General features: G+C 46.1%; 47 protein-coding genes, 1 pseudogene and 1 other annotated feature (1 of these 49 running past the window's edge). Of the genes and pseudogenes, 26 read left to right on the top strand and 22 right to left on the bottom strand.

From position 1 onward, the window contains the following. A protein-coding gene (locus C504_RS0100265; RefSeq protein WP_018687284.1) for a mechanosensitive ion channel family protein crosses the window boundary here: on the top strand, positions 1 to 590 show its final stretch. 715 nt of this gene lie to the left of the window's left edge; the window shows 590 of its 1,305 coding nt (coding positions 716–1,305); the start codon falls outside the window, past its left edge; the stop codon is at positions 588 to 590. A 28-nt stretch (positions 591 to 618) separates the two neighbouring features. Here the strand turns inward: C504_RS0100265 and ypfJ are convergent, their stop codons facing one another. Next, on the bottom strand, positions 619 to 1,563 hold the full coding sequence (gene ypfJ, locus C504_RS0100260; protein WP_018687283.1) for a KPN_02809 family neutral zinc metallopeptidase: 945 nt from the start codon (positions 1,561 to 1,563) through the stop codon (positions 619 to 621). A 123-nt stretch (positions 1,564 to 1,686) separates the two neighbouring features. Next, positions 1,687 to 2,253 (bottom strand): type 1 glutamine amidotransferase domain-containing protein, encoded by a 567-nt coding sequence (locus C504_RS0100250; protein ID WP_018687281.1) that lies wholly within the window; start codon positions 2,251 to 2,253, stop codon positions 1,687 to 1,689. Between the two features lie 229 nt (positions 2,254 to 2,482). Here C504_RS0100250 and carB point away from each other — a divergent pair, with 229 nt between their 5' ends. From carB to C504_RS0100225, 5 genes are all read left to right on the top strand, one after another. Beyond that, positions 2,483 to 5,986: a carbamoyl-phosphate synthase large subunit gene (gene carB / locus C504_RS0100245; protein ID WP_018687280.1), complete on the top strand. Its 3,504-nt coding sequence runs from the start codon at positions 2,483 to 2,485 to the stop codon at positions 5,984 to 5,986. Between the two features lie 139 nt (positions 5,987 to 6,125). Further along, positions 6,126 to 6,602 (top strand): transcription elongation factor GreA, encoded by a 477-nt coding sequence (greA, locus tag C504_RS0100240; protein WP_018687279.1) that lies wholly within the window; start codon positions 6,126 to 6,128, stop codon positions 6,600 to 6,602. A gap of 26 nt (positions 6,603 to 6,628) precedes the next feature. Beyond that, positions 6,629 to 7,696, top strand: a complete 1,068-nt coding sequence (locus C504_RS0100235; RefSeq protein WP_018687278.1) for a glycosyltransferase family 4 protein — start codon at positions 6,629 to 6,631, stop codon at positions 7,694 to 7,696. A 169-nt stretch (positions 7,697 to 7,865) separates the two neighbouring features. Beyond that, positions 7,866 to 8,843 carry a thioredoxin-disulfide reductase gene (trxB, locus tag C504_RS0100230; protein ID WP_018687277.1) on the top strand — a complete coding sequence of 326 codons (978 nt, stop codon included), beginning with the start codon at positions 7,866 to 7,868 and terminating at the stop codon, positions 8,841 to 8,843. Between the two features lie 14 nt (positions 8,844 to 8,857). Next, positions 8,858 to 9,754 carry a LysR family transcriptional regulator gene (locus C504_RS0100225; RefSeq protein ID WP_018687276.1) on the top strand — a complete coding sequence of 299 codons (897 nt, stop codon included), beginning with the start codon at positions 8,858 to 8,860 and terminating at the stop codon, positions 9,752 to 9,754. A 370-nt stretch (positions 9,755 to 10,124) separates the two neighbouring features. Here C504_RS0100225 and ettA read toward each other — a convergent pair whose 3' ends face one another. Then, positions 10,125 to 11,774 (bottom strand): energy-dependent translational throttle protein EttA, encoded by a 1,650-nt coding sequence (gene ettA / locus C504_RS0100220; RefSeq protein ID WP_018687275.1) that lies wholly within the window; start codon positions 11,772 to 11,774, stop codon positions 10,125 to 10,127. Positions 11,775 to 12,023: 249 nt separating this feature from the next. Between ettA and C504_RS0100215 the strand changes: the two genes are divergently transcribed. The 3 genes from C504_RS0100215 (at position 12,024) to C504_RS0100205 (ending at position 15,054) form a co-directional block, all read left to right on the top strand. Next, on the top strand, positions 12,024 to 12,968 hold the full coding sequence (locus tag C504_RS0100215) for an alpha/beta fold hydrolase (protein WP_018687274.1): 945 nt from the start codon (positions 12,024 to 12,026) through the stop codon (positions 12,966 to 12,968). Between the two features lie 99 nt (positions 12,969 to 13,067). Continuing rightward, a complete protein-coding gene (locus C504_RS0100210) occupies positions 13,068 to 13,892 on the top strand; it encodes a TerC family protein (RefSeq protein ID WP_018687273.1) in 825 nt (274 codons plus the stop codon). After that, on the top strand, positions 13,885 to 15,054 hold the full coding sequence (locus C504_RS0100205) for a CaiB/BaiF CoA transferase family protein (protein WP_018687272.1): 1,170 nt from the start codon (positions 13,885 to 13,887) through the stop codon (positions 15,052 to 15,054). The genes C504_RS0100210 and C504_RS0100205 overlap by 8 nt, the downstream gene beginning before the upstream one ends. A gap of 101 nt (positions 15,055 to 15,155) precedes the next feature. Here the strand turns inward: C504_RS0100205 and hemA are convergent, their stop codons facing one another. Continuing rightward, positions 15,156 to 16,373, bottom strand: a complete 1,218-nt coding sequence (hemA, locus tag C504_RS0100200) for a 5-aminolevulinate synthase (protein ID WP_018687271.1) — start codon at positions 16,371 to 16,373, stop codon at positions 15,156 to 15,158. Between the two features lie 277 nt (positions 16,374 to 16,650). Between hemA and cysG the strand changes: the two genes are divergently transcribed. From cysG to C504_RS0100165, 7 genes are all read left to right on the top strand, one after another. Continuing rightward, a complete protein-coding gene (gene cysG, locus C504_RS0100195) occupies positions 16,651 to 18,066 on the top strand; it encodes a siroheme synthase CysG (RefSeq protein ID WP_018687270.1) in 1,416 nt (471 codons plus the stop codon). After that, positions 18,066 to 18,383, top strand: a complete 318-nt coding sequence (locus C504_RS0100190) for a DUF2849 domain-containing protein (RefSeq protein WP_018687269.1) — start codon at positions 18,066 to 18,068, stop codon at positions 18,381 to 18,383. Before cysG ends, C504_RS0100190 begins: the two co-directional genes overlap by 1 nt. Before the next feature lie 2 nt (positions 18,384 to 18,385). Beyond that, the gene (locus C504_RS0100185; RefSeq protein ID WP_018687268.1) at positions 18,386 to 20,056 is read left to right on the top strand and encodes a nitrite/sulfite reductase; all 1,671 of its coding nucleotides are present in this window, start codon (positions 18,386 to 18,388) and stop codon (positions 20,054 to 20,056) included. Then, positions 20,031 to 20,741 (top strand): phosphoadenylyl-sulfate reductase, encoded by a 711-nt coding sequence (locus C504_RS0100180; RefSeq protein ID WP_018687267.1) that lies wholly within the window; start codon positions 20,031 to 20,033, stop codon positions 20,739 to 20,741. Before C504_RS0100185 ends, C504_RS0100180 begins: the two co-directional genes overlap by 26 nt. Continuing rightward, a complete protein-coding gene (locus C504_RS0100175; RefSeq protein ID WP_018687266.1) occupies positions 20,734 to 21,138 on the top strand; it encodes a DUF934 domain-containing protein in 405 nt (134 codons plus the stop codon). The genes C504_RS0100180 and C504_RS0100175 overlap by 8 nt, the downstream gene beginning before the upstream one ends. 14 nt (positions 21,139 to 21,152) lie before the next feature. Continuing rightward, complete coding sequence (locus tag C504_RS0100170; RefSeq protein ID WP_026317087.1) at positions 21,153 to 21,992, top strand: ferredoxin--NADP reductase; 840 nt, start codon at positions 21,153 to 21,155, stop codon at positions 21,990 to 21,992. Between the two features lie 86 nt (positions 21,993 to 22,078). After that, a complete protein-coding gene (locus tag C504_RS0100165) occupies positions 22,079 to 23,299 on the top strand; it encodes an NAD(P)/FAD-dependent oxidoreductase (RefSeq protein ID WP_018687264.1) in 1,221 nt (406 codons plus the stop codon). Here C504_RS0100165 and C504_RS16895 read toward each other — a convergent pair. The 6 genes from C504_RS16895 to C504_RS0100135 all read right to left on the bottom strand — a co-directional run bounded on the left by C504_RS16895 (position 23,296) and on the right by C504_RS0100135 (position 31,585). Further along, positions 23,296 to 25,320 carry a putative bifunctional diguanylate cyclase/phosphodiesterase gene (locus C504_RS16895; RefSeq protein WP_052323622.1) on the bottom strand — a complete coding sequence of 675 codons (2,025 nt, stop codon included), beginning with the start codon at positions 25,318 to 25,320 and terminating at the stop codon, positions 23,296 to 23,298. The genes C504_RS0100165 and C504_RS16895 overlap by 4 nt on opposite strands. Positions 25,321 to 25,534: 214 nt before the next feature. Continuing rightward, the gene (gene xylA / locus C504_RS0100155; protein ID WP_018687262.1) at positions 25,535 to 26,842 is read right to left on the bottom strand and encodes a xylose isomerase; all 1,308 of its coding nucleotides are present in this window, start codon (positions 26,840 to 26,842) and stop codon (positions 25,535 to 25,537) included. Then, on the bottom strand, positions 26,839 to 28,275 hold the full coding sequence (xylB, locus tag C504_RS0100150) for a xylulokinase (protein ID WP_018687261.1): 1,437 nt from the start codon (positions 28,273 to 28,275) through the stop codon (positions 26,839 to 26,841). The genes xylA and xylB overlap by 4 nt, the downstream gene beginning before the upstream one ends. Positions 28,276 to 28,285: 10 nt before the next feature. Continuing rightward, positions 28,286 to 29,074: an ATP-binding cassette domain-containing protein gene (locus tag C504_RS0100145; RefSeq protein ID WP_018687260.1), complete on the bottom strand. Its 789-nt coding sequence runs from the start codon at positions 29,072 to 29,074 to the stop codon at positions 28,286 to 28,288. A 13-nt stretch (positions 29,075 to 29,087) separates the two neighbouring features. Continuing rightward, on the bottom strand, positions 29,088 to 30,407 hold the full coding sequence (locus tag C504_RS0100140) for a sugar ABC transporter permease (protein ID WP_018687259.1): 1,320 nt from the start codon (positions 30,405 to 30,407) through the stop codon (positions 29,088 to 29,090). 146 nt (positions 30,408 to 30,553) lie between these two features. Then, complete coding sequence (locus C504_RS0100135; RefSeq protein ID WP_018687258.1) at positions 30,554 to 31,585, bottom strand: substrate-binding domain-containing protein; 1,032 nt, start codon at positions 31,583 to 31,585, stop codon at positions 30,554 to 30,556. A 204-nt stretch (positions 31,586 to 31,789) separates the two neighbouring features. On the opposite strand from C504_RS0100135, the gene C504_RS0100130 reads away from it, so the two are divergent. Both C504_RS0100130 and C504_RS0100125 read left to right on the top strand, forming a co-directional pair. Then, a complete protein-coding gene (locus tag C504_RS0100130; RefSeq protein ID WP_018687257.1) occupies positions 31,790 to 33,055 on the top strand; it encodes an ROK family transcriptional regulator in 1,266 nt (421 codons plus the stop codon). 10 nt (positions 33,056 to 33,065) lie between these two features. Further along, positions 33,066 to 34,628 carry a CRTAC1 family protein gene (locus tag C504_RS0100125; RefSeq protein WP_018687256.1) on the top strand — a complete coding sequence of 521 codons (1,563 nt, stop codon included), beginning with the start codon at positions 33,066 to 33,068 and terminating at the stop codon, positions 34,626 to 34,628. 27 nt (positions 34,629 to 34,655) lie between these two features. Here the strand turns inward: C504_RS0100125 and C504_RS0100120 are convergent, their stop codons facing one another. The 3 genes from C504_RS0100120 to C504_RS0100110 all read right to left on the bottom strand — a co-directional run bounded on the left by C504_RS0100120 (position 34,656) and on the right by C504_RS0100110 (position 38,569). Beyond that, on the bottom strand, positions 34,656 to 35,984 hold the full coding sequence (locus tag C504_RS0100120) for a cytochrome-c peroxidase (protein ID WP_018687255.1): 1,329 nt from the start codon (positions 35,982 to 35,984) through the stop codon (positions 34,656 to 34,658). Positions 35,985 to 36,205: 221 nt separating this feature from the next. Beyond that, on the bottom strand, positions 36,206 to 37,057 hold the full coding sequence (locus tag C504_RS0100115) for a universal stress protein (RefSeq protein ID WP_018687254.1): 852 nt from the start codon (positions 37,055 to 37,057) through the stop codon (positions 36,206 to 36,208). Between the two features lie 12 nt (positions 37,058 to 37,069). After that, on the bottom strand, positions 37,070 to 38,569 hold the full coding sequence (locus tag C504_RS0100110; protein WP_018687253.1) for a SulP family inorganic anion transporter: 1,500 nt from the start codon (positions 38,567 to 38,569) through the stop codon (positions 37,070 to 37,072). A 72-nt stretch (positions 38,570 to 38,641) separates the two neighbouring features. Continuing rightward, positions 38,642 to 38,697, bottom strand: a sequence feature (sul1 is cis-regulatory element that is thought to sense ions involved in sulfur or methionine metabolism; They are found in Alphaproteobacteria). Positions 38,698 to 38,934: 237 nt separating this feature from the next. Between C504_RS0100110 and C504_RS0100105 the strand changes: the two genes are divergently transcribed. Then, the gene (locus tag C504_RS0100105) at positions 38,935 to 39,705 is read left to right on the top strand and encodes a class I SAM-dependent methyltransferase (RefSeq protein ID WP_245555085.1); all 771 of its coding nucleotides are present in this window, start codon (positions 38,935 to 38,937) and stop codon (positions 39,703 to 39,705) included. 30 nt (positions 39,706 to 39,735) lie between these two features. Here the strand turns inward: C504_RS0100105 and C504_RS0100100 are convergent, their stop codons facing one another. The 5 genes from C504_RS0100100 to C504_RS0100070 all read right to left on the bottom strand — a co-directional run bounded on the left by C504_RS0100100 (position 39,736) and on the right by C504_RS0100070 (position 46,452). Beyond that, complete coding sequence (locus C504_RS0100100) at positions 39,736 to 40,926, bottom strand: carboxylate--amine ligase (protein WP_018687251.1); 1,191 nt, start codon at positions 40,924 to 40,926, stop codon at positions 39,736 to 39,738. Positions 40,927 to 41,543: 617 nt separating this feature from the next. After that, positions 41,544 to 42,176, bottom strand: coding sequence for an acyltransferase family protein (locus tag C504_RS0100085; RefSeq protein ID WP_018687248.1), 633 nt, complete (start codon positions 42,174 to 42,176; stop codon positions 41,544 to 41,546). A gap of 286 nt (positions 42,177 to 42,462) precedes the next feature. After that, positions 42,463 to 43,683, bottom strand: a complete 1,221-nt coding sequence (locus C504_RS0100080) for a hypothetical protein (RefSeq protein ID WP_169385067.1) — start codon at positions 43,681 to 43,683, stop codon at positions 42,463 to 42,465. A 300-nt stretch (positions 43,684 to 43,983) separates the two neighbouring features. After that, on the bottom strand, positions 43,984 to 44,295 hold the full coding sequence (locus tag C504_RS0100075) for an alkaline phosphatase family protein (protein ID WP_169385066.1): 312 nt from the start codon (positions 44,293 to 44,295) through the stop codon (positions 43,984 to 43,986). Positions 44,296 to 44,565: 270 nt separating this feature from the next. Beyond that, on the bottom strand, positions 44,566 to 46,452 hold the full coding sequence (locus C504_RS0100070) for a polysaccharide biosynthesis protein (protein ID WP_018687245.1): 1,887 nt from the start codon (positions 46,450 to 46,452) through the stop codon (positions 44,566 to 44,568). Positions 46,453 to 46,675: 223 nt separating this feature from the next. On the opposite strand from C504_RS0100070, the gene C504_RS16890 reads away from it, so the two are divergent. Both C504_RS16890 and C504_RS0100060 read left to right on the top strand, forming a co-directional pair. After that, positions 46,676 to 47,434, top strand: a complete 759-nt coding sequence (locus tag C504_RS16890) for a glycosyltransferase family 25 protein (protein WP_018687244.1) — start codon at positions 46,676 to 46,678, stop codon at positions 47,432 to 47,434. Beyond that, positions 47,431 to 48,669 (top strand): O-antigen ligase family protein, encoded by a 1,239-nt coding sequence (locus tag C504_RS0100060; RefSeq protein ID WP_018687243.1) that lies wholly within the window; start codon positions 47,431 to 47,433, stop codon positions 48,667 to 48,669. The genes C504_RS16890 and C504_RS0100060 overlap by 4 nt, the downstream gene beginning before the upstream one ends. Positions 48,670 to 48,743: 74 nt before the next feature. On the opposite strand, the gene C504_RS16885 is transcribed toward C504_RS0100060, so the two are convergent. Further along, entirely contained in the window at positions 48,744 to 49,322 is a 579-nt protein-coding gene (locus C504_RS16885) for an IS30 family transposase (RefSeq protein WP_018687242.1), read from the bottom strand. A 425-nt stretch (positions 49,323 to 49,747) separates the two neighbouring features. Between C504_RS16885 and C504_RS0100050 the strand changes: the two genes are divergently transcribed. From C504_RS0100050 to C504_RS0100040, 3 genes are read left to right on the top strand one after another with little or no spacing between them, the layout of a single operon-like run. After that, positions 49,748 to 51,628, top strand: a complete 1,881-nt coding sequence (locus C504_RS0100050) for a DUF4422 domain-containing protein (protein WP_018687241.1) — start codon at positions 49,748 to 49,750, stop codon at positions 51,626 to 51,628. Continuing rightward, entirely contained in the window at positions 51,625 to 52,773 is a 1,149-nt protein-coding gene (gene glf, locus C504_RS0100045) for a UDP-galactopyranose mutase (protein WP_018687240.1), read from the top strand. The genes C504_RS0100050 and glf overlap by 4 nt, the downstream gene beginning before the upstream one ends. 23 nt (positions 52,774 to 52,796) lie before the next feature. Continuing rightward, entirely contained in the window at positions 52,797 to 53,738 is a 942-nt protein-coding gene (locus C504_RS0100040) for an NAD-dependent epimerase/dehydratase family protein (RefSeq protein ID WP_018687239.1), read from the top strand. A 72-nt stretch (positions 53,739 to 53,810) separates the two neighbouring features. On the opposite strand, the gene C504_RS16880 is transcribed toward C504_RS0100040, so the two are convergent. Next, positions 53,811 to 54,380, bottom strand: coding sequence for an IS110 family transposase (locus C504_RS16880; RefSeq protein WP_018687238.1), 570 nt, complete (start codon positions 54,378 to 54,380; stop codon positions 53,811 to 53,813). 20 nt (positions 54,381 to 54,400) lie between these two features. Here C504_RS16880 and C504_RS0100025 point away from each other — a divergent pair. Continuing rightward, positions 54,401 to 55,494 (top strand): IS3 family transposase gene (locus C504_RS0100025; protein ID WP_425393365.1). Its coding sequence is split into 2 segments (ribosomal slippage): positions 54,401 to 54,653 and positions 54,653 to 55,494, totalling 1,095 coding nucleotides; the frame shifts between segments, so codons are not numbered across the junction. On the opposite strand, the gene C504_RS16875 is transcribed toward C504_RS0100025, so the two are convergent. After that, positions 55,491 to 55,859 (bottom strand): transposase, encoded by a 369-nt coding sequence (locus tag C504_RS16875; RefSeq protein ID WP_018687235.1) that lies wholly within the window; start codon positions 55,857 to 55,859, stop codon positions 55,491 to 55,493. The two genes, C504_RS0100025 and C504_RS16875, sit on opposite strands and share 4 nt — an antisense overlap. Before the next feature lie 50 nt (positions 55,860 to 55,909). On the opposite strand from C504_RS16875, the pseudogene C504_RS0100015 reads away from it, so the two are divergent. Beyond that, positions 55,910 to 56,176: pseudogene (locus C504_RS0100015) on the top strand (transposase domain-containing protein); the annotation flags it as partial. Positions 56,177 to 56,455: 279 nt separating this feature from the next. Here C504_RS0100015 and C504_RS0100010 read toward each other — a convergent pair. After that, on the bottom strand, positions 56,456 to 57,571 hold the full coding sequence (locus C504_RS0100010; RefSeq protein WP_018687233.1) for an IS110 family RNA-guided transposase: 1,116 nt from the start codon (positions 57,569 to 57,571) through the stop codon (positions 56,456 to 56,458). Positions 57,572 to 57,671 lie beyond the last annotated feature (100 nt).

Here is a 57,671-nt window from a genome sequence, read left to right as displayed (position 1 = left end):
CGCTGACAATTTTCTCTGGTGCCGTTGGTATCGGTCTTGGTTTCGGCCTGCAAAAAGTCGTTTCCAACTTTATCTCAGGCGTGATTATTCTGGTCGATAAATCAATCAAGCCCGGCGATACGATTGAGCTTGGTGACACATTTGGCTGGATACGAGAACTGCGTGCGCGCTTTGTCTCGGTCATTACCCGCGATGGGCGCGAATACCTTATTCCAAATGAGGATTTCATCACGCAGCAGGTCGTTAATTGGTCTTTTTCCAATAAGCTTGTGCGTTTAGATGTGGAATTTGGCGTATCTTACGACAGCAACCCGCATGAAGTTGCAAGAATTGCGATTGAAGCGGCCAAAGACATACCCCGCGTACTTACTCACAAAGCACCCGTTTGTTGGATGACCGAATTTGGCGCATCTTCGCTCGATTTTAAATTACGCTTCTGGATCGGCGATCCCCAAGAGGGCCTAACCAATATACGCGGTCAGGTTTTACTCGCCCTTTGGGATGCATTCCAAGAAAATGGAATCGGCATCCCATACCCGCACCGCGAAATCATTATGAAAACGCCGATTGAGGTGAAGCGCAGCGAATAATTGTTTAGCTGCGATCTTCCCTCACCTTTTAAACATCGTTGTTGAAGGTATCGCAGGCTTCCAGTTTACCGCTTTCAAAACCACGCCCAAACCATTCGCGGCGCTGTGCTGATGTGCCGTGATTGAAGCTTTCTGGCACCACATAACCTTGGGTACGGCGCTGAATCGTATCATCACCGATCTGCGTTGCGGCATTGAGCGCCTCTTCCAGATCACCGCGTGACAGCAGACCTTTTTGTTCGGTGTAATAGCCCCATACACCTGCGAAACAATCAGCCTGCAATTCCACACGAATGGACATCGCATTGGCTTCAGCTTGGCTCATACGTTGGCGCATCTGATTAAATTTTGGCAAAACACCAATAACATTTTGAACGTGATGACCAACTTCATGTGCAATTACATAAGCCTGTGCAAAGTCACCACCTGCTTGGAATTTTTGCTCTAACTCATCGAAGAAATTCAAATCGATGTAGAGCTTTTTGTCACCTGGGCAATAAAACGGGCCAGATGCGGCGCTAGCAAAGCCACATGCAGAGCGCACTTGATTGGAAAACAGAACTAAAACCGGTTCCGGATATTGCTGGCCATTTGCTTTAAAAACACCGTTCCAGACATCTTCTGTCTCGGCTAGAACGCGGCTAACAAACTCAGTTTGTGCATCTGTTCGCGGCGTAGCGCTAGGCGTTTGGTTTTGTGTCTGCGTTGTTTGCGGAAGCATCTGCTCAAAACCGCTGCCGCCGCCACTACCAGCCAATATTTGCAATGGATCAATGCCGCAGCTGCGCAAAACAAAAAACAAGACAACAAGCAGGATAATACCGCCAAGGCCTCCGCCGGATGAGCGAACGGTTCTTCCTCCAGATGGCAAGCGAACACGTTGCGTAGTTCTTCCGAAACCGCCGCGACTGCTGGAGCCGGATCCGCGCATATCTTGAATATTCGTACTTTTGCGACGTCCACCTAAACGCATTGCCCACTCCAAATGTCATGCTTTTAATTGTGTGTGACTTTGTGCCGCAAAAGCTGGGCTGGTTCAACAAAGAAAGCGGCCGCCAATTTGGCGACCGCTACATTTTCAATGATTTATACTGGCTTATGCAGCTTTAATTTCCCGATCATGGCGTCCTTCTTCCACCTCTTCAACGATTTTGGCGTTAAAGGCATCGAGATCGCCAGGGTTACGGGACGTGATAATCGCGTTTGAAACAACGACCTCTTCATCAACCCAATCGGCACCAGCATTGATCATATCGGTTTTAATAGATGGATATGACGTTGCTTTGCGGTCACGCAGTGCGTCAGCTTCAATAAGCAACCAAGGCGCATGGCATATAGCAGCAAGCGTTTTTCCGCTCTTTGCGAACTCACGCACGAATGAAACGGCATCTTCGTTCACACGTAAAAGATCTGGGTTGATTTGGCCGCCGGGTAGAACCAGCGCATCATAATCAGCAACGGCTACATCTGACACGAGCTTATCGACAGCAACGCTATCGCCCCAATTGTCCTCATCCCAGCTTTTAATCTCACCGGATTTGATTGATACAATGTGCACATCTGCACCTGCGCCTTTGAGATGTTCAAGCGGTTTACGCAACTCCGAGCGTTCATAACCATCGGTTGCAAGTATCGCGATTTTTGCTTCTGAAATATTCGGCATATTTTTCTCCTTTCGCTGTTGAAAGGCCAATGCTTCAATGCGGCAATTGTTCCAAAGACTACAAAAATGCCAAACAGCGCTGAATCTATGTTGAAAGCCTAAATTTCATTGCTTAATGGGGTTACATCGCGCGCGCATATGAATATAAGACAGCCTTAGCCACAAAATAATTGCGTTAGTGCCGGTTGTCTTTGCATCCGGTTTTTCGCGTAAGCTAAACGGATGCCCCATGCCAAAGCGTAATGATATAGATACAGTCCTCATCATCGGTGCAGGACCGATTGTGATTGGTCAAGCGTGTGAGTTTGATTACTCCGGAACGCAGGCCTGTAAAGCATTGCGCGAAGAAGGGTATCGCGTCGTTCTGGTGAATTCTAACCCAGCGACGATCATGACAGACCCTGATCTTGCCGATGCGACCTATGTCGAGCCGATCACACCGGAAATCGTTGAAAAGATCATCATCAAAGAGCGTAAGGAACACCCTAACGATAAGATGGTTGTCCTGCCAACGATGGGCGGACAAACAGCGCTCAACACGGCTCTTTCGCTCAAAGCGATGGGCGTGCTCGACAAATGGGATGTCGAGATGATTGGCGCAACACCAGAAGCCATTGATAAAGCTGAAGACCGCTCGCTGTTCCGTGAAGCAATGGAGCGCATTGGTTTGGAATGCCCACGCTCAATGTTGGTCAATGCGACAGCTGTTAAAGATAAAGACCGCACAGCCCACGAAGCTAAAAAAGCTGAGCTTGAGAAGCAATTTTCAGGCGAAGAGCTGAATGCAGCGCTTGATGCACTTGAACTAGAATGGCGTCACAGCACTGCCGAACGCAAACAGCGCTATATGAGCCATGCGATGGCACAAGCGGCAACTGCACTTGATGAAATCGGCCTACCTGCCGTTATCCGCCCATCGTTCACACTTGGCGGCACAGGCGGCGGTATTGCTTATAACCGTTCCGAGTTTATGGATTTCGTTGAAAGCGGGCTTGATGCTTCGCCGACAACCGAAGTGCTGATCGACGAAAGCGTTCTTGGCTGGAAAGAATATGAGATGGAGGTTGTTCGTGACAAAGCAGACAACTGCATCATCATCTGTTCGATTGAAAACATCGACCCAATGGGCGTGCACACAGGCGACTCGATTACCGTTGCCCCTGCGCTAACGCTCACCGACAAAGAATATCAAATCATGCGTAACGCATCGATTGCGGTCTTGCGTGAAATCGGCGTTGAAACAGGCGGATCAAACGTACAGTTTGCGGTTAATCCAGAGGATGGCCGTCTGGTTGTTATTGAAATGAACCCGCGCGTATCGCGCTCATCTGCGCTTGCATCAAAAGCAACAGGCTTCCCGATTGCAAAAATCGCAGCAAAACTGGCTATTGGTTATACGCTGGATGAACTTGAGAATGATATTACGGGCGGTGCGACACCGGCTTCGTTTGAACCATCAATCGATTATGTCGTTACAAAAATTCCGCGCTTTGCATTTGAAAAATTCCCCGGCGCAAAACCTCACTTAACTACGGCTATGAAATCCGTTGGCGAGGTCATGGCCATTGGACGCACATTTGCGGAGAGCTTGCAAAAAGCGCTGCGCGGCCTTGAAACCGGTCTTACAGGACTTGACGATATTGAAGTGCCCGGCCTTGGCGAAGGCGACGATAAGAATGCGATCCGTGCGGCAATCGGCGCACCAACACCGGACCGTTTGCGGATGGTTGCGCAAGCTATTCGTTTGGGCTTCAGCCTTAAAGACATACATGCCGGTTGCAAAATCGACCCTTGGTTCTTGGAACAATTCAAAAATATTATCGATATGGAAGCGCGTGTTAAAGAGCATGGCTTGCCGCTTGATGCCGATAATATGCGTATGCTCAAATCAATGGGCTTTTCAGACCAGCGCTTGGCTACATTGATTGGCAAGAATGAGAGTGATGTGGTTTCGGCCCGCCACGCTTTGGATGTGCGCCCTGTTTACAAACGCATTGATACATGCGCGGCAGAATTCGCCTCCCCTACGGCCTATATGTATTCAACATATGAGCAGCCATTCATCGGTGCACCTGAGAATGAAGCGCAAATATCAACACGCGATAAAGTTGTCATTTTAGGCGGCGGTCCTAACCGTATTGGTCAGGGTATCGAGTTTGACTATTGCTGCTGTCATGCTGCTTTTGCACTGCGGGATGCTGGCTATGAAGCCATCATGATCAACTGTAACCCTGAAACGGTTTCAACAGATTATGATACATCTGACCGCCTTTATTTCGAGCCATTGACCAATGAAGATGTGCTTGAAATTCTGGAAATGGAGCAAAAGTCTGGCAATCTTAAAGGCGTTATCGTTCAATTTGGCGGCCAGACACCTTTGAAACTAGCTAATGCGCTTGAGCGTGCTGGCATTCCAATTCTTGGTACATCGCCCGATGCGATTGACTTGGCAGAAGACCGCGACAGGTTCCAGAAACTGCTTATGAAGCTCAATCTCTTACAGCCGAAAAATGGCATTGCCCATTCGGTTGAACAAGCGCGGTTGATTGCAACTGGTCTTGGCTTCCCGCTTGTGGTGCGTCCATCTTACGTGCTTGGCGGCCGTGCGATGCAGATCGTGCGCGACGAGACTTCGCTTTCTACCTATCTGCTTGAAACAGTACCTGAGCTTATTCCGGAAGATATAAAAGCACGTTATCCAAACGACAAAACAGGTCAGATCAACACGCTCTTGGGCACCAACCCATTGCTGTTTGATACTTATCTACAGGGCGCTATCGAAGTTGATGTCGACTGCTTGTGTGATGGCGATGATGTCTATGTTTCGGGCATTATGGAGCATATTGAAGAAGCTGGAATCCACTCAGGCGACTCAGCCTGTTCTCTGCCTGTGAATACGCTCAGCGATGAGATTGTTGAGCAATTGCACATTCAAACCGCAGCAATGGCAAAAGCACTGAATGTTGGCGGTCTCATGAATGTTCAATACGCGATTAAAGACGACGAGATTTATGTACTCGAAGTCAATCCACGTGCGTCACGTACGGTTCCGTTCGTTGCTAAAACAATTGGTCTTCCGATTGCGAAGATTGCAGCGCGTATTATGGCCGGTGAAACACTTTCAGAGGCCATTGCTCATTACGGCACGCGCAAACATGCTTCTGACATCAAACACATTGCGGTCAAAGAAGCGGTGTTCCCGTTCTCGAAGTTCCCAGGCGTTGACACCCTGCTCGGCCCTGAAATGCGCTCAACAGGTGAAGTCATTGGCCTTGATAAAGACTTTGCAATGGCGTTTGCTAAAGCTCAGCTTGGCGCCAGTGTGGTTCTGCCGAAAGATGGCAATGTTTTCATCTCTGTCAAAGACGAAGATAAAGCCAATGCTCTTGCCTCTGCAAAAGTGCTTGCTGGACTAGGTTTTGGCATCATCGCAACCGGTGGCACGCAACGTTATTTGGCCGAAAATGGTGTTGAAGCACGCAAAATCAACAAGGTTTTGGAAGGACGTCCACATATCGAGGACGCCATCCGCAACCGTGAAGTGCAACTTGTGATCAATACAACGAGCGGCAAAAAAGCACTGTCTGATTCCAAGTCGCTGCGCCGTGCTGCTCTTGAGAACAAAGTACCTTATTTCACAACAATGGCGGGCGCTAAAGCAACCACCCAAGCGATCGAAGCCCTATCAAAAGGTGAGATCGAAGTGCGCCCTCTACAAGCTTATTTCGAGTAAAGTCGATAGAGCCCATAAAAGGGCTGGAAATCAGCTAGAGACATTGCCATATTGAGCAACGCGGTTCCGGAACGCAAATCCGGAGCCGTTTTTATTTATAGATTAAGTCCGGTTAAAAACTGGCAGGAAAGGAAGGACCATGGTCGAGAAGGTCCCAATGACGAGTAAAGGCTTTGATGCGCTGAACGAAGAGATTCGCTGGCGGCAGCAGGAAGAGCGTCCACGCATTATTGAAGCGATCTCGGAAGCGCGCGCCCACGGCGACCTTTCGGAAAACGCCGAATATCATGCCGCGAAAGAATCTCAATCGCACAATGAGGGCCGTATTAGCCAGCTTGAAGGCTTAATTGGCCGCGCCGACGTTATTGATGTAGCAACGATGACAGGTGACACCATTCGTTTTGGTGCGACTGTTACGTTGACGGACGATGATACAGGCGAAGAAGTCACGTATCAAATTGTCGGTGATCAGGAAGCGAATCCAAAAGAAGGTCGCATCTCGATCTCATCTCCAATTTCGCGTGCACTCATCGGCAAAACTGTTGGCGATTCTATTGAAGTCAAAGCGCCCAAGGGTGATCGCGGATATGAAATTGAAGCGGTAAAATACGTCTAAGAAAACGTCACGTATAGAGAGTTTACATGACCATTTTCAACGATTTTGAGAAATTGCAAGTCGTCGCGCCAAACTTCAAACGTCGCTTGTCCGGTGTAACGTCTACAATAATTCAATTGGTGCCAGTTCAAAACGCTACTGGCATCACTATCGCTACAATTGGTCCTGGTTTACCGAACCATCTTCCAAAAATTCGCTACCGTGATTTGTGGAAATTATGGAAAAAACCAAACTCCGGCAAAAACCGTATTTGGCATGCGCGCCGTAATACAGAAATGCTTGCAGGCGTTATCATGCGTGATGTTCTGCGCATGCCCGTTAAGCTGGTTTTCACATCTGCATCCCAAAGACAACACACGGGTTACACCAAATGGTTAATCAGGCGCATGGATGGAGTTATTGCAACAAGTGCAAAAACAGCAGCTTATCTGAAGGTGCCGCACCAAATTATAATGCACGGCATAGATACGGACCGCTTTTCTGAGGTTGATGACAAATCTAAGTTGAAAGCCGAACTTGGGCTGCCAATTGCACAAAAACTTATTGGTTGTTTTGGACGTATCCGCCACCAAAAAGGCACTGATCTATTTATAGATACGATGATTTCTATTTTGCCGAACGCACCGGATTGGAGCGCAATTATCGCCGGCAATATAACATCACAACACACTGCTTTTGCAAATGAGTTAAAAGGACGGATTCATAATTCTGGCCTTTCAGACCGCATCATTTTTGTTGGCGAGCATACTGATATTCACAGATGGTACCAAGCATTGGATGTATTTGTTGCACCTCAACGCTGGGAAGGCTTTGGCTTGACCCCCTTAGAAGCTATGGCTTGCGGAGTGCCTGTTATCGGCACGGATGTTGGTGCTTTTTCATCACTATTAAAAGACGCACCTTATAGTGCACTAACAAGCGAAACCGATATGGAAAACGACGTCTTCCAACTGATGACTAATATTGAGAGCGCAAATCAAGAACATGCAGCAATTAGAAGACATGTAACGGATAATTTTTCACTAGATAAAGAAACGGCAAATCTCAATGCGTTTTATCAAAGTATCGAAAACTTTACTTACCCTTACATTTAATAGGCGATGAATAACTAAAAGTGATGATGGATAAGATAAAGCCCTTGAGCTATGTTTCATAGAACACCATCTGACACGAAACTTCGGTAGCTGTATTTGTTAAAGTTACAGCCACGTCTTATCTTTCACCGTTTCGTGCGGCTCGAAATGAAAACTGAATAGGTCAAACATGACGAAAACAATTCACTCCAAAATGCTCATCATCGGTTCTGGCCCTGCTGGTTATACCGCAGCGATATATGCTTCGCGCGCAATGCTGAACCCCGTCATGGTTGCTGGCTTGCAGCAAGGTGGTCAGTTGATGATCACCACAGAAGTCGAAAACTATCCAGGTTATGCCGATGCCGTCGAAGGCCCGTGGATGATGGAACAAATGCGCCAACAGGCTGAAAATGTTGGCACTCAAATCGAGCAAGATATTATTGTTGAAGTTGATCTCGATAGTCGTCCATTTAAAGCTGTGGGTGATAGCGGCACCGTTTACACAGGTGATACACTGGTTATCTGTACAGGAGCGCAAGCTAAATGGCTCGGCCTTGAAAGCGAACAAACCTATATGGGCTTTGGCGTATCTGCTTGTGCGACATGTGATGGCTTTTTCTACCGTGGCAAGGAAGTTGTCGTTGTTGGCGGCGGCAATACAGCCGTTGAAGAAGCGCTTTATCTTTCGAACCTTGCTTCTAAGGTAACGCTCGTTCATCGCCGCGACGAATTGCGCTCTGAGAAAATTCTTGAAGAACGGCTGCTCAAAAAAGCAAATGTGGAAATCATTTGGGATACCGAAGTTGAGGAAATCCTAGGCGAAAAAACCAATCCCGCCCTTCCCGCATCTGTTACCGGCGTTAAGCTGAAAAACAGGAAAACAGGCGAAATTACTGAAATGGCGACGCATGGTTTGTTTGTAGCCATCGGCCATGCACCCGCCGTGTCGCTGTTTGAAGGTAAGTTAAAACAGAAGCCAAACAACTATTTGTGGACTGCACCTGACAGCACTGTAACCTCTGTGGCTGGCGTATTTGCAGCCGGTGATGTAACAGATGATATATATAGACAGGCTGTTACAGCTGCAGGAATGGGCTGTATGGCTGCTTTGGAAGCTGAAAAGTTTGTGGCTGCACAAGAAAGCCAGCTTGAAGCGGCTGAATAAGATTGGATTGAACCGTGCCGCTAGATTGGGACAAATTACGCGTATTTCATGCGGCAGCACAGGCCGGCTCGTTTACCCACGCCGGTGAGGTTCTGCATATTTCTCAATCGGCGGTCAGTCGGCAAATTTCATCCCTAGAGCAAGAAATTGGCGCGCCGCTTTTTAATCGCCATGCACGGGGGCTGGTACTCACAGAGCAAGGCGATATGCTCTATGCCACAGCGCATGAAGTGTTTCTAAAATTAGAATCGGTAAGCTCCCAGCTAAAAGAAACCAAAGATAAGCCATCTGGCATTTTGCGCATTACAACGACCGTTGGCCTTGGTGCAGGCTGGCTTTCGTATCGCATTCAAGAATTTATCGAGCTTTATCCTGATATCAGCGTCAAATTGATGCTTTCCAATGAAGAGCTTGATTTGAATATGCGCGAAGCGGACTGCGCTATTCGCCTGCGGCAACCTCAACAGCCTGATCTTATTCAGCGGCGATTGTTCACCGTGCACCTGCATGTTTATGCATCACCAGAATATATCAAGCGTTTTGGCCGTCCTGAGAAGCTGGCGGACTTGGAAGAGCATCGAATTATAAGCTTTGGTGAACCAGCGCCCAATTATCTATCAGACCTAAACGCATTACTGACCGTTGAGCGTGAAGGCAAACAACCTTTAAAACCGACACTTGAAATCAACTCTGTGATGTCCGTCAAAAGGGCCGCGCAAATTGGCATCGGGCTTGCTCTGCTCCCCGATTATGCCGTTGAACGCGATTCCGGTCTTGTACGGGTGTTAGAGGACGTAGAACTACCTAGTTTCGATACATTCTTCGTCTATGCAGAAACAATGAGAAATTCTGCGAAACTCCAAGCAATTCGAGATTTCCTTTTTGCAAAAGCACGGGGCTGGGAATTCTAGTCCATTTAGCTTTTCAAGCACCAAGCTATGCATTTTCTGCATAGCAGCATTGCAAAATGCTGCATTGCACAATTCCCAACTAAAGCGCATACATCATTTCAACAACAGCACATAATTCCTCCCAGATGGTGCTGTTGCCAAGGATCAAGCATCCTCCTCCCAGCTTGGTCCAAGAATTACGACCGGACTGCATCCTCCTCCCGCAGTCCGGTCTTTTTCATTTTTAAGCCCCTATTTCTATCGACAATATATTTCTTGTAACTCCATGCAACTTTGCATAGTGCAGAAATTGTTTTGTCTGTGCGCTTGGCAATAAAAAACCGCCGGCATGAACGAGCACACCGGCGGCCAAATCAATTGCTAAGCAGTTTTAACGCGTTAGTTTTTTATAGGTCACGCGTTTCGGATTAACGCTTTCAGGTCCAAGACGGCGAATCTTGTCCTGTTCATAATCTTCAAAGTTACCTTCGAACCATTCAACATGGCTATCGCCTTCGAATGCAAGAATATGTGTCGCCAACCGGTCAAGGAACATACGGTCGTGGCTGATTACGACAGCACAGCCCGCATAGTTTTCCAATGCTTCTTCCAGCGCACCGAGTGTCTCTGTGTCCAGATCGTTGGTCGGTTCATCGAGAAGCAACACGTTACCGCCAGCTTTGACCATCTTGGCCAAATGCACACGGTTACGTTGACCGCCTGACAATGTGCCAACAGGTTGCTGCTGGTCGCCGCCCTTAAAGTTAAACGCACCACAATATGCGCGGCTGTTCATCTCATGATTGCCGAGCTTGATGATGTCATTACCGCCGGAGATTTCTTCCCAAACAGTACTTTTACCTGAAAGTGCATCGCGGCTCTGGTCAACATAGGAAAGGTTGACCGTGTCACCGATTGTGATTGTGCCACTATCAGGCTGTTCTTGACCGGTAATCATACGGAACAGTGTTGATTTACCAGCACCGTTTGGCCCGATAACACCGACGATACCGCCAGGTGGCAATTTGAAAGAGAGGTTATCGATCAAAACGCGGTCGCCATACCCTTTGGTCAGACCTTCAGCTTCAATCACCACATTACCGAGGCGCTCGCCGGCTGGAATAATGATCTGCGCATCGCCAGGTTTGCGATTATTGGCGCTTTCGACCAATTCATCATAGGCTTTAATACGTGCTTTTGATTTCGCCTGACGAGCTTTCGGAGATGATGCCATCCATTCCTGCTCGCGAGAAAGCGCTTTTTGCTTTGCATCGTCTTCGCGGCCTTCTTGGTGCAAACGCTTGGCTTTTGCTTGAAGGTAAGCTGTGTAGTTGCCTTCATATGGAATGCCGCGCCCGCGGTCCAACTCAAGAATCCACCCTGTCACATTATCAAGGAAGTAACGGTCGTGGGTAATCATTAGAACAGAACCTGGATATTCTCGCAGGTGCTTTTCCAGCCATGCAATTGTCTCAGCGTCCAAATGGTTGGTTGGCTCGTCGAGCAATAGCATATCAGGCTGGCTCAGAAGCAACTGGCAAAGTGCAACGCGGCGAATTTCACCACCTGACAGATTTTCAACTGACGCATCGGCTGGCGGGCATCGTAATGCGTCCATTGCCTGTTCGACTTGGCTTTCCAAATCCCAAAGGTTTTGGCTGTCAATCATATCTTGAAGTTTTGAACCTTCATCCGCTGTTTCATCGGAATAGTTCATCATCAGCTCATTATAGCGGTCAAGAATCGCTTTCTTATCCGCCACGCCAAGCATGACATTTTCCATAACGTTCAGATTTGGATCAAGTTGAGGCTCTTGCGGCAAATATCCGCGGGTTGCGCCTTCGGCAATCCAAGCCTCGCCTGTAAATTCATTATCCAGCCCTGCCATAATGCGCATGACTGTAGATTTACCTGCGCCGTTAGGGCCCAAGATACCAATCTTTGCATCACCATAAAATTGCAGGTGAATATTTTCGAGAATTTTCTTTGATCCATAGACCTTATTGAGGCCGGACATGTGATAAATATATTGGCGTGCCATCTTAAATCGGTTCCAAATGCTTTGAAGTTTGGCCGATATCTATGGGAAATTTCCCATCGGGGCAAGGCAAGCATTTGCTAGGCGTTAAACACTGCGCTGACATTTATTCACACGCGCACAAGCGGCCGCTTCACGGAATGAACATTATTAAATAGTAGCATTTTTTAGTTATTCACAATCAAAGACTTGCATAGACTTGACTGCAAAAAAAGTGGTGCGCACCTTACCCGCAGGGAGTTCGTCTCAAACATGAATCATTACACATTCGATACGAAGAAAAGAATTGTTAGCGCCTCAGGTGCCGACATAAATTGTTATGTCAAACACGCTGCCAGTGACGCACGCTATATCGTTCATGTAAACCATGGCCTTGCTGAACATGCTGAGCGCTATGCGCGCTTTGCAACGAAGCTTAGTGAAGCTGGCTGTCATGTCTACGCCCATGACCATCGTGGCCATGGCCTCACAAAAGCTAAAGACGCACCCCAAGGCGCGTTTTCACTGGATGGAGATGGCGTAAAAAAGATAATGCTTGATTGTGCAGCGGTGCAAGAGAACGCACGTGCTCACCATCCAGATCTTCCGCTCATCATGTTTGGTCATTCTATGGGCGGCTTAATAACGATGAATTATGTGCTTGCGCATGCTGATCGCCTTGCTGGCGCAGCTGTATGGAATTCAAATTTCTCTGGCGGGCTCGTCGGCCGTTTAGCGCAAGGCATATTGCATTATGAGCGCTTTAGGCTGGGTTCGGATGTGCCATCTCGTATATTACCGAAGCTTACTTTTGAAGCGTGGGGCAAGAAAATCCCCAATCACCGTACTGATTTTGATTGGCTTTCGCATATCGAAAAAGAGGTGGATGCCTATATCGCTGATCCAAACTGCGGATGGAATGCCTCTGTATCAATGTGGCAAGACCTTTTTGACTTGGTCTTCAACGGTAGCAATGTGCGCGGCGCAAACAAAAAAACTAAAACACTCCCCATTCAGCTTCTTGGCGGCGGCAAGGATCCTGCAACAGACAATGCGATCGCTACACAAGCCCAATGCAAGCGGCTTAAGGCTGCTGGTTTTACTGCCGTCAAAGCTATTATTTTCCCCAGTGCAAGACATGAAACTTTAAATGATAAAGATCAGGATGCAGCAACTGAGGCATTTATCGGTTTTTTGCATTCATGTACTGACAAATAGTTTGAGCGCTCTATTTTCCACTGTAATCACGTGAAGCTAGGGTGACGCATCTATAGCCCTCTGCTAATACTGCATCAAAATCTTCTTGGAGAATACGCAATGGAATTGCTCGCCGGTCTATTTACAATAGACAATCTGATTACTTTTCTCATTTTAACAGCGCTTGAAACAGTGCTCGGATTTGACAATTTGCTCTACATCTCGCTGGAAGCAAAGAAGGTCGGGGCGCAGCACGAAGCCCGTGTACGGCGCTTGGGTATTATTTTAGCGATTGTTCTTCGTATTATACTACTATTTGTCGTCCTTCAGCTGATTAAGGTTTTCCAAGAACCATTTTATACGTTCAATTGGGCTGGCATCGCTGAAGGCGAAGTAAGCGGTCATGCAATCATCGTTTTGGCTGGTGGTGTTTTCTTGATGTACACCGCAATCAAAGAAATCACCCATATGCTCGCTTTAGACGATATGGACCATGATATGGGCAACCGCGCCATGACATCGGTTCGCAAAGCGCTATTCTGGATCGTTGCCATGAACGTTGTCTTCTCATTCGACACCGTACTTTCAGCCGTTGCTTTGACTGATCATTTCATCGTCATGGTCGCAGCGATTATTATTTCCGGCATTTTGATGGTTGCTATGGCCGAAACGGTTGCAAACTTCTTGAACCGAAATCGCATGTATGAGGTCGTTGGCCTTTTCGTTCTCTTGCTCGTCGGTATCTTGCTGACGACAGAAGGCGGCCATCTGGCACATCTGAAATTCTTCGGCTTCTCTGTTGAGGCAATGAGCAAAACAACATTCTACTTCGTGCTTGTGACGATGGTTCTAGTTGAAATTGTTCAGGGTCGTTATCAGCGTAAACTCATGGCTGAAAAACAATTGTTGCAACGCAAAACGGGCGCGACAAACATAAATGTCTAAACCGCTTGAGGGTGTGCGCGTTGTTGAATTAGCGCGCGTACTTGCAGGGCCATGGGCAGGTCAATTGCTCGCGGACCTTGGCGCCGACGTCATTAAAATCGAAAACCCTGATGGCGGCGATGAAACCCGCCATTGGGGACCACCTTTTATAAAAGGTGCAAATGGCGAAGACCTATCGGCTGCCTATTTCCACAGTGCCAATCGCGGTAAACGCTCAGCTGCGCTCGATCTTAAAAACGCCGAACATTTGAGCGCGTTAAAAAAACTTATAAGCACGGCAGATGTCGTCATTGAAAATTACAAAGTCGGTGGATTGAAGAAATTCGGCCTCGATTATGAAAGCCTTTCAAAGGCTAATCCCAATCTGGTTTATTGCTCCATTACTGGTTTTGGACAAACCGGCCCTTATGCGCATCGCGCAGGATATGATTTTATTATCCAAGGTATGAGCGGCTTTATGTCTATTACCGGAGAACCGGATGGACAGCCAATGAAGGCCGGCGTTGCAATCACCGATATTCTAACGGGCCTTTATGCTGTATCTGCAATCAACGCAGCGCTGGTTAAATCCCTTAAGCACAATAAGGGTAGCCACATCGATATCGCATTGATGGAAGTGATGGCCGCTTCGCTTGCCAATCAAAATATGAATTACCTTGCAACAGGCAGCGCCCCTGCCCGACTAGGCAATGCGCATCCAAATATTGCGCCTTATCAGGTCATCCCTGTGAAGGATGGGCATATCATTTTAGCCGTTGGCAATGATGGGCAATTTGCACGTCTATGTGAAATTCTAAGAGCGCAAGAGCTAGCGCAAAATCCGCTTTTTGCGACGAACCAAAAGCGAGTTGAAAACCGTGACGCTTTAACAATTAGCCTTACAGCGGCTACAACTGATTGGGCACGCGATGCGCTGATTGAAGCATGTGAGAATCATGCGGTGCCCGTTGGTGCAATCAATACAATCGAAGACATGTTCAACGATCCACATGTCAAAGCACGCGAACTGCAAATCGCAACATCGCTTGGTGTTCCGGGCGTTCGTTCACCATTTTTGATTGATGGGCAAATGACATCAAACATCGATACAGCGCCTGCATTGGGAGCAGACACGCAGAGTATTTTAAGTGGATTGGTGCACGGTTGGCCCGCAAGACATTAAAGTGCTGGTTGAGCAACTTCACAAACTGATTCAACGCAAAGCCATTTAAAGGCATTGCGCTAAATATTAATCATTTGAATCAGTTACGTTGATTGCTTAATTCAGGCGACTTGCCGTGCCAGCGCACATTGCGACCAGAGTTCACTCAATGAGCTTACCAAATGTGCAATGTCTTCCGGTGAATGCGCGGGCGTTGGCGTAATGCGCAAACGTTCCGTACCAACAGGCACCGTTGGGTAGTTGATTGGCTGAACATAGATGCCATGGCGCTCAAGCAAAATATCGGAAATCCATTTACACTTGGACGCATCGCCCACCATTACCGGCACGATATGGCTCGGGTTCGGCATATGCGGAATGCCGCGTTTATCGAAGGCAGCACGAACGGCAGCAACATTACGTTTCTGTGCTTTGCGCTCGACGCGGCTTTCTTTCAAATGCTTGATAGATGCCGTTGCACCCGCTGCGACAGCTGGCGGCAATGCGGTTGAAAAGATAAAGCCTGAAGCAAAAGAGCGTACAAAATCGATCAGGTTTTTTGAGCCTGTGATGTATCCGCCCATAACGCCGAACGCCTTGCCGAGCGTTCCTTCAATCACGTCCAAGCGGTGCATGATTCCTTCGCGTTCAGCTACGCCGCCGCCGCGCGGGCCATACATGCCAACAGCATGCACTTCATCGATATATTTAAGAGCGCCAAATTTGTCGGCTACATCGCAAATATCTTCAATCGGCGCGATGTCGCCATCCATTGAATAGACGCTTTCAAACGCGACTAGCTTGGGTGCGTTTGGATCATCCTGCGCCATGAGTTCTTCAAGATGAGCAACGTCATTATGACGGAAGATTCGCTTCTCACAGCGTGAATGACGAATGCCTTCAATCATGGATGCATGGTTCAACGCATCTGTGTAGCAAATGATGTTTGGAATTTTGGTAAGTAACGTGCCGAGCGCTGCCCAGTTGGACACATAACCAGATGTGAAAATAAGCGCGTCTTCTTTGCCGTGAAGATCAGCAAGTTCGTTCTCAAGTTTCACATGATAATGGTTCGTGCCGGAAATATTGCGCGTACCGCCTGCTCCGGTGCCACATTTGTCAATTGCTTCATGCATAGCCGCAGTTACAGACGGGTGCTGGCCCATGCCTAAATAATCGTTCGAGCACCAGACCGTAACTTCATGCGTTGTGCCGTCTTCGCGGTGGCGCAACGCCTTTGGAAACGCACCAGCTTTACGCTCAAGATCAGCAAACACACGGTAATTGCCAGCTTCAACTAAGCCTTCAAGTTTATCGGCAAAAAAGCGATTAAAATCCAAAACTCTAACCCTTCGTCCGCAACACTTAAAATACCAGCGCCGCTCTCATACAATTTTCTCAAACTTTCTATAACGGGCTAAGACAGAAATTGGAATAGTTCGAAACTGACCGATTGTCGCAACCTGTGAAAAAGCAAACACAGTCAATCAAGCATTCGTGAACGTGTTTCCCGCCCGAAAAAACAATTATTCCCCAGATGCTTCATAAATTGGAATTCCATTTCTTATACACGCCTATGCGAAACCCTATTTTCAGGATTACTGAAAAGGAAACCCTATGCGTCATTTTCCAATATTTTTAAATGTAGTCGGTCGCCGCATTATTGTTTCTGGCGCAGGTGAATGTGCAATCGCAAAACTGCGTCTACTGCTGAAGACCGAAGCTCATATTATTGTGTTTGGTCTTGAAGCAGAAGATCAGGTTCGTGCTTGGGCTTCAACAGGCAAATTAACGTTGGTTGAACGTGCGCTTGAGATTGGCGACGCAGACGGCGCAGCTATGCTTTATGCAGCCAATGAAGATGACATTGAAGATGCACGCGTTGCCAAGATCGGCCACGACGCAGGCGCACTTATAAATATCGTCGACAATCTGGAAGATAGCGAATTCATCACACCGGCAATTGTTGACCGCGACCCTGTAACAATTGCAATTGGTACGGAAGGCGCAGCGCCTGTACTCGCACGGCGTATCAAGGCAGACATTGAAGAGCGCCTCCCAGCGTCGCTCGGCATTCTCGCACGCATTGGTCAGGCATTTCGTGGCCGCGCCGATATGTTGCCGCAAGGACGTATTCGTCGTGACTTTTGGAGCCGCTACTATGAGGGCGCAGGCGATGCGGCGCTTCAAACGGGCGGCGAAAAAGCCGTTAATGATGCACTCAACGATTTACTAACTGACGCCATCGAAACCCGCCCGCGCGAAGGCCATGTTTCTTTGATTGGCACAGGTCCAGGTGATCCAGAACTATTGACCTTGAAAGCACGCCGCCTTTTGCACGAAGCAGATGTCGTTTTGCATGACCAACTCGTACCGCAAGCGATTCTTGAATTAGCACGCCGCGAAGCAATCGTGATTGAAGTTGGCAAAAAAGGTTACGGCCCTTCTTGGAAACAAGACGACATCAATGCGTTGATGATTAAGCATGCTGCCAAGGGCGCGCAGGTCGCGCGCTTGAAATCCGGTGATCCAGCGATCTTTGGCCGCCTTGATGAAGAACTTGATGCGCTCGATGAAGCAGCGATCTCTTTTGATATTGTGCCGGGTATAACATCAGCTTCTGCTGCTGCAGCAACAATTGGAACATCATTGACACGGCGCGGACGCAACTCAGCATTACGCATTCTCACCGGCCGTGAGGTCGAAGGCTTTGCCGAGCATGATTGGCGTGATCTAGCCAAACAAGATTCAGTCGCTGCGATTTACATGGGTGTACGCGCTGCTCATTTTCTGCGCGGCCGCCTCTTGATGCACGGCGCTCACTCTGAAACGCCTGTGACTGCAATCGAAAATGTATCACGAAGCGATCAGAAAATCATATCAACAACGGTGGCAAAACTGCAGGACACACTCAACGCCGCTTCAATCACAGGGCCTGCTATTATTTTATATGGCCTTTGTCCGCGCGATGCTGTTGCAGCATCCGTAACGCTTGAAGATGCACCCGAACTATATTCTGCAGGAGCGCTGTAATGGCCCGCAATTTTGTACCGCAAATCATCACTGCCAATGATCTTTTTGAAGGCGATGTAATCTATCTCAAAGCAGACGGAACTTGGGCACGCGATATTGCTGAAGCGCATATCGCCGATTCAGCTGAACAGGTTGAAACCATGCTTAAGACTGCATATGGCCAACAGGGTTCTATCGTTGGTGCCTATGCTATGAAAATTGAAATCGACGCTGATGGCAAACCTGCGCCCGATCATTTTCGCGAAGAGTTTCGCACCCGCGGCCCGTCCAATTATTTTCACGGCAAGCAAGCCGACACCAAACAAATCGGAGCGTAATTATGTACGCATATTCAGAGTTCGATGAAACATTTGTGCGCAATCGTGTTGCGCAATTTCGCAGTCAAGTTGAGCGTCGCATCGACGGCTCACTCACAGAGGACGAATTCAAGCCGCTGCGTTTGATGAATGGCCTTTATCTGCAATTGCACGCTTATATGCTGCGTGTTGCTGTGCCTTACGGTACGCTAAACTCACGCCAAATGAATCAGTTAGCCTATATTGCTGACAAATGGGATAAGGGTTACGGCCACTTTACCACGCGTCAAAACATTCAGTTCAACTGGCCGAAACTACGCGATGTTCCAGAAATTTTGGAAGCGCTTGCTGATGTTGAAATGCATGCAATCCAAACATCGGGCAATTGTATTCGCAACGTAACGGCTGATCATTTCTCAGGTGCAGCGGCAGACGAGATCGAAGACCCGCGCCCTACAGCGGAACTGCTTCGCCAGTGGTCAACTGACCATCCTGAATTTCAGTTTTTGCCGCGCAAATTCAAGATTGCTATCACAGGCGCTCCAAACGATCGGGCGGTCACCAAGGCCCACGATATTGGCTTGCGCATGGTGCGCAATGAAGCCGGTGAGCCAGGCTATGAAGTGATTGTCGGCGGCGGTCTTGGCCGCACACCAATGGTCGGTAAGACCATGCGTGAATTTCTGCCAAAGGCTGATTTGCTGCCTTATCTGGAAGCAATTTTGCGCGTCTATAATTTGAATGGACGCCGCGATAACAAATATAAAGCGCGTATCAAAATTCTGGTTCACGAGACTGGCACTGATGAAATCAGAGCGCTGATTGAAGAAGCGTTTATCGAGCAGAAAAAGTTCTTCCAAGCGCCGCCAGCTGCATTGGTCGAAGGCCTAGAAGCTGCCTTCGCACCACCGCTTTTTGACAATACTCAATCGCTCGCATTCGATCATGCGCAGATTGAAAATGCTGCATTCCGCTCATTTGTGGAAACCAATGTGGCAGAGCATAAAAATCCGGCCTATGGCATTGTTTCTGTGTCACTCAAACCTGTTGGTGGCACACCGGGTGATGCAACATCGGACCAGATGCGTGTTCTTGCTGAACTGGCGCTAAAATATGGTCATGATGAACTGCGCGTTAGCCACGAGCAGAATATTATTCTTCCTCATGTGCGCAAGGCAGACATTCCGGCGGTTTATGCCGCGCTTAAAGAAGCTGGTTTAGGTACGGCCAATATCGGCCTTCTGTCTGATATTATCGCCTGCCCCGGCATGGATTATTGCGCACTGGCAACAGCGCGCTCTATTCCAATTGCGCAAGAAATTGCTGTTCGTTTTGATGAGTTAAAACTCGAACGTGAGATTGGCCCACTGAAAATTAAAATATCAGGCTGTATCAATGCTTGTGGTCACCACCATGTCGGTCACATCGGTATTTTGGGACTGGATAAGGCTGGCGTTGAAAACTACCAGATTACGTTGGGCGGCGATGGTACTGAAACAGCGACTATTGGCGAGCGCACAGGTCCAGGTTTTGCTGCTGAAGACCTTATTCCTGCGATTGAAGCTATTATTCAAACCTATCTCGACATTCGCGAAGCTGAAGATGAAACATTCTTGCAAGCCTACCGCCGTGTCGGCGTTGCCCCTTTTAAGGCAGCAATTTATAAGGATGAAACAAATGCCCGCGCTGCATGATCTACAAGAAAAAGCGATCGAGCTTCTTGGTGATGCGTTCATCACGAAGAAGCACGGCAAAATTACTGCGGTATCTTCATTTGGTGCAGAATCATCGGTGCTTTTGCACCTTTTGTCCCGCGTAGACAAAGCCGCACCGGTTTTGTTTATCGACACACGCATGCTGTTTGAAGAGACGCTTCAATATAAGGCTGATCTTATCCGCCATCTTGGCCTTACCAATGTTCAAACAATCTCACCATCTTCACAGACGATCAGGGAAAAAGATGTTTGGGGCCGGATGCACAAGGATGATGCAGATAAATGCTGCGATTTCCGCAAAACATCTGTTCTTGCAGAAGCCCTCAAAGATTATGACGGTTGGATAACAGGTCGAAAACGCTTTCAAGCTTTCACACGCAGCACTATTGCCCCTGTCGAAACAACAGCTGAAGGCAAGATTAAAATCAATCCTCTTGCGGATTGGGCGCCTGATGATTTGTCAGAATATATGGAATGGTTTGATTTACCGCGCCATCCATTGGTCAATCACGGCTATGCATCAATTGGTTGCGCAACCTGTACTTCGCCCATAAAAGCTGGAGAAGATGCACGTTCAGGCCGTTGGCGCGGTATGAGCAAAGTTGAATGTGGAATTCATTTCGAAAACGGAAACGCCGTTCGGGAAAGCAAGCAAAATGTCTGAAGATCAAGAGTTTATCGTCGTCACGGACCAAGGTTTTCTTGGCAAACAAAATAATAGCAATTCTGTTCTTACTCTTGAAAATACAGCTGATGCGAATGAAGTCGTCCAACATTTGAGCGGCGTTGAGCGTATAGATGTTGTCTTCCCCTCATTTGCTGATGGTCGTGGCTTTTCGCTTGCTATGGACTTACGCCGTGCAGGCTATAAAGGGCCGCTTCGCGCCGTCGGGCATTTGATTGCAGATCAATATGCACATGCACGACGTTGTGGCTTCAATGACATTGCAATTTCTGCAGCCGATGCCGAACGCCAACCTGAAAGTCAGTGGCTCGAGCAGGTAGGACGTATCGACACAACTTATCAAACACGATTGCAACAAGCTGCATTAGCTGTTTAAGAGAGTTTATGACCATGAATGATATGACACCTATCGCCGAGAAATCTGCGGCGCTACTGCCTGACGGGCAGACCGTTACCCAAGTGAAGCATTACACGGATCGACTTTTCTCTTTCCGTCTAACGCGGCCGCAATCGCTGCGTTTCCGCTCTGGTGAGTTTGTTATGATCGGCTTGATGGGCGAGCCTGTTGGCGACAAGCCTGCACGTCCAATTTTGAGAGCCTATTCTATTGCTTCCCCCTCATGGGATGAAGAATTAGAATTTTATTCCATTAAGGTACCAGATGGACCGCTGACGTCAAAGCTACAAAAGATTAAAGTTGGCGATCAGGTTATCTTGAAAACGAAACCTGTTGGCACGCTTGTTGTTGATGCGCTTTTGCCCGGCAAACGTCTTTATATGCTTGCCACGGGCACTGGCATTGCTCCCTTTGCCTCGCTCATACGCGATCCAGAAGTGTATGAAAAGTTCGATCAAGTTATTCTGACGCATACGTGCCGCGAAAATGCTGAACTAACTTATGGCAAAGAACTCGTCGATAATCTGCGCAATGATCCGCTGATTGGCGAGATGGTTGAAGGTAAGCTTATTTATTACCCAACGACAACGCGCGAGCAGTCGGACAATATGGGCCGTGTGACGGACAAAATTCGCTCCGGTGAAATTTTTGCTGAAATTGGCGTACCGGCTTTCAACGCAGAAGAAGACCGCGTGATGATCTGCGGCTCGATGGGACTTAATATTGAAATTAAGGAACTCCTAGAGGCTGCAGGAATGGAAGAAGGCGCAAACTCTAAGCCTGGGCATTTTGTTGTTGAAAAGGCATTTGTTGGCGAGCCAGAAAACGCCTAAATGAGAAGTGACACAATCGTGCCTTTTACGTAATAAAGAAAAGCGGTACGCAGGTGCCGCTTTTACTTTTTTAAGGACGTAGCAATTTGTCAAATCAGATCATCATCGTAGGTGGTAGTCATGCTGCCATTTCTGTTGCAGATAATTTGCGCAAGCTAGATTTTGACGGCGCGATTAAAATCATCACTGCTGAAAGTGACCTACCTTATCAACGCCCGCCCCTATCCAAAGCCTATATGTCTGGTGATATGACGCTTGATCGGCTGCATTTACGCCCCGCACAATGGTACACTGACAACAATATTGATCTCATTTTAAGCACCCGTGCAACTGCCATAGATCGTGGCAACAAGCAGTTACAGCTCGAAGGTGGCGCATCTGTTCCCTATGACACGCTTGTGTTGGCGACCGGCGCTGAGGCGCGCAAATTACCTGCTGAAATGGGCGGCGCGCTCAGTAATGTGCATGTCATGCGCGACCTTAAAGATGCAGATACTTTAATGGCAAAAATGATCTCGGGCAAAAAACTCGCGGTTATTGGCGGTGGCTATATTGGCTTGGAAGCTGCAGCCGAAGCTTCAAAGAAAGGACTGTCGGTGACCGTTCTGGAAGCTGCGCCGCGTATTTTACAACGTGTCGCATGCGCTGAGACCGCAAACACATTCCGTGCATTGCACGAAAGCCATGGCGTGAAAATTCTGGAAAATGTGAGTATTTCTAAAATTCGCGATGATGGAAATGGTGCTTGTAACGGTGTTGTTCTTGCCGATGGTCAAGTGATTGGCGCAGACATTGTTATTATCGGCATTGGCATTATACCAAATATGGAATTAGCCATTGCCGCTGAACTTGAAACAGATGCAGGCATCATAGTTGATGCGTATGGCCGCACAAATGATCCTGATATTTATGCCTGCGGCGATGTCGCCCTACTGCCATTTGAAGAACAGCCAACGCGCCTCGAATCTGTTCAAAATGCCCATGATCAAGGGGCAATTGTAGCCAATAATATTGTTGGTTTGAACAAAGCCTACCACCCGGAACCGTGGTTCTGGTCAGATCAATATGACATGAAATTACAAATTGCCGGCCTCAACCGCGGTTATGATAATGTGGTTATTAGAACTGGCAAGCGCGAAGGAAGTGTTTCGCATTTCTACTTCTCAAAAGGCAAATTCATTGCGGTTGACTGCATGAATGATGCGGCAACTTACGCCATGTCTAAGCGTATCCTTGCTTCCGGCGCAACACTCACTGCGGCGATGGCATCGGATCAAAGCTTTGTTTTAAAGTCGCTTTTATCTTAAGCGACTTTTTTCACTGTCCTATCACCATCTTGGACTGAACCACGATCTAAAGCGTAGTTCATCATAAAATCCATAAAGAGTGCTTGCGGCATAGGCTTGCCGCAGAAATATCCCTGCATTTCATCGCAACCTTCTGAGCGTAGAAAATCAATATGACTTTCCTGCTCGACGCCTTCAGCGACGATACGCAAGTTCAAATTCTGCCCTAGCCCAATACATGTACGAATAACGGATTTTAGCTGCTCGCGCTTATCCATATCCATAATAAAAGAGCGATCGATTTTCAGCTTATCAAATGGGAACGATATCAACGATGACAGGGACGAGAAGCCCGTACCAAAATCGTCCATTGCCAAACCAACGCCAAGATTTTTAATGCCGCGCAACACATGGAGCGCATGCTCGAAGTCTTCGATGAGAACCGTTTCGGTTATTTCAAGTTCCAGACGCCTTGCTGGAAAGCCTGTCTCAAGCAAGATCGTTTGTATGTCATTGACGAGGTCTGTGTGACGCACCTGTACAGCGGAAATGTTCACGGCGACTTTGATGTCTGCTTTCCATTCACGGCCCAGCTGACAAGCTTTACGTAAAATAAGCTTACCAAGATCTTCAATCAGCCCGCAATCTTCAGCGATTTTGATGAATATATCAGGACGAATTGGGCCATCTTCTGGGTGTATCCAACGCGCCAATGCTTCGCAGCCAATAAGGTTGCCGCTGCTGAGATCAAATTGGGGCTGGAAGAAAACATCTAACTGTTCTTCGCGGATGGCAGATTGCAAATCATTTGTAAGGCGGCGTTGTTCACGCACCGCTTCATCTAAGCCTGAATCGTAATACTCTACTCTTAGGCCGTCCTTTGCCTTTGCACGATACATCGCAATATCAGAGTATGACAAAAGGTCTTGAGCCGTTTGAGCGTGTTTGGGGAAGCTTGCCACACCAATACTGACACTCATATTAAGCCTACGGCCATCGATCATGATATTGTTATCAAGCCGCGCAAAAATACGGTCTTCTAGTTTTTCTGTTCGGTCATCGTCACCATCATGCAGCTGGATAGCAATGAACTCATCACCGCCGATTCTTGCCAGATAATCACCTTGAGTACATGCATTTTGAAAAAGTGCCGATAGTTTTACTAACAACGCATCGCCAAAGGGATGACCGTAAATATCATTGTAACTCTTGAACTTATCAAGATCGATATTGAGCAGGCTGAAGTTCTTACCGGAACGGATAGTTTCTTCTAGTTTTTCTGTGAAAGCCAACCGATTTGGTAGGCCCGTCATAGAGCAGGTTTTAGCTTGGTGAGCTGCTTTTTCTTCAGCAAGTTCGCGCTGTCGTAGCGCGCTCAAATGTTCAGAAATATCATGCAGCATGATCACACTTCGCCCATCGGGCAAGTGAGTGACTTTTTTCTCATGCTTGGTTTTTTCGACCAAACTTGACTGCTCAGCTTCAGACACCTGTGTTGCAAACTCTGCAACGGCATCATGACTTTCCAGCAAGGCTGAATTTAATTTTGCGATAGCTAGGAATTCTGGATTCCAGATTTGCGGCGTACCTACAATATCGACAACGCATATCGCAGCTTTAACATTAGATAGCACAGAGGAGAATAATTCTTGTCGGCGCGCATTGGCAATCGCATAGCGGATTGCACGTTCAATCAAAGGTCCGTTGATATCTGCTTTGCTAAGATAATCAGAAGCCCCCGCAGCAAGCGCCTTATCATCGAGTTCACGTTGTGAAACTCCCGTAAGCAAAATAATAGGTGTCGATAGGCCTTTGCTGCGAATTTGTTTGATTAAATCAATTCCCGTCAGCGCACCCATTCTGTAATCAGTTAGGATGACATCAAAGCTTTTCCGCTCCAGAATTTTAAGGGCAACAAGCGGATCATTGGCGATTGTGATTTTATATTCTTCATCAGAAATATCACTCAGCGCATCGCGGATGATGAAAACATCATCTGGATCATCATCAACCATCAAAATAGATTTTACCGGTTTCAGCACGGAACATCTCCTATCATCGTGCTAAATTGCCTCGCAAAGACAAATAAACCCTGAAGATGAATGCGTTATCCCGTACGGCAAACAAATGCGGTTAATGCGGCATTAAAAAATTAGCTAAAATTTCCCTATTTAAGGCACATATAATGAAAAAGGCCGCACGAGTAATTTCAACTCATGCGGCCCAACATTTCTTATATTTAGGGTGTTTTGACGCTTACATGAAGCGATTAACGAGATTTTCAAGGCGTTCTTGTTTGCCTGAACGAGGTTCAGGATTGACGTCACCGCCGCGAACATATTCTTCGATGCTTTCAAGCGAATGACCGCCTTCAAGCATCTTTTTGGCTTCTGGTTCATTCCAGCCAGCGTAACGCGCGTTACGCTCTTGCTCTAATTTACCATCCTCAAACATTGCAGCGGCTTTCTTAAAGCCCAATGCACACACATCCATTGCGCCCACATGACCAGCGATCAGATCAACTGGATCGAGGCTCTGACGGCGTAGTTTAGCATCAAAGTTCGTGCCGCCTGTTTTAAATCCGCCAGCCTTAATGACTTCGTAATAGGCAAGCGCGATTTCAGGTACATTGTTCGGGAACTGGTCAGTATCCCAGCCAGATTGGTAATCATTGCGGTTCATATCAATTGAGCCAAAAATGCCGAGCGCTGCTGCCATCGCAAGTTCATGCTCAAAAGAATGGCCTGCAAGAATTGCATGACCCTGCTCGATATTCATTTGAACTTCGTTCTCAAGTCCAAACGCTTTTAAGAACCCATATACGGTAGCAACATCATAATCATATTGATGCTTCGTTGGCTCTTGCGGTTTTGGCTCGATAAGAATTGCACCTTTAAAGCCGATTTTATGTTTGTAATCGACAGCCATCTGCAACATGCGGCCTGCTTGTGCGCGTTCCTGTTTCAGATCGGTGTTGAGCAGCGTTTCATAGCCTTCACGGCCGCCCCAAAGAACATAGTTCTCACCGCCAAGTTTCAGCGTTGCGTCCATACATGTTTTGATTGTAGCTGCTGAATAAGCAAAGACCTCAGGATCAGGGTTTGTTGCGGCACCTGACATAAAGCGGCGATGGGAGAACAAGTTCGCAGTGCCCCAAAGAAGTTTAGTCTCTGCGGCTTCCATTTTGGTGCCGATGTAATCGACCATCTCTTCCAGATTGCGTGTGCTTTCAGCAAAATTATCGCCTTCTGGACGCATGTCAGCATCGTGGAAACAAAAATAAGGCTGACCGATAATCTTGAACATATCGAAGGCAACGTCAGCTTTGAGCTTTGCTTTGTCCATTGTGCTGCCAAACCAAGGGCGATCAAATGTTCGGCCACCGAAAGGGTCTCCACCTTCCCATGCAAAGCTATGCCAATAGGCGACTGCAAATCGCAAATGATCTTCCATGCGTTTGCCCATAACAATCTCGTTGGCATCGTAATGACGATAACAAAGCTCGCTGTCGCTATCAGGGCCTTCATATTTTACAGCATCAATACCTTTGAAAAAGTCGGTCATGTTAGATTCCTTATAGATTTGTAGGCTTCGCGGTAGCGCTGGTGCGCATCAGCAAAGGCATTCGATAATTGAAGATTAGGAGTGATCGTTTTGGCAACCTGCGGGCGTGTCACAATATCTGCACTTGCTCCAGCGGCCATCATGCCTAAACGGGCCGCACCCAGCGCACCGCCAAAATCACCCGCAACAGGTACATCGATTGGCATTTGAAGTGACGTTGCAATTGCAGATAGCCAATAATCAGATTTAGAGCCGCCGCCCACTGCCATGATGCGTTCAATTTTGGTGCCCGTTGATGTGAGTGCATCGAAACTATCGCGGAATGCATGAACCACACCTTCAAGCACAGCGCGCGTTCCTGCAGCCGTATTTGTTGCATGCTCCAAGCCGATGAATGCGCCGCGAACGGCTGCATCATTATGCGGCGTACGTTCGCCGCCTAAATAAGGCATAAACAATGTCTTGCTCGGCGCCTCAAGTTCACCAAGCGCTTTAGTCAGCTGGGCTGCGTCCTGGCCAACAAGCTTTGCATACCAATTAAGCGAATCTGTTGCTGACAATATCACGCCCATTTGGTGCCACGTTTTCGGCAATGCATGGCAAAATGTGTGAACTGCAGAAGCTGCATCCGGTGCATAACCATCGCTTGCAGCAAATAAAACACCCGATGTGCCAAGCGATACAAATGCGTCACCTGCTTTTGCGACACCAACGCCGATGCCCGACGCAGCATTATCGCCGCCGCCGCCTGCAACAACCACACTTTGGGTAACGCCGTATTTTTGGCAAAGCACAGATCTAAGCGTACCAGAGACTTCATTGCCTTCAACAAGGCTCGGCATCTGGTCGCGGGTTAAACCTGTTTTTTGCAACAAACTGTCAGACCAGTCACGCTTGCCCGTATCCAGCCAGCTTGTGCCAGCTGCATCTGACATTTCGGCAACATGCCCACCTGTCAGCCATAAGCGTAAGTAATCTTTCGGAAGCAGAACTTTTGCAATCTGATTGAAAATTTCAGGTTCATTGTTCCTTACCCAAGCGACTTTGGGTGCTGTAAAACCGGGAAAAACAATATTGCCGGACACGCTGCGAAATTCAGCATCGCTGTCCATTTCAGCCGCTTCAACATGGCTGCGCGTATCATTCCACAAGATACAAGGCCGCAAAACCATGTCATTCTTGTCGATCAACGTTGCGCCATGCATATGGCCGCTCAAGCCAATTGACACTAATTTTGATAAATCAGTCTTTTGGGCCAATGCATCAAAAACGCTTTCTGCGCCTTTAATCCACTCGGCTGGGTCTTGTTCGGACCAGCCGTCTTGTGGGCGTGACACAGCCATTGGAGCTGTTGCCTCTGCGATAATCTTTTGATTATCGTCGATCAACAGCCCTTTTATGCTTGAAGTGCCAAGGTCTAATCCAAGATGCATAATGTGTTCCTTATTCTTGGATTGCGCCTGGACCTGGAATAGCACCAGGAGGGCATTTTCCGAGAATGATCATTCCGAGCACTTCATCCTTGGTCACATCACCTGTTTTTGCAGTGCCAACCATTTGCCCGTTTTTCATCACAGCAACACGGTCAGCAAGATCGAACACATCTTCAATGTCATGACTGATAAGGAAGATGCCGATACCGTCTTTCTTCAATTGCTTAATCAACTCACCAACTTGCGCCGTTTCTTGCGGTCCAAGTGCAGCCGTTGGTTCATCCATAATCAGAATGCGTGCATTGAAAAGAATGGCACGAGCGATCGCCACAGATTGGCGTTGACCACCTGATAATTGTTTGACCGGATCCTTAAAACGCTGAAAGTTCGGATTCAAACGCCCCATTACTTTTCGCGCTTCGGCCTCCATGCCCACATCATCCAATGTTCCCCAGCGCGTGAGCATTTCACGGCCTAAGAACAAATTGGCTGCAGCATCGACATTATCGGCAAGTGCGAGCGTCTGGTAAATCGTTTCGATACCATAGTCTTTCGCATCACGCGGATTGGCAATTGTTGCCTTTTCTCCGCGCACATAAATATCGCCTGCATCACGTTTATATGCACCGGAGAGAATTTTAATCAGTGTCGATTTTCCTGCACCGTTGTGCCCAAGCAAAGCCACAACTTCACCAGGAAACAAATCGACTGAAGCCTGATCAACCGCTTTAATACCGCCGAATGATATCGAAATGTCACGAAGATCAATAAGCGCAGTTTGTTTTTCTTGCTGTTCCATCATCGTTCCCCAATTATTGTGCGCGTTTGCGGTACATTGTGTCGACCCAAACGGCGACAACAAGAACTGAACCAACAACGATCTGCTGCACGGCTGCGTCAAACCCGATCAAGACCATGCCAGCTTGAAGGCTCTGCATAACGACCGCTCCGAGAATGGCGCCGTAAATCGTTCCAACACCACCGGCAAAGGATGTGCCGCCAATAACAGCCGCAGCGATTACATAAAGCTCATCAAGTGTTCCAAGGTTACCAGAGGCAGAGTTCAATCTTGCGCTGGCAACCACGGCGGACAGACCGCTCAAGAAGCCCATGAGTGCAAAGATTTTCACTGTCACCCAGCGTGTATTGATACCAGCAAGTTCTGCTGCTTCAGGATTGCCGCCGATAGCAAAGACGTAGCGACCAAAACGTGTACGGGTAGTCAAAAATGTCATGGCCAATCCGACAAGGATCAAGATCAAAACAGGAATTGCAAAACCGTGTGAGATGAAGAGACCGCCATCCGGCACCTCGATATTATTCGCCGCTGCATATTGGCGTACAATACCGCGCGGCCAAGGATATGCATTGACGAGCATCACAAACCCAAGGATCAATCCGCAGCCCACAACTCCCAAGAATGTGTCAGCCCAAACTGGACGTAATGGAAACTGAAAACGCTTGCGCTGTTTGCGGCCAGAAAGCAGCATGAAAACCACGCCTACTGAGGCGATAATGCCGAGCACCCAGCTCCATGTTGAGCCCACCGCTCCGTAAGGACCGCCGCCCAGCAGTGCAAAGGTTGAATCCATCGGTGCAATTGTTTCACCGCGCGTAATCAAGAAGGTCGCGCCGCGCCAAACCAAAAGGCCGCCAAGCGTTACGATGAAAGCTGGTATGCCACGATAGGCAATCAACCAGCCATGAAAAGCGCCAACAAGTGTGCCGACCAACAAGCCGACAGCAATTGCGATTAGCCATATGGCAGGATGTCCAAGCCCGAGAATATCTGGCAAGATATTGACCTGCGTCACCGCCATCATCATCGCTGCAAAGCCAAGAATTGAGCCGACCGAGAGGTCAATGTGGCGCGTAACAATAACGAGAACCATGCCCGTTGCCATGATACCGATGGACGATGTCTGAACCGACAAATTCCATAAGTTACGCGGTGTTATGAACGCGGCAAAACCGTTGACGATACCGCCATAAAGGTGGAAGCCAACCCAGATAAGGACGAGAGCACCGATCATGCCCAGCAATCTGCTGTCTATTTCTGTGGCTTTTAAAAAGCGCTTCACAGGTCCGGTACGTGCGTCATCGGACAAGTGTTCTAAATTAGGGCTTACCATAATTTCCTCCTGATGTGGATCATCAGTTACCGCAGGTTATGCGGCTCAAAACATCGAAAATATTATAAATTCTTTGGGCCTTTTGAACCAAAGCCCGCCGAAAATCGGCGGACTTTGTCAATATTAGGCAAGTTAACGTGCGCTAATTAGCAGCCGTTAACACCGTCGACAGCGCCTTCACAGACTTTGTCTTTGGCAATGTGGCCAGCATCAATAACAGCACTAATGTTGTCTTTTGTTATTGGTGTAGGAGCAAGGAAGATTGCATTCATTTCAACGCCTTTCGATCCACCTGACCATTTAACGGCATCAGGAATATCAGACATCGCTTTTCCGTCAGCAAGCATTGCAGCAATGTTGCCGGCTGCTTTACCAAGTTGGCGTGCATCTTTCCATACAGACACAACCTGCGTGCCGCGTGCAACGCGGTTAAGCGCAGCATGGTCACCATCTTGGCCACCAACTGGAACATTCATGCCCTGTGCCTGCAGCGCTGCAATAACGCCGCCTGCCATGCCATCATTTTCAGCAAGAACAGCATCTACTTTGTTATCGTTCGCTGTAAGGATCTGCTCCATGTTTTTCTGAGCATTGTCTGGCTTCCAACCATCAGTGAAAGCTTCACCAACAACTGTGATTTTACCAGCTTCAACGTCTGGACCAATCACTTCCATCATGCCTTCAAGCAAGAAGAGTGCGTTCGGATCGCCCTTGTCGCCTTTGATGATTGCGTAATTGCCTTCAGGCTGAACAGCTTTAACGCTTTCAGCGATGATACGGCCAACACCTTTGTTATCGAAAGTCAGGTAGAAAGCACGTTCATCTTCAACAAGACGGTCATAACCAAGAACAGGAATGCCTTCAGCTGCGGCTGCATCAACAGCTGCGCCAACTGCGCCTGAGTCAACGGATAGAATAACGAGTGCATCAGCACCCTGCGCGATTAAGCTTTCAACATCAGTAAGCTGTTTAGCTGCAGATGCTTGAGCGTCGGCAGAGATATACTCATCGCCATTTTCTTCGATGGCAGCTTTCATCGCTGCTTCATCTGTTTTCCAGCGCTCTTCTTGGAAATTTGACCAGCTTACGCCAATCTTTTTACCTTCAGCCATAGCCGCTGTTGAAACAGATGCCATTGCCACAGCAGCGAAAGCTGCCACAGAGATAAATTTACGCATTTAAAAATCCTCCCGAGATTAATACGCCATGCCTGGCCGCCTCGATACCTATACCGAGTATGCCAACATCATGGATTTATTTTTTTCAGTTGTCAAAAAATAAATTGACCATTTTTTGAAATAAGTGGTAAATATTAAACACAAATGGGAGGCTTCTGGGATTTTTAGCGTTTTATTCGCTGTTTAATTTCAGTTGATAAATTAATGTTGCAGCACAGCAATGACACCGAACACATTCAAGGCGTCGGACCGCTTATTGCGCAATCGTCCGATATAAGTCGAACTTTAAAGCAGCAAATATTTGAACATGTTCGCGGCGCTGGCCTGTGCGCGCGCGTTGATATTTCAAGCAGCCTCCAAATTAGTCCTGCCAGTGTAACCGCACTCGTCAATGAACTTATACAGGCTGGTTATGTACATGAAGTGACAACACCGCCGCGCGAAGGCGAGCCTATCCGCGGGCGGCCACCTGTTTCTATCGCTATTCGTAAAGATTCTTTCTTTGTAGCAGGCATCAAAACCAACGACAAAACGCACACTGCGGTCATCATGGATTTTGCAGGCAACATGTTGGGCTCGGCCGACATCGCTCACAATAGTGCATCACGCGGCGCAAATGACATATTAAAAGAGATCAATGATGTCTTGCAGATGGCGCTTAAAGAGAGCGGCATAAAACACTCCCAACTTTCAGCCATTGGCATGGGACTGCCTGGATTGATCGATTGCGCTGCTGGCAAAGTGATTTGGTCTCCTATGCTCGATCAACAAAACATCGCTCTTGCAGCTTTGGCCAGCGAAGTTTTGAATTGCCCTGTCTATATAGACAATGACACCAATCTCGTCACACTAGCCGAACTTTGGTTTGGTAAAGGGCGCACGGTTTCTGATTTCGCAGTTATTACTATTGAGCACGGCATAGGCATGGGGCTTGTCGTCAACCATAGAATTTACCGCGGTGCACATGGTGTGGGCATGGAGCTTGGCCACACAAAAGTGCAGCTTGATGGGGCATTGTGCCGATGTGGCCAGCGTGGATGCCTTGAAGCCTATGTCGCTGACTACGCGCTTGTGCGCGAAGCCTCAACTGCGCTCACTTTGGACCCCAGTGAAATGGGCGATATAAGTTTGATTCTAGATAGGCTTTTTGAGGAAGCCAAAAACGGCCATGAAGCTGCGACGACAATTTTCAAACGTGCTGGCCGATACCTTGCGACTGGCCTTGCGAATGTCGTCAATCTTTTTGACCCAAGCTTGGTCATTCTATCCGGCGCTCGCATGCAATATGACTTTCTATACGAGGATGAAGTATTGCAGGAAATGGAACGCCAAACGCTAGACTGGCAACGCACGAGGCCAGATATTGAAGTTCACACTTGGGGTGACCTACTCTGGGCACAGGGCGCTGCAGCGCTTGCACTTTCTGAGCTAACCGAAACATTGCTTAGCGCAACGAGCACAAATCAATAGGCCCGCCGCATTGAACAAGTTTGCCCTCACACTGACTGCTCTTCTTACCTCATCGACTGTTTTTGCTGGCGATATTAAATTCGAGCCACGCGCAAAGACTTTTGATTTTGAGCACATATATAATGGTGGCTGGGAGTATTTTGTCGGCGGCGGCATGGCGACATTTGATTGTAACGGCGACGCCTTTCCCGATGTGTTTCTTGCTGGCGGCGAAAACATGTCGCGCCTTGCGGTCAACACGACAACACAAGCAGGCGCTGCAATCCATTTTCAAAACCTGCCGAATACTGGCGCTGAATTTGATTCAGTAACCGGCGCCTACCCTATCAACATTGATAATGATGAGCATATGGATTTGTTCGTCATGCGCGTGGGCGAGAACAAAATTCTGCGCGGCTTAGGGAACTGTCAATTTGAAGAAGCAAATGCTCCATGGCATTTCAATGGGCTTGATCGCTGGACCACATCTTTCTCTGCAATATGGGAAGAAAACGCAAGCTTGCCGACATTAGCCGTTGGCAATTATGTTGACCGCGATAATCCTGAAGGGCCGTTTGGTGCTTGCGATGTAAACCATCTGTACCGGCCAGAAGGCTTACATTACCAAGAACCCATAACTCTCGATCCGGGCTACTGCGCGCTTTCCATGCTCTTTTCAGACTGGACGCGAAACGGGCGCCGCGATCTACGCATTTCCAATGACCGCCATTATTATTTGCGTGACGGCGAGGAGCAAATGTTTCGCCTCGATGAAATGCGCTTCCTTACACGTGAAGACGGCTGGTTGCCTATTTCCGTTTGGGGAATGGGGATCGCCAGTCAGGATCTAAACGGCGATAAAGCGCCCGATATAATGCTGACATCCATGGGTGATCAGTTAATCCAATTTTATGCAGGCGGCGCAAAAATGGAAAATGCGCCGTTCAATATCGGCGCTTATGCACAGCGCCCCTATACCGGCGATGATGGTCGCCCTTCTACTGGTTGGCATGCAGAGTTTAACGACATTAATAATGACGGTCTTGCTGATCTTTTTATCGCCAAGGGCAATGTCGACCAAATGCCTGGCATGGCGATGAAGGACCCGAACAATCTACTCGTACAAGAAGCAGATGGCACTTTTGTTGAGGTGGGACTTGAAGCAGGGCTTGCTGATACAGCCCGTTCACGTGGCGCTTCGATTGCAGATTTTAATCTAGACGGAAAACTGGATATCGCGGTTATGAACCGACGCGCCGCTTTCGATATCTATGAGAATGCGAGCACGAATAGCGGTAATTTTGCGTCTATCAAGCTCCAACAAAACGTCAGCAATGTCGATGCTATTGGCGCCTGGATTGAATTACGCACTGCATCTGACAGCAAAGTACAAACACAAGAAATCACAATCGGCGGCGGTCATGCCAGCGGTAAGATCGGCCCTACCCATTTTGGTCTAGGTTTAGCCAAGCAAGCAGAAATACGCGTCATATGGCCCGATGGTTCCACATCTGAATGGACAAAAATCGAAGCGAACAGCAGAATTATTGCTAAGCGTGGCGACAGCAATCAAATCGAGCTTAGCCCGATTTAAAGTTCACCCAACACAGCAACGGGTCGCTTACTTGTCGACCGGCAAACCGCTTGGCACCGTGTTTGGCACACCAAGCCGCGAAGTCAGACTTTTCTTATCTTCCAAAGCACCCATAAAAGCCATTAAAACATCAATTTCACCTGCCGCCAGTTTTACACCGGACCAGCGAACGGCATCTTTGATTGCTTGATTTTCTTTTGCATCTTCTAGTGCTGCCCAATCATTTTTAGGCGGCGTGTAGTCACTAAACTGGGCTTCACTTTTGTCGTAATAATCAACTGCCGTGGAGGGCTCGACATGCGCCTCAAGGAAATGACGTAAATTACGATAAGCGCCTGAATGTCCGTAAGGTGCAGTCAAAGTCACATTGCGTAAAGATGGCGTGCGAAATGCGTATGCATCTTCAAGCCTTCCTGTCACCCGCATTCGGCCTGTATCTTGACTATGGCTTTCGAACCGCTCGGCTTTTCCGGGGCCAATTTGCGGCACGCCCATTGCATGAAACTTATGGTCTGTTTGGAACGGTCCTGTGTGGCAAGATGCGCATTGAGCTTTACCGTAAAACAAGTCCATGCCTTGCGCCGCGACATCATCAAGCTGCGCTTCGCCGCGAAGATAATTGTCGAACGGGCTCTCGTCTGATCGCCACTCAAAGGCGATAAATGCTGCAATAGCATTTGAAATATCTGTAAACCCGATTGGCTTTCCCTGCGCTATTTCGGGATCAATCTCATCGAACATCTTTTGATATTCATCGATTGCAGCAACACGCTTTGAGATAATATCCCACGCGCCATCGGTGCCCGTTATCAAACCGCGGCGAACAGCTTTAGCAACATCGTTCTCGCTATAATGCCCTGCCATTTCATCTGACGACAAAACAGGAAACATTGATTGCGCGGATAACACACCGGAGAACCCAACAGTCATGTCATCGTCTAGCGGGGTGCGTAATCCAGATTTTTTTGTATCATCGGCTTCAAGTCGCCCATCATGAAACATGACAGTAAATTCTTTTGCGCCAAGGTTAAACAATGCGGGTGCATTACGCGGAATACGCTGCTCAGGAATATTGTTTTTATCAACCACCCGATCAGGCCCCAACCCGATACCGCCCTCGCCGATTGACAGTGAAACGCCGTCGGCAGTGCCAAGCTTTGGATGATGGCACGTGCCACAAGAAATATTCTTGTTGCCTGACAAAACAGGGTCCCAAAACAACAGCTGACCCAGCTTTGCCTGCTTCATATCGACGTCAACGAATGCATCATCATCGACCGCTTTGATTTCAAGCGCAGAAGCAAAAGGCAAATGTAAAAACATTGCTGTCGTCAAATATAAGGCTTGTTTTTTCATGCACTAAGCCTGCCATAAACAGTTTAATTTGCACAGAAAATTTTGGTTGTTATGAGAGATTTAAGCGTATTTTCGCTTGATGTTAACATCAGATCAAATTGGTAGAAGCACAACAAGTTTTGGTTAATACTGCGCCCCTTTTAAAAGGTAACTAAGTAATAGACTAACGAGGCAACATTTTGCAAAATAGAAAACGCGGCCTCAAGAGGCCGCACTCATTTCTATTTATACAACAAGACTGGAATTTTTACGGACTGAACCATTGCAGCCGTTGTAGAGCCGATAATAAGTGTTCTAATCCGGCTATGTCCGTAGGCTCCCATTACCAATAGATCGAACCCCTCTTCCGCCACAAGCTTGCTCAAAACATCTTCAGGTTCACCCGCTTCAACACGGGACGATGCTTTGATATTCGCGGCGCTTAGTTTCGCAACAGCTTCATCTGCCGTTTTTTGAGCCTTAACGCTGTCTTGCCCAACGCAAAGAACGCAAATGTCGAGATCATCGAAGACAGGGCTCGTTGACATGCGTTCGATAGCAACTTTAGCACTTGCACTACCGTCATAAGCGACAAGAACCTTAGAGATAGGTCGGAATTCTCGCGAGGCCACAAACACCGGCACCTTGGATATGCGAACGATACGCTCCAAATTTGAGCCCAAATGTCCGGAAGCAAAATCTGCACCTTCACCACGTTTTCCGATGGTGATCGCGCGAATTTCACCATCAAACTCACGGACAGAGTCGAGAAGGTCACCTTTCCGCAGACGCAAAGTCACCGAAGGTATATCGTCCTTTTCAAGGATTTTCTTTGCATCTTCCAATATCGCGTGACCTTTGGCTTGCGCCAATTTCGCACGTTGCTCATCCAGGGCAGATAACTCTTCAAGAAGTGCAGTGCGAGCACCAAGACGCAAAGCGCCAGACAAGTCGGTCGCCGGCGCTGCTTCACGACGCCCCAACACATGCATGGCTACAACATGAGCATTGAGCTTCTGCGCTATCCACGCCGTATGGTGGCAAACGCTTTCGGAATATTCGGACCCGTCCAGCAGTGTTAAAATCTTATCCATTCACTCTCTCCCTCAATGTCCCATCAACTTATCCATCGCGCCAGGCTTGTCATGAATTGCAAGCTTATCAACGATGGTTTCAGATGCTTCATTCATGCCGATAACTTCTACATCGGCACCTTCGCGGCGAAATTTCAAGATCGCCATATCCAATGCTTGCACAGAACTGATGTCCCAAATATGTGCCCGCGTTACATCTATTACTACGCGATCAGGAGCTTCACGGAAATCAAAAGCTTGCGTGAAATCCTCCGTCGAACCGTAGAATAACTGGCCTTCAAGAGCATATGTGCGCACCCGACCGTCATCCGAAAGTGTCGACGTGATACGGAACAATTGAGCAATTTTGGCAGCAAAAAAGATGCCAGACAACAGGACACCAATTAGAACGCCAATAGCTAGATTGTGAGTGTAAACGACGGCAGCAACCGTCGCCAACATAACAATTGTGGACGAACGTGGGTGCACGCGCATCGCTTTTATTGATGACCATGAGAATGTACCGATTGACACCATAATCATGATGGCAACGAGGGCCGGCATTGGGATGCGTGCAACCATATCGCCAAGGCCAACAACGAGAAGCAACAAAACGGCACCAGCGGTAAAGGCTGATAGTCGTCCCCGCCCCCCTGACTTTACGTTGATAATAGACTGACCAATCATAGCGCAACCTGCCATACCACCAATGAAGCCAGTGGCAGTGTTGGCGATACCTTGGCCAATACATTCTTGATCACGACTTGATTTCGTATCGGTTAAATCGTCGACTATATTTTGCGTCATTAAGCTTTCAAGTAAGCCCACAACGGCCACCGCCAACGAATAAGGCAAAATAATCAATAGCGTTTCAAAGTTCAGCGGAATCTGCGGGATGAGAAACACAGGTAACGTGTCAGGCATTGCCCCCATGTCACCAACGGTGCGCACACCATCCCAGCCCATAACGACGACAAGCACGGTTAAAACAATGATCGTCACAAGCGGGGAAGGAACAGCAGTTGTAATGCGCGGAAACAAATAAATGATAGCTAACCCCAAGGCGACGAGCGCGTAGGTTAAATAAGTAACGCCGGGATTCGCTAAATTTAGTTCCGGCAACTGCGCCATGAAAATTAAAATCGCCAGTGCGTTTAAAAATCCCGTCATCACAGATTTTGAGACATAACGCATGAAACGTCCGAGCTTCAAAAACCCAGCCGCTATCTGCAATAGTCCTGCGAGTACTGTCGCTGCTAAGAGATATTCAAGCCCATAGTCGCGAACGAGTGTGACCATTAATACGGCTGTCGCTGCGGTGGCTGCGGAGATCATTCCGGGTCGGCCCCCAACGAAAGCGATTAACACCGCGATAGAGAAAGAGGCATAAAGCGCTACTTTGGGATCAACGCCTGCGATAATCGCGAAGGCTATCGCTTCTGGGATAAGTGCCAGCGCAACGACGATGCCTGCAAGCACATCTCCCCGTATGTTGCCAAACCATTGTTGGCGGTAGTCAGTAAGTGAAATCATTTAATATAGTCCATACCCAGTGGCGGAAAGTCTTTCAAAAGACGGCCCGATAATATGTTTGGGAATTTTCAGGATTATCCGGCGGATCAGCGGCCGGAAGAGCCACCCGGATTCTCACCGGGTCCTAGTACGTTCCGAAAGCATAAACCTGATTTTCAAAAGGGAAGCAAGTGCTTTCTGTTTCGCTTAGGCTGCTCCCAGATCACATTTACCGAATGCTTAATCTTAAGAGTATTGTAGTTCATTGCTGTTATTATTCCAAAACTTCTTAAATTTACGAGAGAGACTTTAGCGTGGATCAGCAGCAAGAAAACCACACTTCGAAAAACCTTGAAGATCACTCAGTCGGTCGTTTGGGCCGTGCGGTGAAGCAAATCAAAAGTCTCGGTATAAAAGGCATTATAGACCTATTGAGAAAGCACGGCATACGTGGCTCTTATCAATTCATCACGCGCAATATCCAACATATATCTGCCAACTATTTTGCTAAACGATGGGACCGAAAACACGGTGTAGACACCGCAGGTTCCATTCGGTTAGACTTTTTGAATGTTGTAGGCCCCAACAAAGATCTTGGAAATGAATGCGTTTGTACGTCGCCAAATAGCTTCCATTTTATAATGGAAAATATGCCCGATGATATGGATCAAACCAGCAGCACATTTATTGATCTTGGTTGCGGCAAGGGAAGAACTTTATTGCTCGCAGCACAATACAAATTCCCCAAAATTGTTGGCGTTGAATTTGCATCGGAACTTGTGGATGTTGCCAAACTGAATATTAAGCAATTTTTCAAATCTAACGCGCGGAAAAACGATGTTAGCGTTCTTGAAGAAGACGCAACCAGCTATGTGTTTCCGGATACTGATCTTTTCGTTTACTTCTATAATCCATTCTCCAAACCCGTCTTCGACAAAGTGATTGAAAGCCTTTTAAATAACCTTGCCGAAAAACCGCGCAATTGCTTCATCGTGTATGGCAGCTCAAGCCATGACGCGATCGGCTGGGCTGCGCCTACAATACTTGAAACCGGGCATTTCAATCAGATACCAACTCGAAGAATGCCGTATTTTATCGACTCGATAAGAAGAATAAATTTCGCAATTTTCAAATATGAGGCCGACAAAAAATCTTAATTGATTTGAGTGGTTGAAACGGCCTCAACCTTACCCTTGATCAGATCTGCCAAAGTTAAAAACCCGCCGCGTCAAAACGCGGTAAAGAGTAATCGGCAAATCCACAATAGCGGGCAATGGATCATCGATCTTGAAAGTTGCTCCACAGCGGTTTTGTGCAACAGATTTAATGTAACCAAGGATCGAAAACTGTTTTCTTTGTATGAGTTTTACAGCAGCGAAAATATCGCGTGTTGCATAGCTCCAAGTGACACCTATTTCAGCTTTTTGGGTAATCGGATTGTTATCCGCCTTCCCTTCAAACATTAATTTACCCAAATCCAGCGATGCACATTTACATAAACCGAACCATGACCAAGGCCGTGGGTTAACATCGAGAAGCTTCAGCTCTCCATCTCGTTGATCGCGCTTAAATTCAATTTCAATCAACCCAGTAAAATTTGCTGATCTAAGTAGTTTATGGGCACAGTTGATGACATCTTCGTCTTCTACAGTTTCAACAAATGTGCTTGTTAACCCAAAATCGACTGGATATTGCCGCGTTCGACGCGCAACAAACTCGCCAACCGGCCCATGTTTCGACCAATAGCCCGCATAGGAATATTGGTTGCTTCCGTCACCTGGTATGAGTTCTTGAAGCACGAGGTTTTGAATTCCGATTTGTTTTTCAGCACTGCTGATTTCAGCCGCCAAATCCTCATCATTATCTATGCGAATAACCTTTTGCTTTGTGAGTTTATTTTCGCCGCCACCCATGTTTGGCTTTAGTACCAAAGGAAAGCGAAAGGATTGCTCTTCAAGGTCAGCGACTGATTTTAATTTGTAAGTTTCAGGTATCGCTATCGAAAGCGCTTTAGCGCGCTCATAGAGCAAAGGTTTATCACACAGCCAATGAAGATCATGCCAGTTGGGCGTAGGCATTTCAAAATGCTTTGACAAGCTATCATGATTTTCAGCGATGAATTGAACTTCCGCATCCCCACCAGCAATAATGATGTGGTTACGCAATTCATATTTTTCAGACGCTTCTAACAAAAACGCTAGAGCGCTTTGATTTTGCGGACCGCCCCATCTGAGCGTTCGCGATACATGCCTCGACCACACGGCTAAATTGGAGTCTTTTGTGATGAAAATTACACTGCCACCGCTATCACCTACACTTCTTGCAAGGGCAAGCGCGCCATGAGATCCGCCAACAATAACTATGCCTTCAATCGCCATTCAGCCACTCCAATTGGAATAGACATAGTTGCGAAAGGTTAAACTATTGTGCGTCTTTAGTTTGGGAATCTGTTTTCGCTTGGAGAATAGGCCAAAATTGAAAGACTGGTTAAAAAAACATTTGAGTTTGATCGAAATGCCTTATTTGTTTTTGATTGGAAAAAGGGCGTATTTAGCACTTTTTTCACGCCGCTTTGCAGTAAAGAAGAAAGCTGATCAGCATATGGCTGCAGTAACTTTCTAGATGGTCGCTCAACAGTTTTGTTTATCATAAAAGAGAGCAAGAGAATAAATAGTGTTGTGCCTGTGATAAGAATCAGTGGTTGCCCAAGATAAGCGAAGCGCCTGAAAATTGTATATCCGATTTCTTGATGAAGAAGGTATTATGGGTAGGAAATAGCCCCCAATGTGTAAAGCTGTTTTGTACCAATTTTTATCTGCGGCAAAAAAAATGCTGCTGCAACGACGCTAACCACAAAGATTGATAGCCCCGTTGTGAATGCAAGTGACAAAGGAAGTGGCGGTGTCGGCAAATATGTTTGCGTAGAAACTATTTGCAAATTGAAAGATAGCTGTATCGTTGCGCCGATTAATATCGCTACGGCGAACAATGATATTCATTTTTCATAAATACTCCAAAGCACCATTCCAACGATAAATGCAGACCCAAGGCTCAAAATGAATAATTGCCCAAAGGACGAGTCTTTGAGAATGAAAAACTTAATCAAAATGAAGAGCAACCACAAAGCGCTGATTTTCAATATGTGCTTATGAAACACACCGAAGGCAATAAATATCCCTGCCCAACCATAAAATATGAATTCAAAAACAAGTGTCCAATAAACGCCATCGACATGCACCTGCCCTAGAATTTCAGGAAGCATAAACAAGTTTGCAAACCACGTTATAAAAGAGCCGGAGTAGCTATCATTAAGCAGCTTTAAAAACAAAAAGCTTATCGTCATACAAACCCAAAAACCTGGTAACAAGCGGAGAGCGCGTGCGAATCCGTAAGAAAATGGATCACTATTTTTGGTCACATAAGGGATTAGAAAGCCTGACATCGCAAAGAATATCGGGACACCTATCCATCCAACCCTTAGAAAGCTTTCGAGAAAACCTGTCGGCGGAGCGTATCCCGTTAAACCCCAATGAGGGCCCACATAACCATAATGAGTACCAACAACAGCAAGCGCAGCTAAAAACCAAAGTAAGTCGAGATTTGGAAGATGTGTAATTTCTTTATCCATACCGTATACACAATCCAAGAAAGTTTATTCGCATTAACGTTCTCAATTTATATTTAAAGTAAACGAACAATAAATTACAATTACAGAATCACACAACAGTATAATGTAAAATCAATTTATAAATTGCTTATTTGGTGTATCTTGTGGTTTTAGATATTACTTTAACCATCGCAAACTTAAAGCATGTCAGATCCGAGACACTGTAAGGTAACTCTTTCAAAATCTACCTATGATTGAATTGCATGATTGCGCCTAAGGTATTCAGAGCAATAGCGTAGGCGCAACTCTACGTTTCTTGCTTCGGTGTCGAGCACCCTATTTGCGCAAAGGCACGCAGCGGCCCAAGCTTTGCGAGAGACGAAAAAAACAAAAGTAAATAAGGACCAAGTAAGGGAAAATAGTACCGAGGGTAGAGTTCAGGTTGCCAACCATATTCCAGATGACGTTGATAAGAAAAACCGATATGCACCGCAAATGTAAATGCGGTAGCGCTTAATGTTGCAATAGCGATATTTTGGAGGCTAACGGCAACAAAACCAGCGCTCGGACGTATTGCTCTAATAATCGCTGTAATAACAGTAGTGCCAGCAAATATAGTATATGTAATGAATGCATCTGGCCCAGCATTTTCAAGAGCGCCTTTTAGGCTAAAAAAGAGATAGAGGCCTAAATCGAGTCTTTTCCCATCAAAGTTATCTACCAACATTTTGATTTGTCCCGCCGTGTTTGGTGCGGGACTACCAAATTCGAGCAGAAAACTAGCATATGGCAATGCGGCCAAGAAACACAGTAAACCAAGACTGACTAAAAGCAGTTTTGATACATGTCGGCAAACCTTATTTTCCTGCCATGCAAACAATACAAAGCTGACGAGAAGATAAAATCCAACAAGCACAGCGACGTTTAGTTTAGCCGCTAAACATAATACTAAACCACCCCCTCCAAGAGCAAATGAAATATGAGTAGCCGCTACTACAGAAGGTTTATTCCAGAGCATAACCGTGCCCAAGAACACTATTGCGCCTCCCACAAAAGCAATAGAATCATTGGTGAAAGTTGCACTAAAGAGGTGGATTTTCAGCAAGATACAAAACGCAGTTACTGCCAACAAACCCAAATTAGAGAACATACTCGTTTTATGAAGGCCAAAAAGAAGAGCCCAAAAACCTAAGGAAAAAAAAGCAACCGATACAAATCGGTTTTCTGGTTTCGGCGGATCAATATCTGAAAAAAAATTCAGTAAATGATATGCAAGTGGTGGATGATTAATGAAATTAAACTCATTACTCCATTGCTTTTGAGCAAAGTCATAAATCCGTATTTGATTTAACTCTGGGAACCAATCTTTGGCTTGAGAAAGATACAGGGCGTATGAAATATGGCCTTGCTCATCGAGATTAATGTAAGGAAACGTGACGTTCGTTGCGGTTTTTAAAGTGAGTATCGAGAAAAAAATCGCGAGTATTAGTGCAAAAAACCAATTACTTTTCGAGAAATCTCTATCCACAAATATTCCGAATCTATCAATTGTTCTCTTAAATTTTAAAAGCATGCTTGCTAATATTATGCGGTATACTTGCGACAAGACAAGCAGTCAAAGATACTAAAGATGCTGCTTGACATAACATGCACCTCTTGCGCTGAGCAAAATATTTTCGCATCGATGAATGCTACCTTTACACTCGTCTTGTCGACAAGAGATATATCATTCAAAATTATATGTGTTGCTCGTGATTAGCTATCAATGCCTACGTCATACTCTAACCAGTGTAGCCTACGCAAGTCAGCATCAATCTGTATCGCTTGATTAAGCGCTTCCTGCGCCTAGGTTCTGCTTATCTGAGTATAGCGAAACGCCGAACGCTGCAGCGTCTTCTGGAAGTTCATATTCAAACATATCAAGAATGGTTGGATAAACATCCATCATAGAGGCGATTCGATCAATTCCTTCTGACTTAATGTTTGGGCCAAAAGCCATGAAGAGGTTTCTAAGTTCAAGCTTATTCAGCCGTGAAGTAAAATCTGACCCCATCATCAAATGGTCACTTTGGATAATAAAAATAGTGTTTTCGAGCAGGCCGCCAGCATCCAAACAGCCGACATAACAATAGCAGTTCAAAACTTTCGTCTAAAGCGATGAACAAGGCATTGGAAAAAGATAGAACAAATATATAAATTGTTCTTTTTAAAACACTTACCGAGTCTCGGAGGGCCCATAAACTTTTCGCACGATCAATAACTTACTGCAAAGTGGGACCAAATCAAGGCATATACAAAACAATGACTTAGCTAGAAGGGCGTCCCACAATTCTCTGCGTCATAGCGCTGTTTATGCTAATCACGAAGCCGTACACTCATCAAATCCAATTGCATAAAAGATTTCATTAGTTCAATGTGATGAAGATTCCACTGGCGGCTTCTCTACATATTTCTCAATTATACCGCGGACTGCTTTTGCGTCCCTCGTTTGCACAGCTTTTTTTAACTGCTTGTACATTTGGGTAGCTTCCGCTTGAGACAATGATTTCTCGTTCGCGTGGAAAATCTTTTCATGAGGAGAGTTTATTTTTGAAACCTTATCTATAAGTACTTCTTCGTATAGTTTTTCACCTGGTCGCAAACCTGTGACCTCAATCTTGATATCACCATTTGGATTTTCTTCATCGCATATTGTCCTACCTGCAAGCTCAATCATCTTGCGGGCAAGATCTATAATCTTAACCGGCTTACCCATGTCTAAAACAAACAAATCATCGCCAGTTGAGTGAGAACCCGCAATCAAAACTAGGCGTGCAGCCTCTGGAATCGTCATAAAATAGCGCGTGACATCAGCATGTGTGATCGTTATAGGCCCGCCTTTAGCGATCTGCCTGTTAAACAAAGGCACGACGGAGCCAGATGATCCAAGCACGTTTCCAAAACGTACCATCGAATATTTAGTCTTGTTCGTTTTTGATTGAACATCATGAACAAGTTGTTCAGCAAGACGCTTTGTCGCTCCCATAACATTGGTCGGGCGAACAGCTTTATCGGTAGATATCAGAATAAACCGTTCAATTTCAGCAACACGCGCGGCATCTGCAACCTCAAAGGTACCGATTATATTATTGCGTGCACCTTCAACCTCATTTTCTTCAACCATTGGAACATGCTTGTAGGCCGCCGCATGCAAAATAATCTCGACATCATGATTGCGGATGGCGGCATCAACAGCTGCTCTATCCGTAACAGATCCCAAGCAACGTACCATTTCAATATCGTTAGATTGCGTAAAAGCACGTAACTCATTGTCGATTTCGTAAAGTGCATGTTCGCCACGTTCAAACATTACTAATTTACGCGGATTACATGATAGTAATTGCTTGCAGAGTTCAGACCCTATTGAACCACCTGCGCCTGTCACCATAACATTGCGGCCAGCATAAGTGTTCTTCAGTTCTGCGGTACCAAGATCCACAATACTACGATTCAACAGCTCATCTGGCGTAACTTGCCTCAGATCACTTACTGTATTGCGTCCAGAGATTAGATCTACGTAAGATGGTATAACTTGAATTTTACACCCTAACGTCGATAATTTTGAAACAAGTTTGGCTCGGTCACCGCTTGTTAGAGAAGGAATTGCGATCAATACCCTTTGTATGATCCCTTTCTTGACAAGGCTCTCCAAAACGCTGGGTTTACAAACCTTCAAACCGGTAACGATCATCCCTTTGATTGATGGATTATCATCAACAAAACAATATGGGAGTACTTCTTTAGATTGTTTGAGAGCAAGCGCCAATTGTATGCCTGCTGAACCCGCCCCATAAATAGCAACAGAGTCCACCGTGTTATCCAACCTTGATAGGGCTTTAATGAGATGTATAAAAACAATTCGAGAAACGATAGCAAATAAGAAAAATGACGCGCCATATAAAATTGGCACGGATCGTGGCACCCCTGAATAAGCAAAAAAATCGACCAAACCTGTAATCGCGATTAACACAAAAGAAAAACGGGCAAGCTTACTGATAGCCCATATGTCAAACGCATTTAATTTCAATCGATAAAGTCGGAAAGATATGAGCGCAACGTAAGACGAAACAATGATTGCGATAAGATCCCCAGAGTTCACGTAAGTTGTCGGATCTAAAATCCCTAAACGAAACCCGAACGCAGCCCATAAGCTAAATGGTAACAAAAAGCCATCAAGAGCAATTGTCATTATGCTTTTGGTTCGTCGAGATAGATTTACTGGATCAAACGGCAGTAACCGCCGCAAATAAATTTTCATAAATATAAATCACTAATTATCAATTGCGCCGTGTTTGTCCAACTACAGCCATAAAGTAGCAACTTCTACTAAAAAGCTCGCAGAGAATAGCTACAACAATCAAATAAATATCCTAAAGGTAACCGCAAAACACAAACGAGTAATCTACACACAAAAATAACTCGACTGGATAACACAAAAAAACTAGTAAGTTGCTATTCATACAATCCGAAAGCCTCTAACAATGCCAAATTATTTTGCAATCAATTTAGACCGCTCCCATGAGCGCTGGTCGGCTTTGTCTGAAAGTGCACTTGCCTATAAAATTAATCTCACGCGGGTCGCGGCTGTTGATGGTAGTTTGCTGAATCCAAAAGAATGGGAAAATTTCGATACTGAAAAATTTGAGAGATGTAATGGGCGTCCGGCAAAGCCAGGCGAATACGGCTGTTACCGCAGTCATATAAATGCACTTAATATGTTTTTAGAATCTGGTCAGCCAACCGGCGTCATCATAGAGGACGACGTTGTATTAAATTCAAATTTATCCTCCTTTTGCGATTTTTTGGATGAAAATTATGAAAACGAATTATTGATTGTCAGATTAATTTCACACCGCATTCCTTGGTTCCAAAAACAAACTCCGCAAGTGCTGGGTCATGCTATTGGTAGATGCTGGTTTGGGCCAACAGGCAGTTCGGCGGCATATTGGATTACCCGTAATGGAGCCAAGCATTTATTGAAGAAATTAAATCCCGGATATTTACCAGTCGACATCATGATTGAGCGTAGTTGGAGCCACGGTGTAGATGTCGTGCAAACGAAACCCAATTTATTAAACTTACCAGCCAATAATGTCTCTGTGATTGAAGTGCATAAGGGGAACACAAATTACGCGAAATTTCGATGGTATAAGCGATTCCCCACTTACTACTTTCGAACTGTAGAATTACTCCGCCGCTTTACTTATATCGCACGCTCTAGGCGAATTAACTTCAAATGATAAGTGGTTTTTATAAATTTTTCTACTGGCGCAGTCGGGGCTTTGATTCACTTCTTCTTGCATCCGCCCCCCTTTTGTTCATTTTGGATCCGTTTTTTATCGGTTTACTTAATGCTATTTTTTCAATAATGGGCATTTGGCTTATCTTTGGAAAACATAAATCCAGTCGAGTTTCAAACCAAAGCTTAAAGTTTATAGGCTTAATTATTGCCGCTTATACTATTATCCGAATGATTGCAGACATCATCGGCACTCAGCAGTGGTCGATGATTTGCACCCCTTACCAAGCATATCTCGCACTGATTGGCCCTCTTGCTGTAGGCTTAGTTTTGGTGCGCGATCCTTTACGAGTATTCGTACTTGGTTGCCGCTTAGCTATTATCATTGCTTCAATCTATTCTGCATATTGGATAATAACCACCAATAATCTTCGGTTAGGCTTTGGCACCAATCCACTCATCGCCGGCTATGTGCTAATGATTTTCGCTTGCCTAACCCGCTTTTCCCTGCACTCAAGTGAGCCAAAATTACATAATTTGCTGCCGTTTTATTTAAGTTTCCTGATTGTTATAGCGACAGGCAACCGTATTTTAGTCGTTTTTTATGTGTTGGTATTCCTTTGGGATTTAGTGAGCGCCATGCATCATTCCAATAAGAAAGATACTTTAAACTTAAACACCATATTTCTAATCGTGGGTGGTATCCTCATAATTCTGGCAATAATCACTTTTTTCGGAGAACGACTACGGCTATCGAATTCGCTAAATCACATTTTAGAAGAAGCAAGCGCTGATCAGTCAGTTATGCTGAGGCTGCATATGTGGCACCTTGGACTGCAGCTTTTTTCGCAAAACCCTTTCTTCGGTGTAGGACAATGTAGCATTCCAAATTTAACTTTGTCTTATTTAGGAACAGAGTTAAATCACGGTTTAAGCTTCAACCATCTTCATAATACCTTTATACATGAACTCGCCGTCCACGGAATTATTGGTTTCTTATTAGTAAGTTCGTTTCACATATTGATATTTAGATATTTATACAGGTATTTAAATACGGCACATCATAGATCATCACTGATTATTTTATACTCCGGCATCTTTATCTATGGATTGACCGGCACACACCTTTCAGACGACCGCATGATGGCTGCAACGGGGATGACTCTTGGTGTTTTAGTTGCTGCCGCAGCTCGCTTGAAGTATAAGCAGAAATTCGAAACTAATGCACGCAACTGATTCACGCTTTAATTACAAAGGCGAAGAAATTGTGGCAATCCCCTAAAAATAACGGTGATGGATTCAGGCGGTCACTACAACACCTGCTCTAGCCTACGCGCTGTCGTCAGGAATCCCAAGGTTTTCCGTGGCCGGTTATTAAGATGGTTTGCGATCTCGTCCAACTGTTCCTGAGAGTAGCTGAAAAGGCAGGAACCTTTCGGGAAGTATTGGCGCAGCAAGCCATCGGTGTTTTCATTTGTTCCGCGTTGCCATGGACTGCTTGGGTCGCAAAAGTAGACATCAATGACTGTCGAGACAGTAAACTTCTGGTGTGAGGCCAATTCGGTGCCCCGATCCCAAGTGAGGCTCTGCTTTAGCCTGTCGGGCAATTCAGTCATTTGGCGAGCTAAAGCGGGCACAACGCGATCGATCTTTTTGCCATCGACCTTTACCAAGATCGTAAACCGGGTCTGGCGTTCAACAACTGTAGCAATGTAGCTATTCTTTGATCCGCAAATGAGATCGCCCTCCCAATGTCCAGGAACAGCGCGGTCCTCAACGGCAGCGGGTCTTTCGCGGATGGATACCCCTTCGACAATTTGTTGCCCTGACCCTGGCTTGTGACCTTTGGCGTGCCGGAATTTGCGCTTACTTCTTAGTTGATGCCCCAAAATAGTAGTGCGATTACCTCATGATACATATCGCTTGCTGATTGAAACCTTCCTATGAGCTAGTTCTGTGCAAGAGGTGTTTTCAAAGTCTGAACTATGCGTTCTGACTTGCTCTCCCTAACTTACATCGACAGCATGGTGCAATGAAGCGCTCAGAGAAAAGTTACAATGATAGAATAAAATGTCCTGAGGGTAACAGCAACTTCCAATTAACCCTTAAACTGTTCGGGGGAAAGAGGCTCCAATCATTTATATGAGTTTAAAAAAAGAGAAAATCGACGACTTAGAACACCAGGCCAAGCCATAACGAGTAACACAAATTACTTTTTGAATTCGCAAATAACTATAGCACTAGGAAAAGAGACCGAAATTGACTACTAAGCATGAGATCCTGTCAATGATTTATTATGTAGGCTAGCAGATTAATGGAAAAAGATATACTTAAGATTTATGTTAATCATTACTCTAAAGCTAAAATAATAAAAAACCAAAACATAACGCCAATTCAAGTTGGGCGCCAATCATCAAATGTTACACTAGACATGATTGGCGATGATACGGGCGATAATATTTCCCATCTTAATAGCGCTTTCTGTGAGCTCACAGGAATTTACTGGGCATGGAAGAATGATCATATATCTAAATATATTGGATTTATGCACTATAGACGCTTTCTAGATTTTTATACTTGCATTCAACGAGCCAACACTACCCTACACGGAGTAATGGTTGACTGCATTGATGAAGATTTCGCTGGTACCTATGGCCTTACCGACGAACGCATTTCTGTACTACTGAATGATTTTGATGCAATCATCCCTAAAGCAATAGATGTTACACAACTTGGCTTTAGCTCACTAAGGCATCAGTATAAGTATAACCCGAACCACCACATTAAGGACTTCGACGCGACGGGAAAAATAATAGAAGAGCTTTACCCGCAAGACAGTGTTCACTTCGAAAACATGTCTAAAGGGGCTACTCTATATGCATGCAATATATTTATATTTGAACGAAATCTTTTTGAAGAATATTGTGATTGGGTATTCCCGATACTATTCAGACTAAACAAAACAATAGAAACAGCGGGTTATACCAAGCAAGCGAAAAGGGCCGTTGGTTTTCTCGCCGAGCGATTATTCACTACATTTATACTAAAAAAGAGAGCATCCACCCCTAGCTTGAAATTTAAGGAACTAAATATGGTGACTGTAAAATATACATCACCTGATCCTGTAGGCCCCCCCCCCCCAAAAACACATCTTGCCATAATCTCTTTAGTGGCCTCAACTGACAGTTTTTATCTGCCGCATATGGCATCACTGATACATTCAGTATTTGATAATATAAACAACAAGAGCTATGTTGACTTCATTGTATTAGACGGTGGATTAACTCATGACGAGAGAAATATACTAGAGAAAATACCTAGTGATTACAGTGTCGCAGGGCGCATAAGCTTTATTGACATGTCCGCACAATTTCTATCACTAGAAGTGCATTCATATTTCACAAGAAGCACTTTCTATCGGATATCATTGCCCGAGATTTTACAAGAATATAACAAAGTACTTTATTTAGATACAGACATGATTGTACTTAACGACATATCAAAACTGTATAATATTGATTTAACTGAAAAGTCTGTTGCAGCTGCTAAAGACTTAGTTATGAAATCATTCACAGCTAGGGGAGTTCGCTCCAATATTGATACGGGAAGTACGCCTGCTATGGCATACCTCACCGATCACCTAGATATGGGAACAAATTATGAAAACTACTTTCAAGCAGGTATGCTCTTAATGAATCTGAAGAAGTTGAGAGAGAACAAAATCTCATCGTCCATACTCGATGATTTAAAAAGAACCTGTTTTTGGTTTTTAGACCAGGACGCATTAAATAAACATCTATTGGGAGATGTGTTATTTGTGGACAATAAATGGAATAGTCTATTTATGGACGAAATAAGCCAAAGTTTTTTAAATGAACAAGACTTATTGTCATACAAAGAGTCAATTGATTGCCCCAACGTAATTCACTTTGCCGGAGATAAAAAGCCCTGGCTAAGTAATGATCATCCATACGCTCACTACTACTGGTTATACCTTCGAAAAACGCACTGGTATGAAAAGATTTTATCAGTATATATTAACCAAGAAAATTCACTTCCTACTTGTCACAACACTCGAACGTTTCAAAATTTACTACGTCGTACCTTAAGGTATATATGGTTGCTTTTACCAATGTATATCCGTGCCAAAACTAGACCCTTGGCATCAGCAGTTTCAAGGAATTTAAGCCAATGAAAAAAAGAATATTGATTGTCGGCGCTGGTTTCAGTGGCGCTGTAATGGCTCGCGAGCTTGCTGAACAAGGCTACCTAGTAGAAGTTATAGACAAGAGAGGTCATGTAGCTGGCAACTGCCACACTGAAATCGATGATGAAACAGGTATAATGGTCCATGTACATGGCCCTCATATTTTTCATACTGACGATCAACTCGTCTGGGACTACATCAATTCATTCGCAGAGATGATGCCGTATACATGTCAAGTCAAGGCAACAACCGGAAATAAGGTGTACAGCTTACCGATTAACTTACTAACTATAAATCAATTTTTTAATAAAAGTCTCTCACCAATACAGGCTATGAATTTCATCAAATCAATTAGTGAACCCAAAGAGCATATTAGAAGTTTTGAAGACCAGGCTTTGAATTTTCTTGGGAGAGAACTGTATGAAGCGTTCTTTCACGGGTACCCTTTAAAGCAGTGGGGACTTGATCCGTCAGTTCTACCCGCCTCCATCTTAAAAAGATTACCAATTCGCTTTAACTATAATGACAACTATTTTAATCACAAACATCAAGGTATACCCCGTGAAGGCTATACCAAACTTGTAGAAAAAATACTTTCACATGAAAGAATTAAAGTGAATTTAAATAGAAATTTTGTAGCTACAGATATTTCTGATAGTGATCATATTTTTTATACTGGTCCCCTAGATGAATGGTTTAAGCACAAAGGAGGTCGTTTAGGTTATAGAAGTCTCCGCTTTGAAGCTAGTCGCCACACAGGCGATTTTCAAGGCTGCGCTGTTATGAGTTACCCAGATGTTGAGGTCCCCTTTACTCGGATTACAGAACATAAGCACTTCACGCCATGGCAATCGTTTAACAAAACCATCGTTTTTCATGAATATAGCCATTACTGTGGACATGACGATACACCATACTATCCTATTAGACTGGTAGAAGAAAAAAAGATCCTTTCTAATTACGTCGAAATGGCTGAGCAAGAAGAAAATGTCACATTCTTAGGAAGACTCGGGACTTATCGATATTTAGATATGGATGTTACGATTAAAGAAGCTCTCAACGCATCTAGACAGTTCATTGACTTAGATAGTAAGCAACAAGATGTGCCGGTGTTTTTCGACCGCCCTTTATAATATTTAACTTGATGGAGTGCGGAATGCGATTTTTAGTGATTGGTGGAAACGGTTTTATCGGACGCCATGTAGTGAAAAAACTTTTACAAGATGGATATAAAGTACGCGTATTTGATCAAAGTGTACCTGTCCCTGAAACAATAAAAAAAGATTATGAAAAATGTTGTAAAATTGATTTTGTGTTGGGTGACTTTACTGATAAAAATGCTATCTTTGAAGCCTTGCAAGATTGCCAAGGCTGCATACATTTAGCCACCACTACGTTACCGGCTACATCTAACGCAGACATTCAATTCGACATTCAAACAAATTTAATCGGGACCATTCAATTATTGGAACTTATGAATGAATTAGGTATTAAAAGATTTGTATTTTTATCCTCAGGTGGCACAGTATACGGGGACCCCATTTATACGCCTATAGATGAAACACACCCTACCCAACCAAAATCATCTTATGGAATTGTAAAGTTAACAATAGAAAATTATTGCCACCTTTACAAACAGCTCCACGGACTAAAAGCTACCGTTTTACGTCTTTCAAATCCTTACGGGCCAGGTCAGTCATTGAATGGAATTCAAGGTGTGATTCCAATTTTCTCCTCAAAAGCGGCTCAGGATCAAGAAATTGAAATTTGGGGCGATGGAAGCACTATAAGAGATTACATCTATATTGATGATGTAGTAAATGCTATTATTTCGGCATTAAATTATGATGGCGATGAAATTGTATTCAACATTGGATCAGGAACTGGCACAAGCCTTACTGAAATTATTAATACCCTAGAACGAATATTAAACAAGAATATTAAAATTAAATATCTACCATCAAGGACGCTGGATGCCTCAATTAACGTCTTGAATATAAAAAAATCAAAAAATGAATTAAAATGGGAACCTAAACAGAGCATTGAAACCGGGTTACCTTCTGTTATAAAGTCAATAAAAGAACGATTAGAGTATTGAGCTTCTCTCCTACTATTGGTCACGTGGCTGGTTAGCTGCTCCCCAGCTTTGGACTGACCTGAGCAACTGTCTTTAATTTTGATAGCTGGTGCCGGATTTAACCATGGCGTTGATGCGGACTAGCATTCTTCTTGCAACTGCAATTATAGCTGTTTTGGCTGCTTTTCCGTCGCTGCGCATTTGGTTGTAAACTGCGTGCCAATGCTGGTCCCAGCGAATGGCCACAAGTGCTGCGATATACATAGCACGACGAACGCGGGGCCGGCCTCCGTTGATTGTTCGCTTTCCTTTATAAAGCCCTGACTCGCGAGCGTGAGGCGCTAATCCGGCAAGGCTTGCTATCTGTCGTCGATTGACTTGCCCAAGTTCCGGCAATGAAGCCATCAAGTGACAAGCGGTTTGTGGCCCTACTCCGGGGACCGATTGCAATTGTTGGTTCTGTTCTTTCAGATCACAGTGAGCGTCGATATGGGCATTTATCTGTTTTTGTAGCGCAGCCCGTCGCTTCATAAGTGCACGGATCGAAGCCTTGATGTCTTTGGTAATAAAACCGCCATCGGAAACGGAAAGGCGGTTTTGTTCAGCTAGGATGGTAATCCCCCCTAAAAATAACGGTGTTTCAAAGTAGATTTTTCTCGGCATAATGAACGAGGAGATTTTGAATGAAAACGACCCGATATAGTGAAACGCAGATCATGGCGATTCTTCGCCAAGCTGAGGACGGCATTCCAGTTAGTGAACTTTGCCGTGAGCATGGCATGAGCAATGCCTCATTTTACAAATGGCGTGCCAAATACGGGGGTATGGACGCTTCCCTGATCAGCCAAATGAAAGCAATGGAAGATGAGAACCGTCGTCTGAAACGCATGTATGCAGATTTGAGCATGCAGGCTGACTTGCTCAAAGAGGCTCTTGGAAAAAAGTAAGGCGGCCGTCTAATCGCCGAGAGATGGCCGTGTCAGCTGTGGCATTGCGCGGTGTCAGTATCGCGCTTGCATGCCGGGCTTTTGGCGTAAGTGAGACGTGTTATCGCTATGGCCCCAAGTTGAGGACCGATAACGAGAAAATAGCTGACCTGCTTCTTGGTCTGACCAAAGCGCGTAAAACATGGGGCTTTGGGCTTTGCTTTTTATATTTGCGCAACGTCCAAGGACATCCATGGAACCATAAACGCGTTTATCGGATTTACTGCGAATTGGAGCTGAACCTTCGTATCAAACCCAGAAAACGGTTGAAGCGTGACAAGCCAGATGAACTGGCAGTGCCTGACGCGCCAAACATGACGTGGTCAATGGATTTTATGGCTGATCAGCTGGGAGATGGCCGAGCGTTTCGGTTGTTGAACGTACTTGATGACTTCAACCGTGAAGGGCTTGGCATTGAAGTGGACTTCTCGCTGCCTGCCGAACGCGTCATCCGTAGTTTGAACCAAATCATTGAATGGCGCGGCAAACCATTGTCGATAAGAGTTGATAATGGGCCAGAATATATCAGTGAGAAGTTGCGGAGTTGGGCTGAAGAGCGCAGTATTGTTATAATGCATATTCAACCAGGTAAGCCGCAGCAGAATGCATATGTTGAGCGCTACAACCGAACGGTCAGACATGAATGGCTCGACCAATACATTATCGAAAGCATAGAGGAGGCACAAAACTACGCCACGCAATGGCTCTGGACATACAACAATGATCGCCCCAATATGGGTATTGGCGGGATAACACCTGCTGCAAAACTGAAGCAACAAATGGCCGCTTAAATTCTACTGCCAGCCCCCATTAAATATGGGGGGATTACCATATCAAGCGTGACAGGTTTAGGCGCTAGCGCTGATTTGACCTCTGGCTCATCATCACGCACCACCAAAGGTGCAAACTCAGGCTCCTCAATTGGAATCGTCTCGCGCAAGGCGGGCAACAGCAACTTTCCATCGCGTGCCAATCGTCGCCATTCAGATAAATGATTGGGCCGCATGCCATGCCGACGCGCAACAGCATTTACCGTTGCGCCCACCATCAGCGTCTCAGCCACAATCTGAGCTTTTAACTTATTGGGCCAGCGACGATGGGCGCGCTTACTCACAACCACGTCGCTATTTATGAGAAACTCCATCGGAGCGTCCATTGGAGAAACTCCCTGACAAATCAATCGTCAGGCAGAAATCTCAGATCAAACTATTAAACGGAAGGTGCGAGCGGCGCACCGCTTACGTTGAGCGCACAATTAGACCTATCGCTTTAAATCGCAAGAACGCGCTCTTTGCAGGTCATGATGCGGGCGCTGAAAACTGGGGAATTATCGCGTCCATGATCGAGACGTGCAGACTCAATGCAATCGATCCTCAAGCTTACCTAACTGCCACGCTCACAGCCATTGTGAACGGTCATAAGCAATCTAATGTAGACGCGTTATTGCCGTGGAATTATGCCGAGACCGTGTGATCGCCGCATCGCTCTGATGTCTTTTGTCAATGATTTATGCGCGTCAAAGCACCCGCTGGCGGGTTTCAACGTTACTGTGGCGCACATTGGTGGGAACGAGATCTGAAGACGTCGGTTAACAAACTCTGATACGCGGATTGGATACCGCATGACCGCATGTGCGTCTCGGGGCTATTCCTGTCTTACATCGGGCGTCAACTTATGTTGGCCACAAAGCGATGTCGGATATTCCCCTGCCGTGATCTCGTTCCCGCCAATAGGCGTGAAAGGTTGGACCGGCTAAGGCACTGGCATTGTCCTTCGGGCAATATCCCACATGAATGCTGACATTTCTCGGGCGATTGCCGTTGTTATCACTGTCTTCTTCTTACCGCGCTGGCTAAGCCGCCGATATCGCGCTGTCAGCCTTGATTGTGCCTTCCAAGCGATGTCCTGTATCTCAGGCGGTAGTTTTTGCAGGACGTAGAGCTTCCTTTCGCCGACTCGCGCTGGAAACCGATATGTCCAAGCTCCCTCCACCAGCGTGCGCCGGACCCTAGAATTGCCAGCTTTGGTGATCCCGCCACGTTTGGTCGTCTGACCCGTGGAATACTCACTGGGTACCAAGCCCAAATAGGCCATCAACTTGCGCGGATTTTCAAATCGGCGAACATCGCCAATCTCAGCCATAAATGTAACAGCACTGATCAGCGCAACACCGCGCAGTGCTTGTAATGCATCAACAACCGGTCCCAATTGCCAATTTGGAATTAACTGTTCGATACCGTCGGTTAGTCGGGCAACACGTTCGACAGCGTGACGCTCGGCCATAATCATTTCCTGTAAAGCGATCTGTTGCGCAGGGTGATCAAAGGACTGTTGTTGTAGCCACCGGCGATAACGCATTGTCCATGTCTTGGGTCGGTGATAAATTCGACCATGGCGCAGGAGAAAGGCCGAAATCAACTGGCGTTTGTGGCGCTGATCTTCAGCGGCACTTTCGCGTGCCCGCACCAAATCTCGCATGGCCTCGTGGGTCTCATCGGGTACCCAAACTGGTGTTAATTCCCCCGCCCTTAGAAGGCGCGCCAGACGCATCGCATCACGCCTGTCAGTTTTTATCCGTTCACCTGAACGCATCGGGATCAGGGACGGGGCAACCACGCAACAGGAAAACCCAAACGCCGTAATCTGCCGATACAGTCCATAACCTGTTGGCCCTGCCTCATAGCACATCTCAACTCGGTGGTATTGCGCGGCTAGCTTTTTGAGCAGCTTATCAACAGCATGGGGTGCAGTTGAAACAGTCCCCCAATCGCGTACTTCACCGTTCCGGCCTTCATCTGCAACTGAAACCGCCAGCGTATCCTTTGACGCATCAAGCCCAACGAAAACTACTTTTGATTTGTCTTCCATACCATGCCTCCAAGTTGAAGGGCAGCAGGATGCCAATCCCTCTCAAAGCCAGCATAAATCAATACAGCATCACGCCGCCGAAAAAAGACATGCAGTCTTA

It is taken from the genome of Ahrensia kielensis DSM 5890 (assembly GCF_000374465.1).
Classification (GTDB): Bacteria; Pseudomonadota; Alphaproteobacteria; order Rhizobiales; family Rhizobiaceae; genus Ahrensia; species Ahrensia kielensis.
Note: the sequence above shows the minus strand (reverse complement) of the source record. Positions and strands in the feature narration are given on the sequence as shown.

What these genes read in the sequence shown, in the direction of transcription:
- C504_RS16890 (WP_018687244.1), top strand. Translation starts at nt 46,676, where the DNA reads ATGCCAAATTATTTTGCAATCAATTTAGACCGCTCCCATGAGCGCTGG.
- cysG (WP_018687270.1), top strand. Translation starts at nt 16,651, where the DNA reads ATGCGTCATTTTCCAATATTTTTAAATGTAGTCGGTCGCCGCATTATT.
- C504_RS0100120 (WP_018687255.1), bottom strand. Translation starts at nt 35,984, where the DNA reads ATGAAAAAACAAGCCTTATATTTGACGACAGCAATGTTTTTACATTTG.
- C504_RS0100190 (WP_018687269.1), top strand. Translation starts at nt 18,066, where the DNA reads ATGGCCCGCAATTTTGTACCGCAAATCATCACTGCCAATGATCTTTTT.
- C504_RS0100180 (WP_018687267.1), top strand. Translation starts at nt 20,031, where the DNA reads ATGAAACAAATGCCCGCGCTGCATGATCTACAAGAAAAAGCGATCGAG.
- C504_RS0100235 (WP_018687278.1), top strand. Translation starts at nt 6,629, where the DNA reads ATGACCATTTTCAACGATTTTGAGAAATTGCAAGTCGTCGCGCCAAAC.
- C504_RS0100145 (WP_018687260.1), bottom strand. Translation starts at nt 29,074, where the DNA reads ATGGAACAGCAAGAAAAACAAACTGCGCTTATTGATCTTCGTGACATT.
- C504_RS0100085 (WP_018687248.1), bottom strand. Translation starts at nt 42,176, where the DNA reads ATGGATAAAGAAATTACACATCTTCCAAATCTCGACTTACTTTGGTTT.
- C504_RS0100100 (WP_018687251.1), bottom strand. Translation starts at nt 40,926, where the DNA reads ATGGCGATTGAAGGCATAGTTATTGTTGGCGGATCTCATGGCGCGCTT.
- C504_RS0100110 (WP_018687253.1), bottom strand. Translation starts at nt 38,569, where the DNA reads ATGATTTCACTTACTGACTACCGCCAACAATGGTTTGGCAACATACGG.
- trxB (WP_018687277.1), top strand. Translation starts at nt 7,866, where the DNA reads ATGACGAAAACAATTCACTCCAAAATGCTCATCATCGGTTCTGGCCCT.
- C504_RS0100250 (WP_018687281.1), bottom strand. Translation starts at nt 2,253, where the DNA reads ATGCCGAATATTTCAGAAGCAAAAATCGCGATACTTGCAACCGATGGT.
- C504_RS0100210 (WP_018687273.1), top strand. Translation starts at nt 13,068, where the DNA reads ATGGAATTGCTCGCCGGTCTATTTACAATAGACAATCTGATTACTTTT.
- C504_RS16875 (WP_018687235.1), bottom strand. Translation starts at nt 55,859, where the DNA reads ATGGACGCTCCGATGGAGTTTCTCATAAATAGCGACGTGGTTGTGAGT.
- C504_RS0100040 (WP_018687239.1), top strand. Translation starts at nt 52,797, where the DNA reads ATGCGATTTTTAGTGATTGGTGGAAACGGTTTTATCGGACGCCATGTA.
- C504_RS0100175 (WP_018687266.1), top strand. Translation starts at nt 20,734, where the DNA reads ATGTCTGAAGATCAAGAGTTTATCGTCGTCACGGACCAAGGTTTTCTT.
- xylA (WP_018687262.1), bottom strand. Translation starts at nt 26,842, where the DNA reads ATGACCGACTTTTTCAAAGGTATTGATGCTGTAAAATATGAAGGCCCT.
- C504_RS0100135 (WP_018687258.1), bottom strand. Translation starts at nt 31,585, where the DNA reads ATGCGTAAATTTATCTCTGTGGCAGCTTTCGCTGCTGTGGCAATGGCA.
- C504_RS0100215 (WP_018687274.1), top strand. Translation starts at nt 12,024, where the DNA reads ATGAATCATTACACATTCGATACGAAGAAAAGAATTGTTAGCGCCTCA.
- carB (WP_018687280.1), top strand. Translation starts at nt 2,483, where the DNA reads ATGCCAAAGCGTAATGATATAGATACAGTCCTCATCATCGGTGCAGGA.
- C504_RS0100130 (WP_018687257.1), top strand. Translation starts at nt 31,790, where the DNA reads ATGTTGCAGCACAGCAATGACACCGAACACATTCAAGGCGTCGGACCG.
- C504_RS0100050 (WP_018687241.1), top strand. Translation starts at nt 49,748, where the DNA reads ATGGAAAAAGATATACTTAAGATTTATGTTAATCATTACTCTAAAGCT.
- C504_RS0100070 (WP_018687245.1), bottom strand. Translation starts at nt 46,452, where the DNA reads ATGAAAATTTATTTGCGGCGGTTACTGCCGTTTGATCCAGTAAATCTA.
- greA (WP_018687279.1), top strand. Translation starts at nt 6,126, where the DNA reads ATGGTCGAGAAGGTCCCAATGACGAGTAAAGGCTTTGATGCGCTGAAC.
- C504_RS0100010 (WP_018687233.1), bottom strand. Translation starts at nt 57,571, where the DNA reads ATGGAAGACAAATCAAAAGTAGTTTTCGTTGGGCTTGATGCGTCAAAG.
- C504_RS0100170 (WP_026317087.1), top strand. Translation starts at nt 21,153, where the DNA reads ATGAATGATATGACACCTATCGCCGAGAAATCTGCGGCGCTACTGCCT.
- ettA (WP_018687275.1), bottom strand. Translation starts at nt 11,774, where the DNA reads ATGGCACGCCAATATATTTATCACATGTCCGGCCTCAATAAGGTCTAT.
- C504_RS16880 (WP_018687238.1), bottom strand. Translation starts at nt 54,380, where the DNA reads ATGCCGAGAAAAATCTACTTTGAAACACCGTTATTTTTAGGGGGGATT.
- xylB (WP_018687261.1), bottom strand. Translation starts at nt 28,275, where the DNA reads ATGCATCTTGGATTAGACCTTGGCACTTCAAGCATAAAAGGGCTGTTG.
- C504_RS0100140 (WP_018687259.1), bottom strand. Translation starts at nt 30,407, where the DNA reads ATGGTAAGCCCTAATTTAGAACACTTGTCCGATGACGCACGTACCGGA.
- C504_RS0100115 (WP_018687254.1), bottom strand. Translation starts at nt 37,057, where the DNA reads ATGGATAAGATTTTAACACTGCTGGACGGGTCCGAATATTCCGAAAGC.
- C504_RS0100185 (WP_018687268.1), top strand. Translation starts at nt 18,386, where the DNA reads ATGTACGCATATTCAGAGTTCGATGAAACATTTGTGCGCAATCGTGTT.
- ypfJ (WP_018687283.1), bottom strand. Translation starts at nt 1,563, where the DNA reads ATGCGTTTAGGTGGACGTCGCAAAAGTACGAATATTCAAGATATGCGC.
- C504_RS0100205 (WP_018687272.1), top strand. Translation starts at nt 13,885, where the DNA reads ATGTCTAAACCGCTTGAGGGTGTGCGCGTTGTTGAATTAGCGCGCGTA.
- C504_RS0100060 (WP_018687243.1), top strand. Translation starts at nt 47,431, where the DNA reads ATGATAAGTGGTTTTTATAAATTTTTCTACTGGCGCAGTCGGGGCTTT.
- glf (WP_018687240.1), top strand. Translation starts at nt 51,625, where the DNA reads ATGAAAAAAAGAATATTGATTGTCGGCGCTGGTTTCAGTGGCGCTGTA.